The sequence below is a fragment of the Arcticibacterium sp. genome (assembly GCF_055134445.1).
Map to the genome: position 1 here is coordinate 1 of NZ_JBSRVI010000068.1, position 48,274 is coordinate 48,274.

Here is a 48,274-nt window from a genome sequence, read left to right on the forward strand (position 1 = left end):
GGTTATCTACTTATTGGTAAAAGGCATTTGCGAGATAATAACAGTTGGATGCATAATTCTGAATTGCTTCAAAAAGGAAAAAATAGATGTTTAGTTCTCATTAACCCTGCCGATGCAGAAAAAGAAGGCATTAGCTCTGGAGATAAAGTTATTGTTACATCTAGGGTAGGAAAAATCAGTATAGAAGCAGAAGTCACCACAGACATTATGCCAGGCGTACTCGTAATCCCACATGGCTATGGTCACGAAAAAGGAAACATAAAGCTACGTGTAGCTCAGAAAAACCCAGGCGTAAGTGTAAACGACCTCACAGACGACCTGCTTATAGATGAACTTACAGGAAATGCAGCCTTTAGTAATGTAAGGGTATATATTGAGATTGCCGCTTAATAAAATTTAACCAACGGATGTGGAATCCATTTCCACATCTGTTTCTGTTTCTTTAGGCAGAATAAAACACCTACGGCATCTGGCCTCATAACTGTCTAATTCGCCTAAAAGTACTTGTTTTTCATCTACGGCCTTTCTATAAGAGAAATGAGCTATATCTCCACATTTCACACAGATGGCATGTACTTTGGTGACATATTCTGCTACCGCCATTAGAGCGGGCATTGGCCCAAAGGGTTCACCTTTAGAATCCATATCTAAGCCTGCTACGATCACTCTTTTACCCGAGTTTGCCAGTTTATTCACAACCTCCACCACACCTTTATCCAAAAACTGAGCTTCATCTATGCCTACCACGTCGCAGTTTCCTGTATAAAGTAATATCTCTGCCGCAGAGTTAACAGGAGTAGATCTGATGGCATTTTTATTATGCGAAACAATGTCTTCCTCGTCGTATCGGGTATCAATACTCGGTTTAAAAATCTCTACATTCTGTTTGGCTATCTTGGCACGATTTAGCCTTCTGATCAGCTCTTCTGTCTTTCCGCTAAACATGGAGCCACATATCAGTTCCACCCATCCCATCTTCTGGTCTTTTGAACTATCTCTTTTTGGCTCGATAAACATAAATTTACTTTTTTTTCGTTTAGCTAAAAGTGGAGCACTTTTTGTAACTTTACTTCACTTACATGCTCCTACAAAAGAAACGAATTTGAAAATGACGTACAAATGGAATTCGGCAGATGTCGAAACTTACGCAAAAGCTTTCTCTAATCTCATATGCAATGAGTATTTCCAAAATCAGAAAACCATCTCTGGTGGAGACATTCTGAAGATAACAGAGATAAAGCAACTTAACCTATTAGTTATCAGAAACTTGTTTGAAAAATGGCAAGAAGAAAGTAGTCGGTTAAAGAGTCCATTTTTTGACTTTGAAAACGAAGAAGTTAAAATAGCATTAAAGGATTTCATGAATACCTTGTCTAAATTTATTTCTGTCAGCAGAGATAAATTTGAGAGTTTATTGGCAAAGTCCGTTCAGGATACGCTTCAACTCGCAATAGAACCAAAAGGTTATTTTGAAAATTTAATGCGAAATCTACCCGAGTTCAAATTGACTGCGGAGTGGATTAACGCCAACAAAAAGTATTTTCTTATCAACAAAGATGTATTAACTGAACTAGAAAGCAAGCTAAGTGGAGGCCCCATCTATGCCAATCAGGGTATAGAAAGCTTGTCTGAAATTTTCAATAAATATACATTAGAAGACGCATCCGAAATTTTGGAAGATTTTGATGGCATACTTAAATTAACGCTGAGTAGTAATAATGCCAATAAGTCATTCTTTGAGGAGGCATTCGAGGCCTCTATTTCTCAGGAAAGGAAATTACAACCTTCTCAAGAAAAGCCCGATGTGGTCATTCAGCCTGCCATGGTTATGGAAAGACCAGAGCCTGTTACGGTAAAAATGCCAACCGTAGAGAAACCTGTGGAAGCTTATAGGCCAGAGGTTAAATTCAAAGCAGCGGTAACTGAAAACATCAGCTTTAATGATAGGTTACTAAATGGTAGCCAAACATTAAACGATAAAAGAGTGGCAGAAACAAACACCAGCCTTTTAGATTCTCATAGCAGATCCAAGATTAATAGTCTTAAAAGTGGTGTTTCTCTAAATCAGCGTTTCCTGTTTATTAACAATCTATTTAGCGGAAATCAGGATGCTTATAACAGAACTATAGAAGCCTTAGACACCTATAGCTCGCTCACCGAAGCCATGAGCCATGTCAACCAGGAAATAGCTTCTAGATTCCAGTGGGATAGTAACTCTGCAGAAGCAGAAGAGTTTTATGCCCTCATTGAGCGAAAATTCAATTAAGTAGAAACTTTTAATTTCTTTCAAAAATTAATAAGACTCTTGGGTTCCAAACTCAGGAGTCTTTTTTTGTGCTAGACCGAAGCTTATTAATACGCTTTAAAATGAATCCTAAAGGCATTTCAAGGAATATTCATTTCACAAAAAGACAAAACATGATGGCAAATTGAGTCATTTATTCGACATAAGGGCTAAAAACGAATTTGAATTATTTTTCTAAATTTGCCTAAAAAGGGTTATTTTTCATTTCCATGCAGAAAACCCTTTTATACTTTTTTATCACAACTACCCTCAGTTTTGCTCAAAATGGCCTCTCAAATGTAGGAGGTAAAAGCTGGGGAATGGGGCATGCCATGGTGGCCTTATCGCACAGTCAAACCTTCTTTTACAACCCTGCTGGATTAAGCTTTTTAGAAAATACTGTTGTTAATTCGTCTTATGATTCTCGGTTTGATATAGTCGGTCTTTCAACCCTTTCTTTATCTGCCGTGAGTCCTCAAAAATGGGGAACATTAGCTCTGGGAGCGGAACGTTTTGGCGATCAGCAATACAATGAAAACAAAGTCGGCATAGCCGTAGCCAAAAACACAGGCAACGTTTCATTAGGCGTGAAAGTCTCTTATCTAGGAGTGGTAATGGAAAATATCTCCGCTCATAATACCCTATTAACCGAGTTTGGCGTAATGGCAAAACTCTCCTCAGCGTTTAGGCTAGGCTTTCAGGCCATTAATTTAACAGGTGCTGCATTATCTTCTTTCCAGAAAATACCCACCACTTTAAGATTAGGAGGGGCATTTCAACCCAGCGTTAAGATTACCATTTCGGCAGAAACCGAATATATTATAAAGCAAAACCCCTTTTTAAAAGCCGGTTTAGAATATATGCTTTTTGAAAACTTCTTCCTTAGAACAGGAATAAACTCAGGCGTAAGAACCAATCACTTCGGAACGGGATACGCCTATAAAAAATGGCAATTTGATTATGCCGTTAACACGCATCCAACTTTAGGGCTTTCGCATCATTTCAGTTTGCAGCTAAACTTTCCAAAAAAGCTTAAATGAGACTGAAAATCAAATACATATTGACCATTATAGCTTTCTTTATGATGCATATCGGTAAAGCTCAAGTGACACGTTTGGACGCTCCCAGAGTGGAAATAGATCTACAAAACTTTATTCAAAGGCTAGTAGCCACACAACAAGAAGACGTTAACTATGATGATTTATACGAAGCCTTATTACAGTTTTATCTCAACCCCATTGACCTCAACAAAACTACACCAGACGAACTCAGAAGCTTATTTGTCCTTTCTGAGGACCAGATTAATAATTTCGATGCTCACATAGAAAAGTATGGTAGATTACTCAGCCTTTATGAACTCCAGACCATTGCGGGTTTTGATTCTGAAACCATTCAAACACTACTCCCTTTTGTGAGCGTGAGTAATGGTATTTCTACAAATGATGTTAAAGGAATCTTTAATAGAGCCACAGACCATTACTTGGTTATTAGAACAGAACAAACCTTAGAAAAAGCGAAAGGATTTAAGGAAAACAAATACTTAGGTTCACCCCAAAAACTTTATGCCCGTTATCGATTGCAGCACGCTAAAGATTTTAGCCTGGGGTTTATTATGGAAAAAGATCAAGGTGAGCCCAACATTGCAGATTACACTACCTTTCATTTCTTACTTCAGAACAAAGGGAGACTCAAGAGTGCCATTATTGGAGATTATCAACTCCAGTTTGGTCAGGGACTCATTATGGCTGGAGGTTATGCCGCTGGCAAAGGAGCAGAACCCATTTACACCACCAGAAGAAGTGATTTGGGTATAAGATCTCATAACTCTGTTTTGGAAGGAGGCTTTTTAAGAGGGGCTGCAGCCACATTTCAAATGGGTAAGGTAGATCTAACGGCTTTCGGCTCTTTAACCAAAAGAGACGCAAGCATAAATACTGAAATAGAGGATAGAGAAGATGTTTTTAGCTCCATTTCTGCCTCTGGCTTACACAGAACGGCATCCGAAATAGATAAAAAGGGTGGACTAAAAGAAACAAGCATGGGACTAAATGCAAAATGGCGACACGCTAATGGGCATATAGGATTCACGGTGCTGAATACGAGTTACAGTGGGCTTTTAGAAAGAACATTTAGAGAATATGCCGTTTTTGAATTTAAAGGAAACCAAAACATGGTGGTAGGTCCAAATTTTTCATACTCCTGGCAAAATTTTAATTTTTTCGGTGAAGCCGCTCGTTCTTCGAGTGGTGGAATTGGGGCGATTGGTGGTTTTGTGGCCTCCTTAAGCCCGCAAATAGAATGGGCCTTAAATTTCAGAAACTATGACCGTAATTTTCATAGCTTTTATGCCAACGCTTTTGGGGAGGGAAGCCGAACTATCAATGAAAAAGGTATTTATACCGGCATAAAATATACGCCTAAAAAAGGCTATACCTTTGCTGCATTTTACGACAAATTCAAGTTCCCTTGGTTAAGATACTTGGTGGATGGTCCATCTGACGGAGACGATTACCTATTAAGGTTTACCCTAAAACCTACCAAGAAATGGATTTTCTATACACAATATCATAGAGAACAAAAGGAGAAGAACTTCCCCGATAATATAACCGTATCTGATTATTTGGTAAAAACAACCCGCCAAAACTTAATGGCACAGTTTGAATTTAACTTCAATAAGAAACTAAAATCACAAACAAGGATGCAGTATAACGCATTTCAATACGACGGTCTTCCTAAATCTAAAGGAGTAGCACTTATTCAAGACTTAGAAGGAAACATAGGCCGGTTTCAAATTAAAAGTAGAATAGCCCTTTTCAAAACGGACTCTTACGATTCTAGAATCTACGCCTACGAAAATGACGTGCTTTACACGGTTTCATTTCCAGCTTACTTTGGCAAGGGTTACAGAGCCTATTTATTAGGAAGATATTCGGTGAATAGAAACATCGACATTTGGGCCAGGATTGCCCGTACATCACTGAAAGATACTGATACCATTAGTTCTGGTAATAATGAGCTGGATGTTCCACACAGAACAGACGTGAAATTACAGATGAGGTACAGGTTTTGAGGCTCAGAGCATATCTTTAAATTCCCGATGTTACAAGGATTTAATCCTTTGACATTAAAGAACAAAAACTTTTCTATTACAGCATATGGAGACGCTTAAGCTACCATATTTCAGGCACTTTAGCCGATAAAATATAGTAAACCATAGATACGGATGTAGGTGAACCTCAAGATTGATTTATTGCCTTATAAAACACTCATTGCGATTATCCAATACATAAACCGGGTTAAATCAATCATAAGCTTTCTAGTGCCTCATAAGGTTTTAGCATAATAACAGAATTAAGCTATTGTGCCCCAAACCCGATTTACCATTCCATAAAATTCAAATTCGATTCAAAAAAATCTAATACAAAAACCATAACTTAGAAGTTAAGACTCAAACCCTATTTTGCCATGAAAACTATATTTACTCTCCTTTGCGTTTCTATCGCACTGTCATTTTCCTATTCATCTAACGCCCAAAAATTAGCATTCGGAAAAGAAGTTTCCATTAATATTGACGCTATTCATCGGGCCGCAATTCAGCACACCGCATCCATTGAAACACTGTCTTTAAACCTAGAACTTCCTTTACCAACTGGTGAAATGACCACTTTTAAGCTTGATTACTCCGCTCTTATGGAGACCCAACCCTCTGATATTTTAACTTTTTCCGCCCAGAATTTTGATGGCAGTGCCATTGCTCGCTGTAGCCTAACACCTAGCGGATTTACTGCTATCATGAGGTACCAAAACGGCTATTATATCATTGAACCCATTGATGCTAAAGAAGGCAGGTATAGCATTTACAATATAAATGAAAGCCCAACTGGAGAATGCGGTATATCAAACCCGTCAGAAAGTAAGATTACGGATAACAATGGGAAGATATTGAGTGCTGCTAATTTCCCTGTGGGTACTCAAATGAGAACGTACAGGTTTGCAGGAGCCGCCACAGGAGAAATGACAGCTGCCTATGGAAGTCAAGCATTGGCAAAAGATAGAATAGTGGCCATTATGAACGCTACCAACCTAATCTATCAAGTAGAAGCATCCATGCAATTTAGCGTCATCACGAAAACCACTAATTTGTCATTAATCTTCACAAACCCTAATACAGACCCTTTCAACGTAAACACCAACTTTGGTGATGCCGGTGACAGCCAAGATGGCTTTGACATTATGAATGGAAATGCTTCCTTGTTGTATTCTGAATATGACATGGGGCACACTTTTAATCATTACGATGCACAAGGAGGTGCTAGAGGAACTGGAGGAGGTTCTCCCTGTGTAAATGCTAGCAAATCCTCTGGCTGGACAGAATTTGGCACTGGCTCCTCTTTAGGACTTATTGTTGGTGTTTTTGCCCACGAAGTTGGGCACCAGTTTAATGCATGGCATACCTATAATGCTGTTGGAGGTAGTCCCGGTAATACCTCATTTTGCACTGGCGGATGGGACAGTAACACCGCAGTAGAACCTGGAAGTGGAAGCACACTCATGGCTTATGGAAACAACTGTTCCTCTCCTACAAATTATGTTTTAACCTCACCAAACAACGAATCTTACTTCCACGCAAAAAGCCTTGACCAGATTTTCACCAAAATGAGCGGAGTTAGTAATTGTTTTACCACCGCGGCTACAGGAAACACTCCGCCTGTAGTCAGTGTTGGCTCTGCAGCTACTATTCCAAAAGGAACCCCGTTTTCTCTAACCGGAAGTGCAACTGATGCCAATGCTGGCGATGTGTTAAGCTATACTTGGGAACAAATGGATAATGCTTCCGGTAGTGACCAGGGGGCTTTGGGAAGTTCTATAAACGGCACAGGAGGTTACCCTGCAGTAAACAGTACAGCTTCGGCCCCACTCTTTAGAAGTAGAATTTCCAGTTCACCCTCTAGAACTTTTCCAGACATTAATTTTATTCTTAACAACGCCAATAATCCAGCGGATAATGAAGGCGAAGATTTACCGCAGGTAGCTAGAACCATGAACTTCAGGCTTACAGCTAGAGATAATAAGGCAAATGGCGGAGGTGTTGATTCTCAACCCTTGGTAGTTACCGTAAACGCTACAGGACCATTTCAAATAACAAGTCATAATACTGCTTCTACTATGGCGGCTGGCAGCAGCATTACCGTGAACTGGGATGTAAATGGCACAAACGCCTTATCGGCCAATGTTAAAATTTCAATGTCTATAGATGGAACTAGCTTTCCATTCATACTTTTGGCTTCTACACCAAACGACGGAAGTCAATCCGTCACTATTCCTGCTAACTTTCCTGCCACAGTAAAAGCTAGAATTAAAGTTTCAAGTTTAGGTGGCAATGGATTTGAATGGTTTGATATCAATAATGCTAATTTGACTATCACCTCTACTTGTGCGGCGGTGACCTCCTTTATTTGTCCAACAAATACCGTTTCAGGAAGTCCTGGTAATGCAGCTTTTAATCTGTCGCTCTCAAACTTCACTGGTTCTGAATTAGCCAGTAAAACGTTCACTACAAATTTTGCCGGTCAAAGCCCAAGAAATTTTGTAAGAAGCAATGCTGCAGAAACTGCTTGCGAAGCCCCTGGTTATTCTAATAATTCTGTTATCCTTCCCTTTCAGGTAACCTCTAGTGGTACTTATTCATTAAATTCAGATAACAGTGTGGGAATGACTGTATTATCTTCTTCCGCTATTAATTGTACAGCCTTTATTGGCTCCAGTATAAAAGGCAATGATTTCTATAATGAAGTATCTTCCATTACCTTAAATACCTGTACCACTTACTATTTAGTTTTGTATAATGTTTTCACTTTGACGAATGTCTCCATTACTTTTTCTGGAGGAGGAGATATTATACAAACAGCAACTTACCCAGGAGGCTTTTCTTATACCTATGCGGCAATAAACAATGCAACGGGCAATATTGCTGCCGTATCCTCAACAGCCAATTTCACTAGTCTGTCTGGTGGGACTTACGCTGTCAAAGGACTGTCATACGCCAATGGTACAAACACCGCCTCATTTGTTGGTGGCTCAGAAGCTGCTGCCTATAACACTGGGTCTTGTATCTTATTTAGCAACAATTCCAAGACTTTAATAATTACAGCAGGTCCATGTCCTAGTACCTTAAATCTAGTTTCTACGGCAAACGACATTTCTTCCGGTACACAAACTTTCCAAACCAGTAATGTAAGTAACCCTGGATTAATTTCAGCCACAAATAAGCTTACTGGTGGAAATGTAACTTATGATGCCGGTAAAAAGGTAGAAATGAACCCAGGATTTGAGGCAAGAAGTGGAGCAGTTTTTAAAGCTCAAATTGGCGGGTGTAATTAAAAATCAATCAACTTTCAATCCTATTATTTCAGTAATCAATGTTCAAACCTTCTCTTTTAGTCTTTCTAGTTGCACTCTATTTAAGCCAGTCCGTCAATGGGCAAAACAATTATTCGAAACCAAATAAAGACTTAATTCAAAAAATAAAAGCAACAGAAAACCTAGTTGCTCTCTGGCAATTTAAAGAGAAAACTGGCAAAGCCAAGAAGGCCATAGGTATGGCTAAATTCTCCTTAAAAGAATCTGATGCAGCAATTAAGGTGTTAAATGAAGGGCCACTTTCTGGCCATTCCATAGCGTTAACAGGAAACCAATATCTCACCCTTCCATACGCTGAAGTTGGTGCTCTAAATATCACTAAGCAAGTCACCGTTTTAGCATGGGTAAAATGGACCGGGGAACAAACCGGATTTGTGGGAGGCTTGTGGAATGAATATCAAGATGGAGGAAAACGTCAATACGGCCTTTTCGTTTCACTACCCCACTATAATGGCTTTAACCAAGTCTGTGGTCATATCTCTAAAACAGGCAGACCAACACCGCCATACCCTTACTCTTTGGACTATTCTGCAAGCAAACAAAAGGTCACACCTAATCAATGGGCGGTAGTGGCGTTTACCTATGATGGCACCTACGCTAAATCCTATTTGAATGGCGTTTTTGAATCACGCGAGCCTGAATTAATTCTTCATACAGAAGGCTTTAAAGAAACACCTGAAGGTTTAACTCACAGTAAAAACCCTTATTACTTCCCAGATGGAATGGGCAGCAATGGTTCCGATTTCACGGTTGGGGCTGTGTTACTCAAAAGAGGTATGGGAAACTTCTTCAAAGGCCAAATAGGCGGCTTGGTCGTTTTTGACCGAGCTTTGAATGAAAGAGAAATTAAGGATTTATCAAAACTTAATTAACGTATTTTCATTCCACCAAAGACTTAGTCCTAACAGCTTTGACAATAACAAAGATGACATAACCAACGGGTCCAAACATAAACACAAAAGGAAGAATCAGGCTGTAAAGCCATCTTGGCACACCCACTGTTATTGATTTCCTTATGACATACGCTCCTACAAATAAATCAAAAGCCAGGTAATGTAACCAGCCCATCGCAATAGCGGTATCACTCGTAAAAAGAGCTTTTACACTGGCTAGAGAATTAAAGCTACCCATATCAAAACAACTTAGATCCTTAATTAGCAAATAGGCATATATCAGAGCCAAAAGAAGTATTACCCCATTCAAAACTAGTGTTTGGGTGTATTTCCAATGAGGTAAAATAAGCAAGAGTAACCAACCCAGTATAACAAAAGAGTTTCCGAAAGAGAAGATGGATGATGGTGTCATTTTTTTATTATTTAAAATACCCCTACTGTGAGTTTAGAACAAAAGTAATCTCAAAATAAGCTTTCTTTAGAACATACCAGCGGCTTTATTAATAAGTTTAAAATTGACTATGAAAGTTAAAACCCTCCACAAAAGGCAAAAAAAACAGCTAGAAACTAAAACAATTCCTCCAATTTTAAGGTCTACAGCAGGAGTTAAAAAGTCATACATTTTCTAATGAAAGTCTTCAAATTATCAATGTTGAAATTGAAGCCATAAACACAAGTCATTCGTCGGAAAAAGGGCAAGCAAATCAAATGAAAAGGTCGTTAACCCAAATTATTAATCGCTATCGGAATGGCAGCAATTGGTATACCTTTTGGCGTAATACTGGGTTCTATTCTAGGTAACATGGACTATTTAGGAATTGGCTTTTCCATTAGTATAGCTGTGGGCACAACTATGGTTCAGCCAATACCCAACAATTAGAAATAAAATATGGATAAATAATAATTTCACAGATCACCGATTTTAGACCAATCTTACATTTTATCTCCTACGCATTTTTAGAAAAACGAATAGGAGATCTAGAGGTCCATGCTCTAACTCCCTTACGCTCACACCCCTATGGTCACCAAAAAAAACACCCATCTCCGCATTAATTTCATTCACTGTTTTCTGTTAAAAAAAATGACATTTAAAAGCCAAATGCGGTCTTCACAAGAAATAAAATATAGTGCGTAGCGTTCTAAATAAACTCAGGAAAAAGGTTTTAAATTGCTGCCTTTAATACCTGAAAAAAGGTTTTTTAAACGGAAGACTTATATCTTAGTTTTTTAAGTCAACGGAATAAAAAGTCGCCAACCAAATAGCCTAGGAATGAAAACAATGATTTATGATGTGATTTCCGCATTCGTTAAATCCTTCTCAAAAACCACTATTTCCATCAAAGAAATTAATGGCTCCAAAATGAAACTTCATTATGAGAAAGCTCAGCATCTTACATTTTTGTTCAAGAGGAAAATCTCGTATGAAAACCATCTTCAGAACAAAGTAAAAAAGTATGTAAATTCTGGTGACTTGGTTTTTGATATTGGTGGTAATATTGGTCAGTATGCTTTGCCGTTTAGTCAAATGGTTGGAGATTCTGGAAGGGTCATCTCATTTGAACCTGACTATAATAACTTTGCATTTCTTCAGTTTAATGTCAATATCAATCAGTGCTCCAATGTTCATTGTATTAACGCTGGTCTAGGGGATAATGACAGCCATTTAGAGTTTTTTAGAGACACGGAAACCGGAGGAAGAAGCGGCTCGTTCAAAAAAGAGTTTGTTGGTGAGCACTACAAGGGGTTTTCAGATACCGTGAGCTTAAGAAAATTTGACACGCTTTTAGCGGAATTTGGTATACCTGATTTTGTAAAAATTGATGTAGAGGGTTTTGAAGAAGATGTCTTGAGTGGTTTATCGCAAAAGTTAGATAAGACTATTTTCTTCATAGAAGTACGCGAAGAAACAAAAGTGAAAATATTTAATTATTTTCACAGACGTGGGTATGAATGTCTCTGGATTGATGGCAATGACCACCTCATTAAGGACCCAAATACGATACCCCGGTTTGCAAACTTGATTTTCAAAAAAACCTAATACCTTCGGATTTATCAGGACTAATATCTAATTTCAATAGTCTTAAAATATTTCTTGAATGACGCTTCCTTATTCCGTCCATGAATTGGTTCGGAGTAGGGAATGTTTTAAAAGCAGATGGAAAAAATCACACTTAAGGATTTAGCAAAAATCTTAGATATGTCTATCTCCACGGTATCGAGAGCACTTTCTGATCACCCAGACATAAGCACCAAAACAAAAGCCAAGGTTAAAGAAGCCAGCAAAAAGTATCATTACCTTCCCAATCTAAGAGCCAGGTATTTAAGAACAAACAGCTCAGGGCTTATTGCTTTGATACTACCCGGATACGATATGTTCTTTATTCCAACACTTATGGATGGTATCTCCAGAGTGGTAAAAGAAAAGGGCTATTCTCTGCTAGTCTTTCAGTCTGAAGATTCCTACCAAAAACAACTTGAAATTATAGACTATTGTAATCAACTATCTGTGGATGGTATTTTATTATCCTTGGGTGCTGGAGTACATGAAAACAACGATCTATCTCCTTTAGCGAATAATGGTGCTCCTATAGTGATGCTAGACAGAATGTGGCGAAATGACCATATCAGCACAGTAGGTATAGAGTGTGAAAAGATATCCAAAGATGCCGTGGAATACCTCATTAAAATGGGCCATACCAATATCGGAGGTATTTTTGGAAACGTTCAAAGTACTACCGCGATAAAAAGAAGTCGTGGTTTTAAAGAATCCGTTGAAAAACAAAATGGTGCAGTAAAAGGGGTACAGTTGATGGTGGATCATTCGGAAGATTTCGGTAAGGCCATGGATGACTTTTTGGAACAAAATCCAGAACTGACCGCCATTTACACCATGTCAGATACTCTCACCCTTAACCTTTATCATTATCTTAACAGTAAAAGTATACGTATTCCTGAAGACATCTCTTTAATCGTTATCTCTGACGGCACCCTCCCAAAAGTGATGCACCCGAATACTACTCACTTTTTCCATTCTGCAGATGAAATAGGTCATATAGCAACCGAACTACTGGTGAGGAAACTAAAAGGTACTGACGAAACCGTGGAGCATCAAAGAACAACTTGCCAGTTGGTTGAAATGAAGTCTGTCAAAAAAATAAATTGAAAAATTCATATCTATTCCTGTTCCTTCTATTCTGCTTGGATACATTTGGTCAAGATGTAAGACCATTAAGCATTGGTGAAGTACTAAGTTTTCAATCTGAAATCTTAGATGAAAATAGAAGTGTCAATGTTTATCTACCTCTAGGCTATTCCCATGATTCCAGCATAACTTATCCTGTAATCTACCTGTTAGATGGTTCACAAGACGAAGACTTTATGCATATTTCCGGCCTAGTTCAGTTTGGCTCTTTCTCATGGATAAATATGCTTCCAGAAAGCATCGTTGTGGGGATTGCCAATGTTGACAGGAAACATGACTTTACATTTCCTACTCATAATGTACAAGATCAAAAGAACTTCCCTACCACTGGCGGCTCTGAAAACTTCATTCAATTCATTGAAAATGAACTGCAACCTTTGATTCAAAAAACTTACAAAACTTCTCCCTCCAAAACTATAATTGGTCAATCTCTCGGTGGGCTTTTGGCAACAGAAATCCTGTATAAAAAACCACATTTGTTTAATTATTATATACTGGTAAGTCCCAGCTTATGGTGGGATAACCAATCACTATTAGCGTTTAAGCCTGTTTATGATGCCAACATCAAAGCTATTTATATTTCTGTAGGTCAAGAAGGGCATATCATGAAAAAAACGGCAAAAAAACTTTATAAAAAAGAGAAAAGAAGAGCTTTAGGAAACACGAAGGTCTATTTTGATTATTTCCCTAAACAAAAACATGGAGATGCATTACATCTTTCCGTTTATAAAGCCTTTGAAAGGCTATTTAAAAGCAGGTAATAAAACAAGATTTACTTCCCAAACCACCACCGCTCCATTTCTTACTTAAATGAAAAGTTTCCATAAAACAATAAACGCTAAATTTACCCAATAAAATAAGAGACAATAATGAATAAAGGACGTTTAGAAGCTTTTAGCGATGGGGTGCTGGCCATCATTATTACCATTATGGTATTAGAAATCAAAGTGCCACATGGAGATAACTTTACCGACTTGAAACCCCTCATTCCTGTAGCACTGAGCTACCTGCTAAGCTTTATTTATATAGCCATATATTGGAACAACCATCACCACATGATGCATACCGTTAAAATGGTTTCTGGAAAAATACTCTGGGCCAACTTCCATTTATTATTTTGGCTATCGCTTATTCCGTTTTCCACTGGCTGGGTTGGAGAAAACAATTTTACAAAAGCACCTTTGGCCCTTTATGGGGTAGTTTTACTCATGGCGGCCATTGCCTATGGCATGTTACAAAATACCATTATAAAAAATCATGGAACAGATTCCTTACTATCTAAAGCCATTGGTAAAGATATAAAAGGTAAAATCTCCCCAGTCTTATACGCTCTGGCCATTGCCTCTTGTTGGATTAGCGTTTGGATAGCCGGCATCCTATATGTTTTAGTTGCTTTAATGTGGCTCATACCAGACCAAAGAATTGAAATTATTTTCAATCATCAAAATCAGGATTAAAAGCTCTACGTAGACCGTAAGCTTATATAAAGAAATCTTTAAGGTTTTAATAGCCACTGCATCGTTTATATATCTCCACTTTTTTGTTCCACAAGACCTAAAAAGAAATACCACAGGTCTTTATGAATATGCTAAGCTTGAAATACTAGACAAAACCCTAAATTCAGCACTCAACAAAAGCAGAATTAGGACTTTAGATATAATAATTTTCATTAATTTTAAGAAGTATTTGGAGAAACAAAACCCAAATAACGAAATACTTTAATTCAACCATTTATTCGACTCTTAAAAAATGAAAGCTAAAAAAAACAGTACCTCGAGGAGGTCGTTTATTAAGCAGGGAGCTATAGCTTCTTCCTTTTTTGTGGTACCTAGGCACGTTCTAGGTGGAGTGGGTTTCACTGCTCCAAGTGATCAATTAAATCTAGCAGCGATAGGTGCAGGTGGTAAAGGTGCCAGCGACATCAGAAATGCCTCTGTAAAGGGTAGAGAAAGAGTAGTTGCTCTTTGCGATGTAGATTTTTCAGGTTCTGCTTCTGCCTCAGTAAAGGCTTTTCCTAAAGCTAAACTCTATGCAGATTATAGAGAAATGCTAGACAAGGAAAAGGATATCGATGCCGTTACAATCTCTACGCCAGACCACGTTCACGGCCCTGCTGCTAAGTATGCCATGGATAGAAACAAACACGTATATGTGCAAAAGCCTATGACGCATAATATTCGTGAAGCTAGAATCTTAACGGAATTAGCCAGAAGCAACAAAATTGTTACCCAAATGGGTAACCAAGGAGGTTCAAATGAGCTTTTAGGAATGGTGCAGAAATGGGTAGACTCTGGTGTAATGGGCAAAATCTCTAAAGTGCAAATCTGGACGAACAGACCAGTATGGCCACAAGGAAATGCCATGCCACAACCAGATGCCAGCCTAAAACCAAATGACCTTAACTGGGATCTATGGCTAGGACCTAATGAACTAAAACCATATACTCCTAACATGCATCCGTTTAACTGGAGAGGCTGGTGGGATTATGGTACAGGAGCTTTAGGAGACGTAGGATGTCACTTAATAGATATTCCTTTTAGAACATTGGGCTTAAAATATCCTACCGCAGCAGAATGCTCTGTGGCTTCTATCTATTCTAAAATGTGGAATGCCGATTATAACCCAGAAGGCTGCCCTCCTTCTTCTTTTATTACTTTAAATTTTGGTGCTACCGCAAAAAGCAAGTCGCCCATAGAAATGACATGGAGCGATGGCGGTATCAGACCTTCTCACCCAGATATCATTCCTGCAAATGACGATATAGGAGGAAAAGACAGCCAGAATGGTGTTTTAATCGTTGGTGAGAAAGGAATTATATCAACCAATATTAATGATAGTTCTCCTTTAATGCCAAAACTTTACCTTAATGATGGTACCAAAGATTTTGGTCCGGATGTAGAGAAAAGTGATGAGCCAGAATATGGCCACCAAAGAAAATGGGTCGATGCATGTAAAGCTGGTTTTAAAAGTCCAGAACATATGGCACTTACTTCTTCTTTTGATTATGCAGGCCCAATGACAGAAACTGTTTTAATGGGCAATCTAGCCATTAGAAGTTATATGCTCAGAAAAGAAGATAGCAAAGGCAAAATGGAATTCTTTGCAAGAAAGAAACTCCTATGGGATGGTGAAAATATGCGTATCACCAACCTAGAAGCTGCAAATCAATTTGTAGGTAGAACTTACAGAAAAGGCTGGGAAGTTTAATTTCTATTACATATTACAGCTCGGTTCCAATAAAACTGAGCTGTAATTTTTTAATTTTACGCTCAAAATAAGATAAACTATAACTCACTAAATACTTATGAAAATAACTACGCTTGGTTTAGCTCTAGCTTTACCTGTTGCCCTTTATTCATGTACAAGCACCAGTACTGAAACAACCGAAACTACGGAAGAAGTAGCCAGCTCTGACGATGGTTTTGTTTCGCTTTTCAATGGAGAAAACTTAGATAACTGGATAGGAAACAAAGCTGTTTATACTGTTAAAGATGGCGTAATCACCGTAAACCCAGAAGAAAAGGGAGCCGAAGGAAGCGGTGGAAATTTATTGTCAGAAAAAGAATACAGTGATTTCATTTTCAAATTCGAATTTCAATTAACTCCAGGTGCTAATAACGGTCTTGGTATCCATGCTCCTTTAGAAGGCGATGCCGCTTATGAGGGCATTGAATTGCAAATCTTAGATAACACGGCAGATAAATACGCAGACCTGCACGATTACCAATACCATGGATCTGTTTACGGCGTAATACCTGCAAAAAAGGGATTTCTGAAACCCTTAGGCGAATGGAATGAAGAGGTAGTAACAGTACAAGGTTCTAAAATAAAGGTAGTTTTAAACGGAACCACTATTTTAGATGGCGACTATCTAGAAGCTAGCAAAGAAGGAACTTTAGACGGAAAAGAGCATCCTGGCTTGGCAAGAACTAGCGGACATGTCGGATTCCTTGGTCATGGTGAAGTGCTTTCTTTTAGAAACATTCATATCAAAGATCTAAGTCTATAAATCTAACCTAAGTTTTAAAGTTTAGATCAACAATCTTTATAAAGCAGTGGCTTTTGCCACTGCTTTTTTTATGCCTTATCCAAAATACACCCATATAGATTAGTAAAAGGTATTTCAGAAACACATATTTTCGTTATTAACAAAGCATAATTCATACGCCACAAAACACAGTTCGGCATTAATCTAAAAAATAACATCATTTAATTGGTGTTTTTCTAGTGTATTTAGATACTTTTAAAAGCATTTGTCAGTTTTTATAAAATTACGCTTCCTAATAATTGAAAAAATACCTACTTCACGTTTTCGTGTTAGTCTTTACTAGCATGCTTACTTTTGCACAAGCTCCAACGCTTAGTTGGCAAAAGAGTATTGGTGGCTCTAGTGACGACCTTAATTTAATTTCTGTCCAAAACTTTCAAGGAGATATTTTCATTGCAGGCAGCACAAAATCTAATGCGACTGGAGATATTCCTGCCAATAAAGGAGCCTCTGATATTTATGTTGCAAAACTTACCTCAACCGGTGTTCAATCTTGGTCAAAAAACTTTGGCGGAACTTTAGATGACATGCCCGCATCAATTGCACCTACTTCCGATGGTGGTATAATTATCTTATGCTATGTAGCTTCCGCTGATAATGATTTTAATCAAGCAGGAGTTTGGCTCTTAAAACTTAATAACGACGGAAGTCAAGGCTTCAAAACTTTCTACGGAGGTAACCCACAAGTAAAAGGAAAAGTAATTCAAACCTCGGATGGCGGGTTCATTTTTCACGCTACTAAAACCATGACTTCTAAAGCTTTAGAACTATGGGTGGTCAAGACAAACGCTGTTGGAGCTATTTCTTGGCAAAATACCTATGGCGGAACAGCTGATGAATATTCGGCTGATATATTGGAGTATAGCGGTAACTATTATGTTTTAGGGGAGAGTAACTCCACTACCATAAACGGTGTGAGTCATACTTCTCTTGGATTTGATATCGTGTTTTTTAAAATAAATACCTCTGGACTGCCACAATGGACCAAGTTTTACTCAAACACCGGAGATGATATAGCAGAAAGGGTGGTAATGAACGAAACCAATGAGTTCTTAATATTAGGCTCAAGTACAAATGCACCAGGAAACGCTGGAGGAGTTGACTTTTGGATTAAAAACGTAGACACCACAGGCTCAAACATTACAAGCTTCTCGGTGGGAGGTGCTAAAAACGACTTTGCGAAAGACATGTACTTCAATGAGTCTAGCTTTCAACCAATAGTAGTAGGTGAGACCTTCTCTGACTGGCTTCCAGGCTCAGAACCCGATACTTCAAATATCTTAGTTACCGAAATAATTCCTTTTGGAGGGACACAATGGATAAACGTTTTAGGGGGAAGTGGTTTTGAATCCCCTACAAGTATCACAGGTACTGCAGATGGTGGTTTTCTAATCTCTGGTCACTCCTACTCTTCTAATGGCAATTTAACTGGCAATAAAGGGGGAGCAGACTTTTGGTTAGTGAAATTAGCTTATCCATGTCCTGATGAATTAAACATAAATGCCGCCGATTTCTCCAAAAGCCTAAGCAGAACAGCGGAAAGCTCCATAAATACCAACTCTAAGTTTACGGGTTCGCTGTCCAAAGTGAAGCTTACATCCAAGTATATTCAGATGAATCCTGGATTTAAAGTGGAAGCCGGTACCGTATTTGAAACCACAATTGGGGGATGCCCAAACTAGTAAATCAGATCTAATCCTAATTCGTCTTTAAAGTCTTTCAATGCCGGGTTTTTCTCTAGCATCGCCTTAAATTTTTCCTGCTCGGTTCTAGGTTTACCTTCATTTTTGACGGCAACCAGTTTTGAAGTTAACTGTAATGATGTGTTTTGTAGGTTTTTCCTAATGTGGTCAAGAATGTCTTGCTTTTGTTCGTCAAACAAATCCATTAAGGTTTGATTAACCAACTTTAGCGTAATAAGTCCATCCTCCAAATCAAACTCACTTTTCAGAATCATGTGCTGACTCTGCTTTTCCATTATTTTACAGCAATCTAGCAGTGCTCCTTTGACGCTTTCCACAGTAAAAGGCTTATTTTCTATGACCTTTTGAACCTCCTCTTGCTTATTAACCTCCACAGGAGTACCCTTTTGAAGAATCTCTTCCTCTAAATCCACCGTGGAGCGTAACTTTGAAGATTTAAATTTCGGTCTTACACCAGCCGGCTTTGGCATCTCTGCCTTTATTTCTGGCCTAGGAAGAACAGCAGTCTCCTTTTTTTCCGCTGGAGCAATAGAAGAACTTACACTAGTTGAGTTTTTTTTTTCAGCCTCCCCATTTGGAAGCGTGCTTAAGTTAAGTACCTGAGAGATACTGGCCATTTTCATGAGCCCTATCTCTACATGAAGTCTTTGGTTTTTGGCAGATTTATAAGACAAATCTACCTGACTACCTATACTCAAAGCCGACATCAAGAAACCTTGACTGAGCTTTTTAGTTTGGTCCAGATATTTCTGTTTTACAGAAGTAGACACTTCCATCAAGTCGATGGTTCTGGCGTCTTTCCCTACCAATAGATTTCTAAAATGCCCATTTAAACCCGTCACAAACTGATGTCCGTCAAAGCCCTTTTCTAAGATTTCATTTAAAACCAACAAACTCTCTGAAAGGTCTCCTGTAAAAAGAGCATCGGTTATTTTGAAATAATAGTCATAATCTAAAACGTGAAGATTTTCTAAAACCTCCGCATAAGTCAGTTTTCTATCTGTAGAGAAGGTTACGTTCAAATCAAACATGGACAAGGCATCCCTCAATCCACCATCTGCCTTTTGAGCGATAAGCTCCAAAGCTTCTGGTTCTGACTCAATACCTTCTTTGGAAGAAATTTCAGCCAAATGATTTGCCATGTCTTTTATCTGAATTCTATTGAAATCAAATATTTGGCAACGGCTTAATATCGTTGGGAGAATCTTGTGTTTCTCCGTAGTCGCTAAAATGAATATGGCGTAAGATGGTGGCTCTTCTAAAGTCTTCAAGAAAGCATTAAATGCCGCTGAAGACAGCATGTGAACCTCATCTATAATATAGACTTTGAACTTTCCATCTTGCGGCGGAAAACGAACTTGGTCTATAAGATTTCTGATGTCCTCCACCGAGTTATTACTGGCAGCATCTAGCTCGTGGATATTGAAAGATGCGTTTTGAGCAAAGTTTTTACAGCTTGTACATTGGTTACAAGGTTCTGTATCTGCTCCTACATTCTGACAGTTAATCGTTTTGGCCAAAATTCTGGCACAGGTCGTTTTTCCTACCCCTCTTGGACCGCAAAAAAGAAACGCTTGAGCTAAGTGCTCCGTCTTAATTGCATTCTTCAAAGTGGTGGTAATGTGACTTTGACCCACTACGGAATCAAAAGTTACCGGTCTATATTTTCGAGCTGATACTACGAACTGTTCCATCGGTGGCAAATATAAAAAAGAATGTTCCTAATAGTGGAAGAGCGTGGAAAACTTTGATGTACAATTGAGGTGGATTAAGTTTTTGAGAAGAAAGTACGGAAGTATAAATTGAAGTTAAAAAAAGCCATACATGTCCGCAGAATTCGCCATGCAAAATACTCTTATCGAGTTTTGATTGTAGTTTATGTTTTTCTCAAATTCTTTGAAAATATCAGAACAGGTCACGAAATTACATCACATTAAACTCAAGCCTATTAATGCTAAGTCAAAAAGAAATGGAGTCACTTGACCGTGACGGATTTTTAAATCTGGGTCAATTATTAAACAGCCAAGAAGTAAAAGAAGTCAATGATAAAATTGATGACCTGCTAGCCAAAGAAGGAAAAAAGGCCGGCTCTGAACTATTTGATTCTAAATATATTCGGCATCCTACAGAGGATGGTGTTGATCGACTGGCTGATTTGGTAAACAAAGGAAAGGTATTTGACCAGTTTTATATGCATCCAAAAGTTTTGGCCACGGTTGAAAAAGTTATTGGCAAAGATTATAAGCTTTCATCACTAAATTACAGGGCCGCCAAACCTGGCAAAGGTCTACAAAAGCTTCATGTGGATTGGGGTAACACAGTAGCCAATGGTGAGTATAAGGTCTGTAATACCATCTGGCTTTTAGATGATTTTGTATTCAACAACGGAGCCACCAGAATAGTACCTGGTACACATAAATTAAACGTATTGCCGAATGACGCCTTAGAAAATCCACTTCAAAAGCATTCTGATGAAATCCTGATATTGGCACCAGCTGGTTCTGTGGTGGTGTTTAATTCGCATGTATGGCATGGCGGCACCACAAACCTTACCCAAAAAGACCGCCGAAGTATCCATAGTTATTTCTGTGCTAGAGACCTCCCACAGCAGGTAGATCAGCAGAGGTATATTACTCGAGAGACCAAAGACAGAATTGGCGAGAAAGGAGCTTTTGTTTTGGATGTCTAAACGATGCAAATTTTATAATAAAAAGGAGAACACGAAAACGCTCTCCTTTTGAAGAAGTCATTGAAAATGACCTTACAAATGCTAACTAAAAATATATTTAGGAACGTGATATAAATAATATTTAAGACAAAATCACCAAATCTGATGCACGCTCTTTTTAATATACTTCTCGTAAATTCTATTCACGGCCTCTTTCTGTGCAGCACTTAAAGCTGGAGTTTCTGATGCACCTAAATTAGATTTAACCTGTTCTACCCTACTCGCACCAGGAATAATGCAGCTTACCGCATCAAAACCCAAAATCCATTTTAAGGCCACTTGGGCCAAATTAGTTTGATTTGGAAAAACGGCTTTCAATTCTTCCACAGCTTTTAAACCTAAATTATAATCAATTCCGGCAAAAGTTTCTCCTTTGTCAAAATGCTCGCCGTTTCTGTTAAACTGTCTATGGTCGCCTTCTCCAAAACTAGAGTCCTTAGAAAACTTCCCTGTCAATAGTCCACTGGCTAAAGGCACTCTTACTATAACGCCTATGTCTTTCTTTTTCGCTTGCTCGAAGAATAACTCAGCAGGGCGTTGTCTAAACATATTAAAGATAATTTGAACCGTAGTTACATTTTCAAACTCTATTCCTTTCAAAGCCTCTTCAATCTTTTCTACACTTATGCCTAAGTTTTGAATCTTACCTTCGTCTTTTAATCTATCAAAAAGCTCAAAAACTTCTGGTCTATAAAAAACTTCGGTTGGAGGACAATGCAATTGAATCAAATCCAAGGTTTCTAAACCCATTCTGCTCAAACTATCCTCCACAAACTTCCTTAGAGCTGCTGGTTTATAAGCTTCATTATTATGCGGATTTAACTGCCTTCCACATTTGCTGGCTACATAAATTTTCTCAGACCTACTTTTGACAAATTTGCCAACCGCCCATTCACTTTCACCTACTTCATTTCCATACACATCTGCCGTATCTATGAAATTCACTCCGCCATCCACAGCTTCATTTAAAATCTTATCTGCTGAGGTCCAATCAAATGGCTCTCCCCATTTCCCGCCTACCTGCCAGGTGCCAAGGCTAATTTCTGATACTTCAATATTGGTCTTTCCTAGTGTTCTGTACTTCACGTCAAAAGGGTTTTGTTAGTTGAAAATCAAAAATCAATTCTTTTTACTTATATTAAAAGAACTTTAAAACTTCATTTTACAAGACTAACAAGAAATCAATGAAAGACGTATTTATTTTAGGTAGCAGCCGTACCGTCATAGGAAGTTACGGTGGTGCTCTCAGTGCAGTATCGGCCATAGAGTTTGGCCAAAAGAGTGTAGCATCTACTTTAGAGAAGTCGGGAGTGTCACCCGAAGATATTGAAACCATAGTTTTTGGAAATGTCATTTCCGCCAATTTAGGTCAAGCACCTGCGAGGCAAGTATCAAAAGCCGCAGGATTACCAGACGCCGTATGTGCCACCACTGTAAATAAAGTTTGTGCCTCCGGCATGAAAGCCATCAGCATATTAGCAAACGAAATAAAAGTTGGTGAAGTCAGTATAGGCATTGCTGGCGGAATGGAAAGTATGTCGAACATCCCTCATTATGTACCCAACGCACGATTTGGTTTAGGTTTTGGAGACAAAATTTTGGTTGATGCTCTCAGTAAAGATGGTTTAACAGACGTGTACAATAGTTGCCTTATGGGACTTTGTGGTGATAAAACCGCCGAGAAATATGAAATAACAAGAGAAGAGCAGGACGACTACTCCGAACAATCCTATAGAAGATGTGCTGCCGCATGGGAGAAAGGCGTTTTTGATGAAGAAGCCATTGCAATGGAAATCCCAACCAGAAAAGGAGAACCTCAATTTTTAACTCAGGATGAAGCTTTTTCTAAGGCCAACTTTGAGAAAATGCGAACTTTAAGACCTGCATTTTCAAAAGACGGAACCGTAACAGCAGCGAGTTCCAGTCCAATGAGTGATGGGGCCAGTAGTATGGTTTTGACCGACGCCGAAACGCTAAAAAGTAAAGGACTAAAAGCTCAAGCCAAAATAGTAGCCTATGCAGAAGCCGAGCAAGACCCAATGTTTTTCACTACTGCTCCCGTTCTAGCTGCAAAAAAAGTATTAGAAAAATCTGGATTAGACATTTCTGACATAGATTTCTTTGAAGTAAACGAAGCCTTTGCGGTAGTGCCATTAGCCTTTATGAAGGTATTAGAAATAAGTCCAGTGAAAGTAAATATCCATGGCGGGGCTCTGGCAGTAGGTCATCCTTTAGGAAATTCAGGAAGTAGAATAGTCGTTACACTTCTCAATGTTTTGAAACAGAAAAAAGCAAAATATGGTATGGCAGCTATTTGTAATGGTGGTGGTGGAGCCAGTGCCATCATTGTAGAGAACTTGGACTTATAAATTGAGAATCAATCAGGCTTTCTTTTTTCCTGATTGATTAAATTTATCTTGATACATTTCTATCCACTGATTCACCGTCATTTTAGAAGCCAGCTGCCCTATCAGTTCAAAAGGGATTTCATCTGGTTTCTTAAAACGGATGCACGACTTACCCATATCCAGTTTTCTTGAGTTGTATTTTGGGTACGCTTTCACAAACCAATCCATTAGCTCTGGGTCTGCATATATTCCCATGTGATACACCGCCACGAAATTCTTTTGCGAAGCAATATTCATAAAAGGTAACGGTAATTTTGTATCACAGTGATAACCCGACGGAAATATAGCATGTGGCACCACATAACCAATCATGCCATAATTCATACATTCTTGAAAACCTTCTGGAATGTTTTCAAGAATTACATTTCTCAGCTTCGTCATAGCGGAGATGCGTTCCTCAGGAACTTTTGAGATATAATCGTCAGGGCTTTTAGCGTCTATTGTCATTAGGCTTTTATAAGATTGATTTCCGAAAATACGAAAATCAATCTTTAATTTTTTCTACAAACTTCACTGCAAGTAATCTTAATCCAATACGCCTTCTTCCAAAGAGTTTCTAAAGACATATTCTTTCGCTGCCCTACCGCCTGCCTGTCGGCAGACAGGGGCATGCCTGACCTTTTTGTTTAGGCAAAAACTAATCGCGGCGGCGAACCGTTCAAACCACCTGTCAAAATAAACTTGCACAGTCAGAATTTTGCTAACAATTGAAATTGTTAACGAGTATTACTCCTATAATTCTGACCGTGCTTCAGACAGTATTTTGACAAATCGGAATTTATTCCATTACTCTTCTGCATAGAAAGAAATAGTTAAATACCTTATATCGCTCTGTACTGTCTGAGCACAAGCAAAATTCTAACATCATAATCTAAAGTACATCGACCAGCATTAAGAATTTTGAATGTGCGAGTTTACAGAGTGTAGCTTTTTTTTGGAGGAACGCCTCCCCGGTTCGTTTTTTACGAACGGTGCGACGCCTCGCAAAAATGAAGTTCCCACTGGAAAGTGAGCCAAGAAGCAGAAACTCTTTCTTAACAATATTCTTTCCCAATGTGAAAATTTCAATCTCTAAAAAAACCTCCAATTACATCTCATCCGCACTTGGGCCATATGGTCCAGGGATTGAAATATCTAATAGTCTCAAGAATACACCCAACTGAGCTCTATGATGTGCATTTTGACCGAATGCATGTCGTACTGCCTCCCACTTTTCCATTTCTAAATAGGTGACATCTCCAGCACATAACTTCCATTTGTCTAAAAGAATCTCATCTTTCGACTGCTCTAAAGCGGCACTTGCCTTTGCTACAGATTTCTCAAAAAATGCTAGCAATTCGTCGTTAGTTTTAAAAACAGTGGGCTGCCAAGCTTCTTCTTCAGCAAAATCCCATTTATCAGACAATAGTCCTTTCTCTATCATATCTGGAATTTCGGCTAGGTGACAGGCCAAAACGCCTAATTTCATACTCTTTGGGTGAGGCTGCCAGTCGTACTTCTCTACCGGTACTTTTTCCAACATCCTTCTTGTCTCCTTTGCCTCATCGGCCAATTCTCTTTTAAATGCTTCAATAAATGTTATCATGTTTTTTTTTAATTTAAATTGCTTTGAAACAAAACTATGAGTCGCCAGTGACAACCTTCTGTCAGTAGCGTGCCCGAGCTTTTACAATCAATATTCCTTTATCTGAAGAGATTGATAGAATTTGGGCGGAAAATGTGCTTTTCTGATTAAATTGCGTTTTAAAGGAAATCTTTACTCTACCAAATTGGTAGAGTATTAAAAACAGCCCTATATTTGCCCGAAATTGGTTCGCTAATTTATGCCAACAGACCAACTCATTTTCTTAACCTTAAGTCTTTATATACTGGGCTTTGCAGGGCTATTAACCTTTAGGAATTCCTTTTCTAAAATCATAGCTTCTGCTTTTTCTATTATTATAAATCTTACTGGCTTAACCATTGCCCTCTTATTACTCAGTCGTTTTCAAGAAGTAGAATTCTTTGAGTTTTCTTGGGTAACCTTCGTCAATTCTTCCTTATCTGCCAGTCTTCTCATAAATAAATTGACCTTATTAATGTGGGCTTTAGTGCAGTTTATAGCACTTCTGGTTCAACTTTTCTCTGTCAAATACATGGCACAAGACAGTAGGTTTAACCTCTACTTTGCCTACTTAAATATGTTTGTCTTTTCTATGCTAGGCTTAGTCTGCAGCGGAAATCTCCTTTTTATATTCATCTTTTGGGAGTTGGTTGGCTTTAGTTCTTATCTCCTAATAGGATTCTGGTACAAAAAACAATCTGCAACTAACGCTTCTTTAAAAGCATTTATAATGAACCGCATTGGAGATGCAGGCTTTTTGATAGGTATTGGCCTCGTCTATTTTCAATTTGAAACTTTAGAGCTTTCTGCTCTGTCAACTATAATTTACGAACCAAACAGCATATTAACCTTAACAGGCCTTATGCTTTTTGGCGGCTGTGTCGGAAAATCAGCACAGTTCCCATTACAGGTTTGGCTTCCTGACGCCATGGAAGGGCCCACGCCCGTTTCGGCCTTAATTCATGCCGCCACCATGGTAGCCGCAGGTATATTTTTACTCGCAAGGGTTGATTTCATTTTCACGCCTACAGCAGGTCAGGCAATTGCCTTTACGGGTGCTTTAACTTCTATTTTGGCCGCATATTCTGCCGTATTCCAGTCGGACATCAAAAAAGTTTTAGCCTACTCCACTGTATCACAATTAGGACTCATGGTCATGGCTATGGGAGCCGGAGCCACCAATGCTGCACTCTTTCATTTATTTACCCACGCTTTCTTTAAAGCAGGTTTATTCTTAATAGCAGGAGCTGTGATACACCATTTCCATCACGAACAAAACATGTTCAAAATGGGTGGTCTTTTTTCTAAAAAAACACTTTTGGCTATTCTATTTATTATCTGTGGTGCTTCACTAGCCGGTTTGCCATTTTTCTCAGGATTCCTTTCCAAAGACGCCGTTTTACTTTCAACTTGGAATTGGGCAGAAAGCCAAAACTCAACATTGCTTTTCATCCCTATTTTGGGGATTTTAGCGTCTGTATTGACAGGGTATTATATGATGCGGGCCTTTGTTTTAGTATTCCTAAAAAGAGGAAACAGCCAAGAGCATCATACAGCCAGGAGCGGACTTAGCATTTTTGAGTGGTCTATACTTCCCTTGGCTCTTTTATCTTTTTGGTTTGCCTTTGGCAATAGTCCATTAAATTTTGAGGTGAACAGATTTACCAATCATTTCCCTATTCCTCATCAAAACAATCATTGGCTAGGTTACTTGGTTTTAGTCCTTGCTATTTTAGCAATAGCTCTATCTTATATTAAAACGAAAAAGGAAGCGGCTTTAGAAACACAAACACTTAATTTCTGGTCGAAACTAGGACTTAATCACTTTTACATGGATTGGTTTTATTTGAATAAAATCTCAAAACCTTTGGCAGGACAATTACACCAAATTGCCCATGAAGAAAGCCTCCACCCTGCAGGTACACTTCATAACATGAAAGGTTTTGCCAGAATGATTTATAAATTCGACCATCTTATCGTAGACGGAAGCATAAACCTTTTAACCAAAGCCTTCACAGGATTAGGAACGCTGGTCTATGCCATTGATGAAAAAGTAGTGGACGGAGGCGTAAAACTCATATATATTTGGGTGGAACGCATTGGCAATAGATTAAAAACAATACAAGGAGGAAAAATACAGAGCTATTTGATAGCCCTAATTCTATTTTTCTTGGCAATAATGATACTTTTGAATTTGCTCTAGCAGAATATGACAGCATTTCTATTATCCTTTTTAATATTTTTACCGCTATTGGCGGCAGTACTCATTCTATTTTTACCGAATAGACTGGAGGCCTCATCCAAACATATAACCATTGGTATCTCCTTGGTTAACTTGCTCATCTGTATATTTCTCTTTTACAGTTTTGATAAAACCATTACTGGCTATCAGTTTTTGGAAGAAGCGTCTTGGATAAACCTAGACCTCGGAAAACTTGGTGTAATTAACATCAATTACATCTTAGGTGTTGACGGCATCAGCTTACCTATGGTTTTATTAGCGGGTATTGTGTTTATGGCCGCTGCCATAGCATCTACCAGCATTACTAAAAGGCCAAAGGCATATTTTGCCTTCTTTTTACTTTTGACATCTTCGGTTTATGGTTGTTTTATCGCCTTAGACTTTTTCTTATTCTTCCTGTTCTTTGAGTTTATGCTCTTGCCTATGTACTTTTTGATAGGTATTTGGGGGGGAGAAAGAAGAGAGTACGCCGCCATGAAATTCATCATTTATACCTTGGTGGGTTCCGTTTTTGTTTTGATTGTCATGTTAGCCATGGGCTTGTCAGTGACTAATCCAGAGCTTTCTGCCGCACTTGGCAAGAATGCCTTTACTTTTGATTTCAGACTTTTATCAGACGCTTCTAATTATGTACCAGGTTCGGTTTTAGATGCTGCTAGCGGTACATATTGGTTTGGTTGGCCTGTTAAAAGCGTGTTATTTGTTCTTCTTCTAGTAGGTTTCGGTATAAAGCTTCCAATAGTTCCTTTTCATACATGGCTACCCGATGCTCACGTAGAAGCACCTACCGCCATTTCTGTGGTATTGGCAGGCATTCTTTTAAAAGTGGGCGGTTATGCATTCTTGAGAATAGGCATGGACTTTTTCCCGCAAGAAGCCATGGACATGGCTTCGGTCATTGCCATTTTGGGTGTACTTTCTATTATTTATGGAGCGTTTAACGCATTGGCTCAGGACGACCTCAAAAAGTTAATAGCCTATTCGTCTGTATCACACATGGGTTTTGTGTTTTTAGGTTTTGCGGCTTTTAACGAAGAAGGCATTAACGGAGGTATTTACCAGATGTTTAGTCATGGTATATTATCTTCTATGCTCTTTCTTATCGTGGGCGTTATTTATGACAGAACGCACAACAGACTTATTCAAAACTACCGAGGTTTAGCCAGCAAAATGCCTTTGTTTACAGGCGTAGTTATTTTGGCTTTCTTTGGCTCTTTAGGCTTACCAGGAATTTCAGGATTTATTGGCGAGTTCTTCTCCCTTTTAGGTGCTTTCAAAACTTCAGCACTTTCTAAGTGGATTCCAGCCTTAGCAGTGCTAGGAATAGTTTTATCGGCCGTTTATCTTTTATGGACCTTACAAAGAATGTTTTTTGGCGAATTTTGGGTCAATAGAAAAATGGAAGAAAAAATGACCGACTTAAATACCAAAGAAGTGGTGTTACTTTTCTCTTTGGGTTTTCTTGCCATACTATTTGGGATATACCCAAATCTGCTTTTATCTATCTCAACCGGTGCAGTAGATGCATTTTTAAACAAATAAATGTTAGAGCAGCTTTCACATATCCTTCATAGTACTTCGTTTATTTCTGCCGAGATAAGCTTGGTTTTGGGAATAGTAGCCATTATTATTTTAATAGCCTTTGGCAAAAAAAACAGCACTTTTAGAACAGCTGCTTGGGCACTTGGTCTTTTAACTTTTATCGCTGCTTTTTTTCTGGTAGCCACCACTCCCGAAGCATCACAAAGCATTTTCAATGACCTTTTCATTAGTGATAAAACGAGCCTTTTTGGCAAAGAGTTAACCTTACTCGCTTCTATAGCCATTATGCTTCATATCAAAGTCATGAAGCACGACCTTGACGGCGAATATTATGTTATACTACTCGCCATTGTCACTGGGCTTCTTTTTCTTTTGATGGCTAACAGTTTTATTAGCGTTTTTGTTTCGTTAGAAACCGTTTCTATCTGCTCTTATATCTTAGTGGCCATGAATGGCAAAACCTATAACCTAGAAGCCAGTATAAAATATTTAATTTTTGGAGCTGCTAGTACCGCCATCATGTTATTTGGGATTTCCTTTTTATATGCCGCTACAGGGTCCTTAATATTCAACTCTGATGCATATTTAACACACATCCCAAACAATGCTGACTGGGTAATATTAACGGCTTTTAGTATGACATTGGCAGGCCCTCTTTTTAAACTCTCCGCTGCTCCTTTTCATATCTGGGCACCTGATGTTTATGAAGCCACACCTACGCCATTGGTTTCATTCCTTGCCATTGCACCTAAAATTGCATCCGTCTTTTTAATTTATAAGTTATTAGGAGCTATTCCTGTAGACACCACATTGGTACTTGGTGTGATCATCTTGCTATCTATTCTGATAGGTAATTTCGCGGCCTTGTCGCAGAAAAATGCGAAAAGAATGATGGGTTATTCAGGAATAGCCCAAGCTGGTTTTATCTTAATTGGTTTACTAGCTTTTGAGAGTTCAGGTTTTCAGGCTTCCATTTTCTATTTGACGGTATACCTATTTATGTCCATCGGAGCATTCTTAATGTTGGATATGATTTCTGAAAAAACAAAGTCAGACCTTTTTGAAAAGATGGCAGGCTTAAGTCAGAAGTTCGTTTTCTTTGGCGTTGTGGGGCTTATATTTATGATAGCCTTGGTAGGTTTGCCGCCTACGGCAGGTTTTACCTCCAAGTTTTTGGTGTTTAGCTCGCTTTATGAGCAATACCATAGCTCTGGCAGAAGCATTCTAATGTGGGTCTTGGCTTTTGGTTTACTAAACACAGCCGTTTCCATTTATTACTATTTGAAGGTGCCTTATTTCATGTTTTTGAAAAAGCCAGCTGACACCCTAGAAAGTAAAAGTATTCCGCCGCTACAGCTTATTTACCTCAGCATACTGGCCTTTATAGTGCTTGGTCTTTTCTTTGCTCCGCAATGGGTGCAGGGGTGGTTTTAGGTGGATAAGAACTAAGAATTGGAAGACTGCGGAGTCAGTTACAGATACTCCGTTATGGGAAATACGCCTTAATATTTGCAGATACGTAAGACAGCAAAATCTTTAAACTTTACTGAGCCGAATTCAATTCTAATGGACACTTTTCTTCAAAAAAACTGTCAATAAACTATCTTTAAGGTGGATATATAGCCAAAACCATCCTATAACATTAGAGTTATGAAATATTTAGGAATTATTATTTTAACTTTCTCATTCTTTTTCAATGCCAACTGCCAAACAACAGTCAAGGTAGATTGGGCATTTCAAAAAGACCCTGTGGTAAAAAAAGCAATGGATAAATACAAGGAACAACTCATAGGGAAACCTTCTATCTTTAATTTCAATGTTGCGAACAAAATGCCAAGAATCGGCATCTTTTTAGCAAATGCAAAATCGGACTCTGTAAATCAAACCACTGAAATAAATATTTGGGCCTGTTACGACGAAAGCTGGAAAGAACGCAAATTTGACCATTTCGCATACTATGATAATTTATTAATCTTAATAAACCGATACTCAAATAATTATCCTTCCTCCTTCGAATGGGAAACAATAGTACAGGATAGAGTTTATGAACGAAAAAATCCCGAACAAAGAAAAATCATTTCGAACCAATCCAATCCAAGAAATGATTTACAGTACAAGGAAATAGACGACGCATTGCACTTTATTAATGATTCAAACCATCCAACTGAATTGCGAAAAGGACCTTACAATTTACGTCAAATTGTTATTGACCATAAAACTGGGAAAATTAGAATTATTTAATAGTCTTGAAAATACTTTAGGATGCTTATAAGCCCTTTAGACCAACCTAACATAAAAAAGTGTAAGTCAAAACCAATTGACTAAGCTGAGAAACCTTGTTAGGGAAAGCCCTTCCAAAAAACATGACCAACAGCAGCATCCCTACTGAGTAAACACAGCACCCAATTCAAGAGTCTTGCTTAACTTTACCTAAAAGAAAGAAATCATGAAACCTTCAAACGAAACAATGCTGAGTTTTTATCAGCAACTAGAGTGACCGAAACTCAGTTAAGTGAAATGTACTCATTTGAACAAAACAAATTTATTATACTAAGAACGCAGATACCTACAGCGAGTGTCCTATTTTTTTTATTTCGAATCGACTTCTTTAAATGTTCTTATTTTATCCGCTCGCTTCTGATGTACCCAATCTGGCCATGAAGTAGGATCTTCAGCATCATATATTCGGACTTTTTGGTTTTCACCATCGTTTAATAAGTCTTGTGACTTACAGCCCAGTACTACCGCTGCGGTTTCAAGCCCCGAATTAGTGGCACCACCAACACCGTGAAATAGTGTGCTTGCTCCAGTTAAGAACAGGTTTTCAATTTCTGTTTTAGGTTTAAAAGCCAAAGGACCAACGGCTTTCAATGTTTTTTCAGTTCCATATACATTGCCTCGAGTAGAGTTAATATAGTATCTATTGGTCATGGGAGTGCCTAATTCAACCTGAACGACGTGTTTTCTGGCATCAGGAATAAGACTTTCGACCGTATTTAACATCTTGTCTATCAACTTCTTTTTAAAGTCTTTATACTCTTTAGTATGATAATCTTGTCCTTTTTCGAATTGTTCAAACGCCGAAAAGTCTAAAAAAGTAACGATCTCAAAATTATGATAACGTCCATTAAAACTTGGAGGGTCTTTAAGTGTGGTGCAACTAAGAAAAACACCACTAAACTGATCACCTTTTAGCACATCATTTTCGGTTAGCTTACCATAGACAGCATCTAAATCAGGATCGCTAATTTTCCAGACATTTCCGGAATCAATTCCATATTTTGTAACATCGATGTCTAATGTTAAAAACATGATGAGAGAGGTCACCGAATATTTAGTATTGTCTAATCTTTTCTTCAGCTTTTTGCTAATGTTATTTTCCCCTACGAGTTCCAAAAAGGTAATACTTGGATCTGCATTGGAAATTACATTTTTGGACTTGATTACTTCTCCGTTTTCTAGCTTTACACCAATGGCCTTTTTTTGTTCTACTAATATTCTTACCACTTTTGATTTGGTTCTAATTTCGCCCCCAAGTGATTTTATTTTTTTCGTGAATGCTTTTACATAACCTCCTCCACCTCCGGTGGGGTAAAATGAACCTTCAAAATAATGAGCCATTAGCATGGCATGAACCAAAAAACTTGCCTTAGATGGCGGCAAGCCGTGATCCCCGCACTGAACGTTGAGAATTGTTTTAAGTAGTGGGTCTTTAATATGCCAATCAATCACTCGTTTGAGTGAAAAAAGTCCATATTTACCCACATATCTCGTTTTGTAGGGAACTATTAGGTGATCCCAAAATCCTTTCATTGTTGGAATGAACATCATCTGAGTATAAATAGAGTTGACCAAATCGACATATTTAATAATGCCTTTTTCTTCTTTTGGAAAGCGTTTACATAATTCTCTTTTAAAATTTTCAATTCCAGCAGGTATTGAGAATTTCTCGTCTCCAATATGACAATGCTCGTAACCTTTTTTATTCATTTCAAAAAAGACAATGTCATTTGCAATTCCCAAACCACACAGCAGTTCATTGGTCCCTTCTCCTTCTCCAATTAAACCAACATAATGAACCCCTGGGCTAAAACGCTGACCGTTTAACGTAAAACTATGACACCAACCTCCTGGAACATCATGTTGCTCCAAAAGCAGGACTTTTTGACCAGCTCTAGCCAAACATAAAGCGTTTGATAAACCACCAGCACCTGAACCAACAATAATCGAATCGTATTCTTTATCCAAAGTCTTTAATTAATAATTAAATAATTTGCTTTGATACCAGTAGTCGCGTTCCGCCGAGCTAAACCGCTCTTCGGTTTTGAAGTAGCTCTTTATTTTTCAGTTTCAATATAAGCCTTTAATTCAACATTAATTTCGTTAAAACCAGATGGAGCTATTTTCATCATTGGCAAGTTTTACATTACCTTATTTAAGAAGTGCCTATTGAGATCCAAGACGCTACGCTCAAGAACTTTATATACTATTTCTGTTTTTATTTAAGACGGCATTCAACTCAACCCTAAATATAGGGCAGTAGCTAAGCCCAAAAAAAACATGACCTACGACAGTAAACCTATTGAGCTAACACAGCACCCAATTCAAGAGTCTTGCTTAGCTTTACAAAAAAGAAAGAGATTATGAAACCTTCAAACGAAACAATGCTGAGTTTTTATCAGCAACTAGGTAGAGTATTTTACGGCATTGCTGACGCAGACGGCACCGTCCGACTGGACGAAGTAGAAAAGCTTGACAGCATAGTAAAACAGCATTGGCTTCCTTTAGAAGGTACTTTTGATGAGTTCGATACCGATGCTGCTTATCAAATTGAGATTGTATTTAGCTGGCTTCATGAAAACGACTGGCACGAAGGAAACACCTTACAAGAGTTTGGTGATTACATGAAAGAACACCCGAAGCTTTTCACAGAGAAAAACAGGCAACTAATTTACAATACCGCCGAGAAAATTGCTGAGTCTTTTCATGGCTTTAATAAAAAAGAAACCACCTTTTTGCATGCTTTGAGTGACTTGTTGAAGTATTAGTTTTTCTTCTGGGCTGAAAATAAAAGCTAGAACCTAGCTCACAGAAGCTTGGAGCCTCGGTGTGGAGTTTACAAATGGCTGGTTTAATAAGTAGCAGATATCAGCCAGAGGCTGATTAACACCCTACGAAGAATTGAAGACTTCACAGAGCCGAATCTACATTGCATCAATTTTCATAAAATTGGTTTATTAGCTTATAACTCTTCAATTCTACATCAAACCTATATTGATAAAGATATTCCGAATCCTTTGGTTTTACAAGAGAATCACCTACCTGAATATCTTCTGTTTTGTAGAAACTAAAATTATTAAAACTAACTTCTTCTCCATTTTCATATACTCTGATTGCTCCAGTAATTGCGATATCGATTTCATCAACCTTACAAATAATTTCTTTCTTGCTATTATAGGTAGAAACTAAACGTATAAAAAACACTACAAATAGAAAAAATAGTGGTGGCCAATACTTTTTCAAGTATTTCATAACAGTCCGTTTTAAAGTGAGTAAAATAAATCTACATCAAAAAGAACCCCATCCCATGCGTTTTATTTGCCATTGGATGTAGGAAACAGAGGATTGCAATTCCGAGTAAAATCAAGCGTAATTGTCTGTCGGTCAAATATCTTTTACAAATGGCTAAGCAGAAAAATATAGTCAAAAAAGCGAAGGTTCCGCTTCTGGTAGAATCATAAATTATCATGGCAGACAGCGTAGAAGCCGCACCTGCTATAAACATAGGAGCCAAAGCCAAGTATTCTTTTTTAGTCCACAGAATAGCACCAGCCAAAAGAAACAACAACCACCAGCCTTCAAACTGCCATAAGAGCCTAAAGCCTAAAGAGTCTATACTTTGCTGTATTCTGATAGCAAACTCGCCATCTGGATTATAAGTAGGTTTCATGCCCACCACATTCATCAAATAATAGCGACCTGCCACCCAAGCACCCTAAGCCAAAATAACGGCCACCATAGACCAGTTAAACTTGATTTTTATCTTCTCGTTTGCTTTAAACTGTGGATACCACCAAAGCCAAACAAAGGCTAATCCGCTACCTACAAAAGCTCTTTCATCGTTCCAAAAGGCCAGACTTAAAAAGATAAATACTAAATAAGGTTTTCGAGCAAAATAGATACCTAGAAATAAGAAGAAGTAAGAGAATAAATCGCCGTAGCCACCATTGTCAATAAAGAAACAAGCTCCTAAGTAAATGGATGCTATGCCTAACATAGCATAAAGCGTAGCAGATTTATCTTTCAATAAGTCATTAATAAAACCTGTGAGCATGTAAAAGAATAACAAGCCACAGAGCAACTGCAAGCCATACAAAACAATGCTGATATGGGAAATACCTAAAACTCTTACAAAAATGGGTGCTACTAGCCTGAAGGTTCTACTTTCTTTGCCCGAATAGGGCTCATAATCAAAGTTTGAAGTGAGCGACTTTGCACGGTCTTCTACTGTTTGATAAAGGAAGTGTTCGGTCTTATCTACAAAAACAGATTGATAAAAATCTCCAAAAGATTTAAGCGGCGAAATATTATTAAAGAAAGATAAAACAACCACCAGAGCACATAGCAAAACAGTCTTAAATCTCCAGTTTTCGGCCGAAACAAATGATGCTACCCAAGCTTCTATTTTCTCTAAATAACCTGTAAGTATTGACATATCTTTCTAAGAGATTTTCTCTATTTTTTCTATAAAGGGCTTGTAATCTGAAAGTGGAATAAAGTGCTTATTGCTACGATAACTTAACACGGTAAACACCAAAAACAAAGAGATAAAAAAGGCCTGAAGCACTATTATCATAAATCCAGAGGCTAATGAAGAAGCCCAACCTGGTGTAGCCATTTCTGCCACAAATTTCAATTCAAAGACAACTGCAATTCCTAGAAAGGAACAGGCTATCAGGAAGATGGAAAAAAGCATAATTCTTACCGCCGTTACATCCAAGAAAACGGCGATGGTGCTCATTCCGTGTAATACCAATGACACAAAATTCATTTTAGATTCGCCTGCCAATCTAGTACCTCGCTCTAAAGGAATAGAAGTATAAGGTAGTTTTGAACGAATTACTCCACCAGGATAATTATTCCATATTTCAGAAACAAAAGCCAGCTTTTTTAACATCCCATGTGGCACTATAGAAAAATTACCAAAAGTGATAACCTGCGAAGTCAACAACTTAAATACCAACTTATAAATCTGATAAGATATTTTAAAGACTATACCCTCACTTCTTTTGCTTCTATGAGCAAATATTATTTTATCGGGGTTTTCGGTACTAGCCTTTATCATAGCCGGAATGTCGCTTGGCTTATCCTCGCCATCCGCATCCATTACCAGCACATTTGATTTAGCATCTGAATTCGCCAAATGAGCTAAACCTACCGCTATGGCCTTTTGATGCCCCACATTTCTTAATAAATGAACTACCGAAATATCCAAACTAGGATAACTAGCCACCTGCATAGGCAAACTGGAGCAGTCGTTCATCACTTGCACCGAAAATCGCATTTTAAGCAAATTCGCCTGCTCTTCTATTTTTTCTAGAAGTTTAGAAAGGGCATCCCAGTCGTTAAAAACAGGGATTAAAATGGTAATGTTTTCAGACATTTATCTTTATCAAAGGCTATTCAAAAATCTAAAATATTTTATTTATTTGGCTTTTTCGCCAAGTACTTGAAAAAGAAGGTTTCTTCAGAGGCCACAAACTGCGTTATTGGGTAACTCACGCATATCTCTGGCAAACTTAAAACATCTTGTTCGTAGGGTGGCCTAAACTTAGGTTTATAGCCTGAATATTTGAATGAACCAACCATATCCATCATCGGGCCTACCGAAGCCAAAACCAATAGAGCAATCATCCAAACTCGTTTAAGTTTTTTGGACTTCATGAATGCATTAAAAGCAAAAACTGAAAGCAGCACCAAGGAAGGCATAGACACTCTATTGCACCAGTCGTTCCAAAGTCCAAACCTATAAAGTGGAATTAAGAGTAACACCAAAGTAAGCAAGTAAAAAAGTGGCTTCTCTCCTTGTCCCCAATTACCCTTTTTGATGAAATAAATAGGCAGAACCCAAACCACTACTTCAAAGAACACAAAATAAAGGAAGACCAATATTTGATCTCTTAAGGCTGAGCCTTCAGCTGTAAAAATGAAGTGCTTCACCAAATCACCAGATTCAATGGCTAACAAATAGCTCGCTAGAAAAAGGAAAATAATTGGAGCTATCACCAAATTGGTAATATTAAAAACACCTTTAAATCTTTGCTGAAATAAAACGAAAACGAAATAAGGAAATATACCCACCAAAATCAGCGGCGACCACATCACCAGCAAACAAAGTAAAAAAGGTGTAAACGTAATGTTTTTATCTATCAGGCCATCATTAAGTAAAATCCCGATGCCCAAAATAGCAGGTATAAAATGCTGTGGTGTCCAGTAGAGCATATCCGTAATATGCAGGTAGTTTAAAGGAATCACATCCCAACTATTCATCCAAAAAACAAAACCGTGTTCGTTGACTCGTTTGAGTATTTCTGTAATAAAACCACTTTCATATTTAAAGATGAATGAAAATATAGAAATGCCACCGAACAGGACAAAGAATAAAAAGAATCGCCAATTAAAACCTCCTGCAGCACGAGCCAACCAAAATACACCTAAATAAACACCTAAAGCTGTCCATAAAAAAACGATGAGCTGTGCATAGGTATAGCCTACAAAACCTGCTACAAAAGGACCTACTATATAGAAGGATAGATAATGACTGAGGTACATTTTTTCACCATCCACGTCATATTCAAGCGGCCAACTTAAATTACTTAATTCTTTAGCGAGGGTATTGTTTTTGACATGGTCAGAAACTTGATAACCCATGCCCCCTGCTCCGGAGAACAAGAGCCAAACTGTTAAAATAACAAGTCCGATGAGTAAGTCTCTTTTCCTTAAAATGAAGCGTTCTTTAAAATCCAGCGATTTTACATAATTGAAACCTCCAAAAAAGAGCAAGCCAAGCATAGGAATCCCATACTCCAACCTCACCCAACCTAAAAAGAAGGGAATTAGTGGAAAAGCGATGTATAAAAAAGTAATTATTCTGATGTATGATAGACGCAGATTCATTGATTTTATGCTGACTCAGCCCAAAAGTAGTAAACCTTTATGAGGACTTAGAAGTCATGTCTGATTTTGTGTTAGACTTTATTACTTTTGTTTACCCAATAAAAGTGATTCATAAATGGAGAAATCCTTACTGATAGTAGTCCCGTGTTATAACGAAGAAGAAATCTTACATTCTTCTTTTGATAAACTCAGTGCTTATCTTCAAAACTTAATTGACAAGAAGTTAGTATCCAGCTCAAGTAAATTATGCTTGGTGGATGACGGCAGCAAGGATAGAACTTGGGAAATCATTTCGGAGCTTACCGCAAAAAGTAACATCACCTCTTCTATCAAACTTTCTAAGAATTTCGGTCATCAAAATGCCGTCTTAGCGGGTCTTTTAGAAAACAACCTACAATACGACGCCTTCATTACCATAGATGCTGACCTCCAAGATGACATCAATGTGATAGAAAAAATGGTGCTTAGTTTCCTTCAGGGATCGCATGTAGTTTATGGTGTACGAGACGACAGGTCTTCTGATAGTTTCTTTAAGAAATTCACAGCCGAGTCTTTTTATAAGCTGATGCAAAAAATGGGCGTTCCCGTTGTTTTTAACCATGCCGACTTCAGGCTTATGTCTAAAGAAGTTGTGAACGAATTAGGAGCTTATAAAGAGGTTAATTTGTTCATTAGAGGCATTATACCTACCATAGGTTTTAAATCTGACAAAGTTTTCTATGCCAGAAAAATAAGAGAAGCAGGCGAAAGCAAATATCCTCTTTCTAAAATGCTGGCCTTTGCATGGAATGGTATCACCTCCTTTTCCACCACACCCATGAAAATCGTACTGTGGTTTGGAATCTTTAATTTCTTGCTAGCACTCGGAATCACCGCTTATGTTTTATACAGCAAACTGGTAGGTGTTACGGTTCAAGGGTGGACCTCCACCCTGCTTCCAATGGCGTACTTCAGCGGCTCAAATATGATCGCTGTTGGATTAATCGGGGAATATTTGGGTAAAGTTTATGAAGAAATAAAGGCTAGGCCAAGATACATTATTGAAGAGAAGGTCAACCTAAAAAAAAACTAGGAGCTTAAATGGTACAATACGTATCCGCTTAGTGGTTAAAACTTATATTAAACTTTCGTTAACCTTTATTGTTGTAAAAAAACCTTGGAGTCTGCTGGTATAATACCCACCTTTGTGTTTTAAAAATCGCAGGTAGTTATTTATTACAAAACATCCCAGATTTTTTGCTATGAGTGAAGCAATAAAACACGAATGCGGCATTGCCCTCATTCGCCTTCGCAAGCCTCTTGATTATTACATCGAGAAATATGGCTCACCACTTTACCCCATAAATAAGTTATATGTCCTCATGGAGAAACAATCCAACAGAGGGCAAGACGGTGCGGGAGTGGCTAATGTAAAAGTGAATGTTCCGGCGGGGCATCGTTACATTTCAAGATACAGGTCTATCCAGAATAGGCCTATCGTTGACATTTTTGGAAGAATAAATTCCAAATATCGAGATGTACTAAAAAACAATCCAAGTAAGTTCAAAGACGCAGATTGGCTACAACAAAACTTAGCCTTCACAGGAGAAGTTTGGCTAGGCCATCTGAGATACGGAACTCACGGAAAAAATGAAATTGAAAGCTGCCACCCAATGCTTAGACAGAGTAATTGGCGAAGCAGAAACCTAGTTTGTGCAGGTAACTTCAACATGACCAATGCGGAAGAACTTTTCAAAAAACTGGTTAAACTAGGTCAGCACCCTAAAGATATGGGTGACACTGTGACCGTAATGGAAAAAATCGGTCATTTCCTTGACGAAGAAAACCAAAGGGTTTTTGAAAGGTTTAAAGGAATTTATGACAATCCTGCTCTATCGGATATTATTGAAGATAACATGGACCTTCAAAGAGTCCTTCACAGAGCCTGTAGAGATTTTGATGGAGGATATGCACTTGCAGGTGTCACGGGATACGGTTCTTCTTTTGTAGTAAGAGACCCCGCAGGAATTAGACCAGCATATTACTGGGCAGACGACGAGGTCGTGGTAGTCACTTCAGAGAGACCACCTTTAAAAGCCGCCTTCGGAGCCAAATTTGAAGATATAAAAGAAATTCAACCCGGAAATGCTGTCATTATTGACAAATACGGTGAATTTGACGAATATAACATCGTTCCAGCTGTAGAGCGTAAAGCCTGTAGTTTTGAGAGAATCTATTTCTCAAAAGGGTCGGATGATGAAATCTATCAGGAAAGAAAAAAACTAGGTAAGCTTCTGGTTCCTCAGATTTTGAAAGAAATTGATCATGACCTAGAAAATACGGTCTTCTCCTATATTCCGAACTCTGCTGAAGCTTCTTTCTATGGATTAATGGAAGGTCTTGAAGAGCATCTCACAAAATGGAGAAAAGAACAACTTCTCAAAGGAGATGTGAGCGAAGAAAGACTTGACAAGATCTTAAATTTCAAACCTCGTTTTGAAAAACTGGTTTCTAAAGATGTAAAATTGAGGACTTTTATCACCAATGATAACGACAGAGGTGAGATGGTTTCTCAGGTTTATGAAATGACTCAAGGTGTGGTAAAAAGAGGCGTAGACACCATAGTGGTCATTGACGACTCTATTGTCAGAGGAACCACGCTTGAGAAGTCTATCCTTAAACTTCTGGATAAACTAGAACCTAAAAAAATAGTCATCGTTTCTTCTGCTCCGCAAATTAGATACCCAGATTGTTATGGTATTGACATGAGTAAGGTGAGAGAGTTTGTGGCCTTTAGAGCAATGCTGGCATTGTTAAAGCAAAAAGGTCTGGACTACATGAAAGAAGAAGTACTAGAAGAGATTCAAAGAAACTTTGCCAATAATAAAGGTCACAAACAAAACTATGTCAAGAGGCTTTATGACACCTTCGAATACGAAGAAGTTTCTGAAAAAATATCAGAAATATTAAAACCTGCCAAACTCAAGGCGGAGCTAGCCATCATTTACCAAACAGTGGAGAACCTGAATATTGCCTGTCCTAAAAACTTAGGAGACTGGTACTTTACGGGAAATTATCCAACCAAAGGAGGCAACAAGGTGGTAAATAAGGCCTATATGAACTTTATGGAAGGGAAAGAAGTAAGAGCTTACTAAAAAAATTAAGCCCCTTCCTTTTTTTTAGATGGAAGAGCGTAAACGTTAGCGGTTACCTCTTTCATCCCTATAAGTTTTAAACAGTCGTGAATATTTAAGAAAGACTCTTTACTGTTCTCCTTAGATTTCTGATTATTTTTGGTATCCATGATTTCTTGATTTTCGGTGTGTTAAATAGTTATTCAAAAATAGAACTGTGACACGCTTACTAAAGACATTATTTTAGAAATTTATTATACGGTAAACTATATTCGTAAGTTAATGAAAAAAAATCTATTTTTTATCTGTTCATTTCTGATAAGCTTCTCCACGTTTTCACAATCCAATGACCCCATAATCAAAGGACTAATTAAAAAAACTGAAAAGGCCATGGGTGGTCAAAAAGCTTTTGACGCCATCCATCATTTATCGTGGAACTTCTTTAACGCCAGAACATTGACTTGGAACAAAAAGACTGGAGATGTGAGAATTGATAACCACAAGGAAAACACGGTTTACCTATATAACCTAGAAAATAAAACAGGGAGAGTACTTAAAAATGGCGTAGAATACACTCAAAAAGACTCTCTGGACAAATACTTGACTCAGGCTTATCAACAATGGGTTAATGACTCTTATTGGTTAATAATGCCATTCAAACTAGACGACCCAGGCGTTAATTTAGAATATATTGGTAAGAAAAACGCCATTGCTGGAGCCAGCTGTGATGTACTCCAACTTACCTTTGATCAAGTCGGTGTAACGCCTCAAAATAAATATTTAGTCTACATTGACGAGCAAACAGATTTAGTTTGCCAATGGGATTATTTTCCTAAAATCTCCGATACAGAGCCACGGTTTTCTACCCCGTGGAATAATTATCAAACCTATGAAAAAGTTAAGCTATCTGGAGATAGAGGAGAGCGGCAAATAACAAATATTCATGTTTACAAAAAATTAGACGCCGCTGTTTATACAGAATTTGAGAGACCTTCTTTTATAAAATAAATGAGCAAACGAATTAAGACTGGTGTATTTTTAGTCAATTTAGGAACGCCAGATAGTCCAAGTACGCCAGATGTAAGAAAGTATCTAAGAGAATTTTTAATGGATGGAAGGGTCATTGATATCCCTTTCATTCAAAGGTGGCTTTTAGTCAATCTTATTATTGCCCCATTTAGATCTCCCAAATCGGCTAAGATTTATAAAGAATTATGGACAGAGCAAGGCTCTCCACTCAAAATTTATGGTGAAGCCAACGAAAAACAATTACAAGATTTACTGGGAGACGACTACATCGTAAAACTTGGCATGAGATACCAGAGTCCGTCTATTGAAGATGGTTTATTGGCTTTAAGAAAAGCTGGAGTGAAAAAAATAGTGGTTATTCCTCTTTTTCCTCAGTATGCCTCTGCCAGTACAGGTTCTGTGTATGAAGAAGTATCAAGGGTTTTAAGCACTTGGCAGAGCATCCCGGATCTTAAAATCGTTAGCAATTTTTACAACAGAGATAAATTCATCAACAGTTTCGTTGAAAACGCACAGGAGCTCCAAAAACAAAGAAAGTACGACCATGTGCTTTTTAGCTACCATGGTGTTCCAGAAAGGCAAGTCCTAAAAGGAGATGACGATAATGACTGCTGTCAGCTAGGAAGTTGCTGTAATAAAATTACGTCTAAGAATCAGCTTTGTTATAGAGCCCAATGTTTTGAAACTACGCGATTAATGGCGAAAGCCATGGATTTGAAAGAGGGTGAATACACACTGTCATTTCAGTCAAGATTAGGACGTAGCGAATGGATTAAACCATACACAGACCATGTCGTTAAAGAACTGGCACAAAAGGGTGTGAAAAACATATTAGCCTTCTCACCAGCCTTTGTGGCAGATTGCCTAGAGACGACTATTGAAGTGGCCGATGAATTCAATGAACTGTTCATTGAAAACGGAGGAGAGCACTTGCAGCTGGTACCTAGCCTTAACGACAAAGAGAGCTGGGTAGAACTACTAAAAGAATTGGTTTTAGAGGCTTAAGCAGCCTTCTTAAACCTAACTTGAAGTCCTCTATCGAGTTTTGCTTTAATGTCTTCAATCGTAACTATCTGCGAAGAACCTAAATCCCAAGTAGGTTGAGAAATCCCTTGCTTGGGCTTACCATATTTCTGCGTAAAATGTATGACTAAAGACTCCATCATTTCATTAGAAGCGGAATCCGTGTCTAAATAAATGTCTAACTGAACTTCATTGATAACATTTGAGGCATCATAAAGATAAAGAACGTCAACTATCTCGAATTCAGAAATCTCAAAAGTATAACCCAACAATTCTTCAGATTCTTCAAACTTCTCTAATTTCTCGCGTTTCTTTACCAGTGAAATAGGATCTCCTAAATCGAAACCTCTGATGGTTTTCTCCCCACTACCCAAAATCTCATTCACCAAGCCCTCTGTATAAGCTGTAACTTCAGCTTTTTCTTCCACTAAAGACGAAGTGTTTTCAGCTTCCTCATTCTTATCAGATGTACAAGACACAACCGAAAAAAAACAAAATGCTACCAGTAATTTTTTTTTCATAATTATTAAAATAATGCTTCCAGAGGCCTATAAGCTATATTCCCCTAAAAACGCCGAAATATACTTTACTAAATCCATATTGATTCACCGATAGATTTATTTTTAAAGCGGTGCTATAGAACGATACCAAGTCAAAACCCACTCCACCGCCATAAATAACTTTATTGGACAGGCTACTTTGACTTAGTTCTGGATAGTAATTTTTGATATAACCCAAGTCTGCATAAACTATAGAATATAAAGCTAAAGGCATAGAATTAAATTGCTTAAACTTTAATATCTTAGATACATCAAGCATTTTATTGAATACCTGATATTTCAAATCAGTCTGTAATAAGCCAAAATGCTGACCATCTATAACATTTAGTTCATAACCTCTTACCGTGTTCTTTTTAGACCCAAAACCAGAGATGAACGGATATAACTGTTTTTTAGGATAAGAAACCTGGCCTTTCAATATCACATCACCATAAAACTTCCCTCCCAACGGAAAATACTTTTGCAGGTTCAGTCCAAAGTTTAATTGATGAAGATGTTTTGACAATCCCAATCCATAATGAAGAGCACTGGCCGTAAAAACATACCCATCTAATGGGTATTGTATATTATTTACTTGCTCAAAACGGTAATCATACCTTAAAGTAAAGTATTTAAGATGGTCTATTGCAGAGCCAAAATAATTAGGATTTAATTCCGCAGCCACCTCGCTTAATTTACTGTCGGTATAACCTAAATATATTTTATGAGAATGATACAAGGCGTTTCTTAAGTTATACTCCACAAAAGCCCCCTTTCTTTCCACTGTTTTTAAATCGGTCTCTATAAAGTCTAGTTTGTCTTCCCATGTTCTGAAAGCAAAGCCCTTTTGAGTAGAATAAAATACACCACCCCTTAACCCCATCCTTTGTTTTTTATCTATATATGGTCTCCCATAGGACATTTCAAAATAAGGCACAAAACCACCATAAGCTTTTAATTTTAAAACATCCGCATTTCCAGAAAGGTTAGAATGATTTAAAAGGAGCCCATAGGTCAGGCGTTTTAAATCGTGATTCCTATTATACCACCATTCATTGAAGCTTCTGTCTGCCAGAAAAATGATGGGCAATGGTAATAAATAGAGTCTTTCTCTAACTTCTAGAAAAATAGTAGCTTTCCCATTTACTTGGTCAAAATCTGCTTTAACCCATAAAAAAAGATTGGTATTGAAAATATTCTTCCGTGACCGTTCCAGCTTATCTGTTAACTCCCCTTCGCTTAGTGTATCACCAATTTGAAAAGTCATCTCCCTAATTATAATCTTTTCTTTAGTCTTAGCGTTGCCCAAGATCTCAATCCCTTCAACAAAAAGTTCTCTCTCATATGTAACCGTATCTTGCACAGGAAACGGCTCTATAATATTAAGAAAGCACAAAAAAATACCGAGTAGGCTCATCAACTAATTTTAGTAAACACGCAAAATAAACCCATTTTAAGTCCGAAATCATCTAAGCAACATCAATAAAACAAAAAATATACGCTTGAGTGTGCTCTAAGGATTCCAACATGACAATCTGAAAATAAAATATAACGAAAAGACCATTGCATTATTTATATCGTAATGTATTGCCCTCTTAAATTGCCGACATCTTAAAAAATTCCTATTTTTGCCGCCAGAATAATGAAACAAGAAATCTTAAATATTGCATGAATTATCACCTAGATCTAGTACCAGAGCGTACTTTAAAGCCAAGAGAATCTGGACTTACAATGGTCATGGACAAAGGCTTAAGTGTTCGTGAAATAGAAGATGTTTTATCGACATCTGCAGAATATATAGATATAGTTAAATTTGGTTGGGCTACGTCTTTCGTATCGCCAAACATTGAAGACAAAATCAAGATATACCAAGATGCCGGAATTCCGGTATATTTTGGAGGCACTTTATTTGAAGCTTTCACCGTAAGAGGCCAGTTTGAAGATTACTTAAGAGTATTAGAAAAGTTCAAAATAGAGCACGCTGAAGTGTCAGACGGTTCTATAACCCTGCCCCATGACGAAAAATGCGAGTACATCAGAACTATGGCTAAACACGTCAAAGTCCTTTCAGAAGTAGGTTCTAAAGATGCAGAGAAGATTTTCGCTCCATATAAGTGGATTGAAATGATGAGAGCTGAACTTGATGCTGGTGCGTGGAAAGTGATTGGCGAAGCAAGAGAAGGCGGAAACATCGGACTATATAGAAGCAGCGGTGAAGTGCGTCAAGGTTTAGTGGACGAGATCATTCATGCTATTCCACCAGAAAATATCATCTGGGAAGCCCCACAAAAAGGTCAGCAAGTATATTTCGTAAAATTGGTTGGCTCAAATGTAAACCTTGGAAACATTGCTCCAAATGAGCTTATTCCTTTAGAAACCATCAGATTAGGACTAAGAGGAGACACTTTCGCCACTTTCTTACCAGACGATATTAAGAAAAAATACAAACTTGGCAAGTATTATCAGGACGACAGAATTGTACAAAACGATTAATCTTTAAATAAAAATCTGTTCATTATCTCATGGAAATCATTCACTTTCTGCTTGAGTTTTTGAAGGACCCACTGACTACGTTAGAAGGTTTCTTAGACCAATACGACACTTTAACATACGGTATTCTATTCTTAGTTATTTTCGTGGAAACTGGCCTAATTGTTATGCCACTTTTACCTGGCGACTCCTTACTTTTCGCTGTCGGGCTATTAGCGTCCACCACAGGAAAACTAGAATTAACTATTGTTATTCCTTTATTGATTGTGGCAGCATTACTTGGAGATAATGTCAATTATTTTGTTGGCCGAAAATTTAGTGCCTTTATAAAATCTAAAGAAAAAATACTCTTTCTTAAAAGAGTGTATATAGAGCAAACAGAGGAGTTTTTCAAAAAACATGGCCCAAAAGCAGTTATACTAGCACGTTTTATGCCTATCATTCGTACCATAGCTCCTTTTGTGGCAGGTGCGGGAAGTATGAATTATGGCAAATACATTCTAAACTGTTTCCTAGGTGCTGTGATATGGGTGACGTCTATTACTTCATTAGGATATTTTCTTGGTAATAATGCGTTTGTGAAAGACAACTTCGAAAAAGTAGTTTTGTTCATCATTTTCGTTTCTGTGGCACCCATGATTTGGGGAGTACTTAAAATGAAGTTGGCAAAGACAAGTTAACACCAAGGCGTTCTTAATAAATTTATGGAATTATTCGCCCTTATAGGATTTCCTCTTACGCATTCCTTTTCAAAAAAGTACTTTACAGAGAAGTTTGAAAAGTTGGGTATTTCTCAGACGCATCAATACGATCTAATTGAAATAGAAGACATATCAGCTTTCCCGAGTCTTTTTAAAGGAAATCCAGAATTAAGGGGTATCAATATTACCATACCGCATAAGCAAAAGGTATTTGATTTTTTAGACGCTTTAGACATATCTGCAGAAAAGGTAGGTGCCGTCAATGTGGTCAAAAGGACGGAAGACAATAAGCTCATTGGATATAATTCAGACTACTACGGATTTCAACGTTCTCTTCTTGAGTTTTTAGGCTCAGACATAAAAATAGATAACCTGAAAGCTTTAGTACTGGGGTATGGTGGAGCGGCAAAAGCGGTCGTAGCGGCCTTAGAAGACCTCGGCGTTAAAGTACAGCCCGTAAGTAGAAAATCCTCTGATAACGCAATAGATTACGCTCAAAGCAATGAAGTAATCAACGACCATAAAATTATTATCAATTGCTCACCTTTGGGAACATACCCAAAGACAGACCAATACCCAAGCATTGATTATGACCAACTAGGCGAAGGTCATTTTCTATTCGACTTAGTCTATAACCCTGCAGAAACTTTATTCCTTCAAAAAGGAAAAGCAATGGGGGCAAACATCAAAAACGGATACGACATGCTGGTCTACCAAGCAGAGAAATCTTGGGACATCTGGCAAGAAAAATAACAAAGAACACTTTTACAACAAGCTTTAATACCTCATTATGAAATTCAAGAAACACATTTTCATTTGTACCAATGACAAAGACGCCCCTAAGAAATGCTGTGGCAGTGAAAGAGGAATGGAACTGGTAGAAGCATTCAAGGCAAGCCTAACAGAAAAAGGACTTCAAAAAGAAATAAGAGCTCAAAAAGCTGGCTGCCTAGACACCTGTGCCTTTGGACCGTCTATGATAGTTTATCCAGAAGGAATACACTACGGGCACGTAACCCCAGAAGATGTAGAAGAAATAGTGAATGAACACCTAATTGGTAACAGGCCCGTAGAAAGACTTAAATTGGACTTATAGTTTTGTTTAAGCACAAAAAGCATCTTTTTTTCA

General features: G+C 38.0%; 44 protein-coding genes. 29 read left to right on the forward strand and 15 right to left on the reverse strand.

Features of this window, described 5'->3' with window-relative positions; translation table 11 throughout:
- Positions 1-390, forward strand: a 390-nt coding sequence (locus ACTBZY_RS09235) for a molybdopterin dinucleotide binding domain-containing protein (RefSeq protein WP_463046046.1), incomplete at its 5' end; no start/stop codon positions are given.
- 6 nt (positions 391-396) lie between these two features.
- Here ACTBZY_RS09235 and ACTBZY_RS09240 read toward each other — a convergent pair.
- Positions 397-1,017 carry a thymidine kinase gene (locus ACTBZY_RS09240; protein ID WP_463046047.1) on the reverse strand — a complete coding sequence of 207 codons (621 nt, stop codon included), beginning with the start codon at positions 1,015-1,017 and terminating at the stop codon, positions 397-399.
- Positions 1,018-1,108: 91 nt separating this feature from the next.
- On the opposite strand from ACTBZY_RS09240, the gene ACTBZY_RS09245 reads away from it, so the two are divergent.
- The 5 genes from ACTBZY_RS09245 to ACTBZY_RS09265 all read left to right on the forward strand — a co-directional run bounded on the left by ACTBZY_RS09245 (position 1,109) and on the right by ACTBZY_RS09265 (position 9,576).
- Positions 1,109-2,266 (forward strand): hypothetical protein, encoded by a 1,158-nt coding sequence (locus ACTBZY_RS09245; RefSeq protein ID WP_463046048.1) that lies wholly within the window; start codon positions 1,109-1,111, stop codon positions 2,264-2,266.
- A gap of 248 nt (positions 2,267-2,514) precedes the next feature.
- Positions 2,515-3,324, forward strand: coding sequence for a PorV/PorQ family protein (locus ACTBZY_RS09250; RefSeq protein WP_463046049.1), 810 nt, complete (start codon positions 2,515-2,517; stop codon positions 3,322-3,324).
- Positions 3,321-5,354: a hypothetical protein gene (locus tag ACTBZY_RS09255; protein WP_463046050.1), complete on the forward strand. Its 2,034-nt coding sequence runs from the start codon at positions 3,321-3,323 to the stop codon at positions 5,352-5,354. Before ACTBZY_RS09250 ends, ACTBZY_RS09255 begins: the two co-directional genes overlap by 4 nt.
- A 395-nt stretch (positions 5,355-5,749) precedes the next feature.
- Positions 5,750-8,665 carry a reprolysin-like metallopeptidase gene (locus ACTBZY_RS09260; RefSeq protein ID WP_463046051.1) on the forward strand — a complete coding sequence of 972 codons (2,916 nt, stop codon included), beginning with the start codon at positions 5,750-5,752 and terminating at the stop codon, positions 8,663-8,665.
- 38 nt (positions 8,666-8,703) lie between these two features.
- The gene (locus ACTBZY_RS09265; protein ID WP_463046052.1) at positions 8,704-9,576 is read left to right on the forward strand and encodes a LamG domain-containing protein; all 873 of its coding nucleotides are present in this window, start codon (positions 8,704-8,706) and stop codon (positions 9,574-9,576) included.
- A gap of 7 nt (positions 9,577-9,583) precedes the next feature.
- On the opposite strand, the gene ACTBZY_RS09270 is transcribed toward ACTBZY_RS09265, so the two are convergent.
- Entirely contained in the window at positions 9,584-10,009 is a 426-nt protein-coding gene (locus tag ACTBZY_RS09270; protein ID WP_463046053.1) for an abscisic acid-deficient protein Aba4 family protein, read from the reverse strand.
- 336 nt (positions 10,010-10,345) lie between these two features.
- Here ACTBZY_RS09270 and ACTBZY_RS09275 point away from each other — a divergent pair, with 336 nt between their 5' ends.
- From ACTBZY_RS09275 to ACTBZY_RS09310, 8 genes are all read left to right on the forward strand, one after another.
- Complete coding sequence (locus ACTBZY_RS09275; RefSeq protein ID WP_463046054.1) at positions 10,346-10,477, forward strand: hypothetical protein; 132 nt, start codon at positions 10,346-10,348, stop codon at positions 10,475-10,477.
- Between the two features lie 390 nt (positions 10,478-10,867).
- Complete coding sequence (locus ACTBZY_RS09280) at positions 10,868-11,635, forward strand: FkbM family methyltransferase (RefSeq protein ID WP_463046055.1); 768 nt, start codon at positions 10,868-10,870, stop codon at positions 11,633-11,635.
- 117 nt (positions 11,636-11,752) lie between these two features.
- Positions 11,753-12,760, forward strand: coding sequence for a LacI family DNA-binding transcriptional regulator (locus ACTBZY_RS09285; protein WP_463046056.1), 1,008 nt, complete (start codon positions 11,753-11,755; stop codon positions 12,758-12,760).
- Positions 12,757-13,560, forward strand: coding sequence for an alpha/beta hydrolase (locus ACTBZY_RS09290; protein WP_463046057.1), 804 nt, complete (start codon positions 12,757-12,759; stop codon positions 13,558-13,560). The genes ACTBZY_RS09285 and ACTBZY_RS09290 overlap by 4 nt, the downstream gene beginning before the upstream one ends.
- A 108-nt stretch (positions 13,561-13,668) precedes the next feature.
- A complete protein-coding gene (locus ACTBZY_RS09295) occupies positions 13,669-14,256 on the forward strand; it encodes a TMEM175 family protein (protein ID WP_463046058.1) in 588 nt (195 codons plus the stop codon).
- A 292-nt stretch (positions 14,257-14,548) separates the two neighbouring features.
- Positions 14,549-16,006 (forward strand): Gfo/Idh/MocA family protein, encoded by a 1,458-nt coding sequence (locus ACTBZY_RS09300; RefSeq protein WP_463046059.1) that lies wholly within the window; start codon positions 14,549-14,551, stop codon positions 16,004-16,006.
- 97 nt (positions 16,007-16,103) lie between these two features.
- The gene (locus tag ACTBZY_RS09305) at positions 16,104-16,808 is read left to right on the forward strand and encodes a 3-keto-disaccharide hydrolase (protein ID WP_463046060.1); all 705 of its coding nucleotides are present in this window, start codon (positions 16,104-16,106) and stop codon (positions 16,806-16,808) included.
- A gap of 278 nt (positions 16,809-17,086) precedes the next feature.
- Positions 17,087-18,529 (forward strand): 3-coathanger stack domain-containing protein, encoded by a 1,443-nt coding sequence (locus tag ACTBZY_RS09310; protein ID WP_463046061.1) that lies wholly within the window; start codon positions 17,087-17,089, stop codon positions 18,527-18,529.
- Here the strand turns inward: ACTBZY_RS09310 and ACTBZY_RS09315 are convergent.
- A complete protein-coding gene (locus ACTBZY_RS09315) occupies positions 18,526-20,244 on the reverse strand; it encodes a DNA polymerase III subunit gamma/tau (protein ID WP_463046062.1) in 1,719 nt (572 codons plus the stop codon). The two genes, ACTBZY_RS09310 and ACTBZY_RS09315, sit on opposite strands and share 4 nt — an antisense overlap.
- Before the next feature lie 257 nt (positions 20,245-20,501).
- On the opposite strand from ACTBZY_RS09315, the gene ACTBZY_RS09320 reads away from it, so the two are divergent.
- The gene (locus ACTBZY_RS09320; RefSeq protein WP_463046063.1) at positions 20,502-21,239 is read left to right on the forward strand and encodes a phytanoyl-CoA dioxygenase family protein; all 738 of its coding nucleotides are present in this window, start codon (positions 20,502-20,504) and stop codon (positions 21,237-21,239) included.
- Between the two features lie 132 nt (positions 21,240-21,371).
- On the opposite strand, the gene ACTBZY_RS09325 is transcribed toward ACTBZY_RS09320, so the two are convergent.
- The gene (locus ACTBZY_RS09325) at positions 21,372-22,364 is read right to left on the reverse strand and encodes an aldo/keto reductase (protein ID WP_463046064.1); all 993 of its coding nucleotides are present in this window, start codon (positions 22,362-22,364) and stop codon (positions 21,372-21,374) included.
- A gap of 98 nt (positions 22,365-22,462) precedes the next feature.
- Here ACTBZY_RS09325 and ACTBZY_RS09330 point away from each other — a divergent pair, with 98 nt between their 5' ends.
- A complete protein-coding gene (locus ACTBZY_RS09330) occupies positions 22,463-23,647 on the forward strand; it encodes a thiolase family protein (RefSeq protein WP_463046065.1) in 1,185 nt (394 codons plus the stop codon).
- Positions 23,648-23,659: 12 nt separating this feature from the next.
- Here the strand turns inward: ACTBZY_RS09330 and ACTBZY_RS09335 are convergent, their stop codons facing one another.
- Together ACTBZY_RS09335 and ACTBZY_RS09340 are read right to left on the reverse strand one after the other, a co-directional pair.
- On the reverse strand, positions 23,660-24,133 hold the full coding sequence (locus ACTBZY_RS09335; protein WP_463046066.1) for a DUF1801 domain-containing protein: 474 nt from the start codon (positions 24,131-24,133) through the stop codon (positions 23,660-23,662).
- A 640-nt stretch (positions 24,134-24,773) separates the two neighbouring features.
- Complete coding sequence (locus ACTBZY_RS09340) at positions 24,774-25,271, reverse strand: DinB family protein (RefSeq protein ID WP_463046067.1); 498 nt, start codon at positions 25,269-25,271, stop codon at positions 24,774-24,776.
- 238 nt (positions 25,272-25,509) lie between these two features.
- Here ACTBZY_RS09340 and ACTBZY_RS09345 point away from each other — a divergent pair, with 238 nt between their 5' ends.
- The 4 genes from ACTBZY_RS09345 (at position 25,510) to ACTBZY_RS09360 (ending at position 31,314) form a co-directional block, all read left to right on the forward strand.
- Positions 25,510-27,492: an NADH-quinone oxidoreductase subunit 5 family protein gene (locus ACTBZY_RS09345; protein ID WP_463046068.1), complete on the forward strand. Its 1,983-nt coding sequence runs from the start codon at positions 25,510-25,512 to the stop codon at positions 27,490-27,492.
- Between the two features lie 6 nt (positions 27,493-27,498).
- Positions 27,499-29,073 (forward strand): complex I subunit 4 family protein, encoded by a 1,575-nt coding sequence (locus tag ACTBZY_RS09350; protein ID WP_463046069.1) that lies wholly within the window; start codon positions 27,499-27,501, stop codon positions 29,071-29,073.
- Positions 29,074-30,507: an NADH-quinone oxidoreductase subunit N gene (locus tag ACTBZY_RS09355; protein WP_463046070.1), complete on the forward strand. Its 1,434-nt coding sequence runs from the start codon at positions 29,074-29,076 to the stop codon at positions 30,505-30,507.
- Between the two features lie 216 nt (positions 30,508-30,723).
- Entirely contained in the window at positions 30,724-31,314 is a 591-nt protein-coding gene (locus ACTBZY_RS09360) for a hypothetical protein (protein ID WP_463046071.1), read from the forward strand.
- Between the two features lie 348 nt (positions 31,315-31,662).
- Here ACTBZY_RS09360 and ACTBZY_RS09365 read toward each other — a convergent pair whose 3' ends face one another.
- Complete coding sequence (locus tag ACTBZY_RS09365; protein WP_463046072.1) at positions 31,663-33,321, reverse strand: phytoene desaturase family protein; 1,659 nt, start codon at positions 33,319-33,321, stop codon at positions 31,663-31,665.
- Positions 33,322-33,716: 395 nt separating this feature from the next.
- On the opposite strand from ACTBZY_RS09365, the gene ACTBZY_RS09370 reads away from it, so the two are divergent.
- The gene (locus ACTBZY_RS09370) at positions 33,717-34,121 is read left to right on the forward strand and encodes a hypothetical protein (protein ID WP_463046073.1); all 405 of its coding nucleotides are present in this window, start codon (positions 33,717-33,719) and stop codon (positions 34,119-34,121) included.
- 166 nt (positions 34,122-34,287) lie between these two features.
- Here the strand turns inward: ACTBZY_RS09370 and ACTBZY_RS09375 are convergent, their stop codons facing one another.
- From ACTBZY_RS09375 to ACTBZY_RS09395, 5 genes are read right to left on the reverse strand one after another with little or no spacing between them, the layout of a single operon-like run.
- Positions 34,288-34,605, reverse strand: coding sequence for a hypothetical protein (locus ACTBZY_RS09375; RefSeq protein ID WP_463046074.1), 318 nt, complete (start codon positions 34,603-34,605; stop codon positions 34,288-34,290).
- A 31-nt stretch (positions 34,606-34,636) separates the two neighbouring features.
- Positions 34,637-35,059: a hypothetical protein gene (locus ACTBZY_RS09380; RefSeq protein ID WP_463046075.1), complete on the reverse strand. Its 423-nt coding sequence runs from the start codon at positions 35,057-35,059 to the stop codon at positions 34,637-34,639.
- Between the two features lie 9 nt (positions 35,060-35,068).
- Positions 35,069-35,788 (reverse strand): hypothetical protein, encoded by a 720-nt coding sequence (locus ACTBZY_RS09385; protein WP_463046076.1) that lies wholly within the window; start codon positions 35,786-35,788, stop codon positions 35,069-35,071.
- A gap of 6 nt (positions 35,789-35,794) precedes the next feature.
- On the reverse strand, positions 35,795-36,736 hold the full coding sequence (locus ACTBZY_RS09390; protein ID WP_463046077.1) for a glycosyltransferase: 942 nt from the start codon (positions 36,734-36,736) through the stop codon (positions 35,795-35,797).
- Positions 36,737-36,774: 38 nt separating this feature from the next.
- Entirely contained in the window at positions 36,775-38,250 is a 1,476-nt protein-coding gene (locus ACTBZY_RS09395) for a hypothetical protein (RefSeq protein ID WP_463046078.1), read from the reverse strand.
- A 115-nt stretch (positions 38,251-38,365) separates the two neighbouring features.
- Here ACTBZY_RS09395 and ACTBZY_RS09400 point away from each other — a divergent pair, with 115 nt between their 5' ends.
- Positions 38,366-39,322: a glycosyltransferase family 2 protein gene (locus ACTBZY_RS09400; RefSeq protein ID WP_463046079.1), complete on the forward strand. Its 957-nt coding sequence runs from the start codon at positions 38,366-38,368 to the stop codon at positions 39,320-39,322.
- A gap of 169 nt (positions 39,323-39,491) precedes the next feature.
- A complete protein-coding gene (locus ACTBZY_RS09405; RefSeq protein ID WP_463046080.1) occupies positions 39,492-41,384 on the forward strand; it encodes an amidophosphoribosyltransferase in 1,893 nt (630 codons plus the stop codon).
- A 5-nt stretch (positions 41,385-41,389) separates the two neighbouring features.
- Here the strand turns inward: ACTBZY_RS09405 and ACTBZY_RS09410 are convergent, their stop codons facing one another.
- Complete coding sequence (locus tag ACTBZY_RS09410; RefSeq protein ID WP_463046081.1) at positions 41,390-41,533, reverse strand: hypothetical protein; 144 nt, start codon at positions 41,531-41,533, stop codon at positions 41,390-41,392.
- 112 nt (positions 41,534-41,645) lie between these two features.
- Here ACTBZY_RS09410 and ACTBZY_RS09415 point away from each other — a divergent pair, with 112 nt between their 5' ends.
- Together ACTBZY_RS09415 and hemH are read left to right on the forward strand one after the other, a co-directional pair.
- The gene (locus tag ACTBZY_RS09415) at positions 41,646-42,371 is read left to right on the forward strand and encodes a hypothetical protein (protein ID WP_463046082.1); all 726 of its coding nucleotides are present in this window, start codon (positions 41,646-41,648) and stop codon (positions 42,369-42,371) included.
- Positions 42,372-43,397: a ferrochelatase gene (hemH, locus tag ACTBZY_RS09420; protein ID WP_463046083.1), complete on the forward strand. Its 1,026-nt coding sequence runs from the start codon at positions 42,372-42,374 to the stop codon at positions 43,395-43,397.
- Here hemH and ACTBZY_RS09425 read toward each other — a convergent pair.
- On the reverse strand, positions 43,394-43,936 hold the full coding sequence (locus ACTBZY_RS09425) for a hypothetical protein (protein WP_463046084.1): 543 nt from the start codon (positions 43,934-43,936) through the stop codon (positions 43,394-43,396). The genes hemH and ACTBZY_RS09425 overlap by 4 nt on opposite strands.
- 34 nt (positions 43,937-43,970) lie before the next feature.
- On the reverse strand, positions 43,971-45,371 hold the full coding sequence (locus ACTBZY_RS09430) for a POTRA domain-containing protein (RefSeq protein WP_463046085.1): 1,401 nt from the start codon (positions 45,369-45,371) through the stop codon (positions 43,971-43,973).
- A 251-nt stretch (positions 45,372-45,622) separates the two neighbouring features.
- On the opposite strand from ACTBZY_RS09430, the gene ACTBZY_RS09435 reads away from it, so the two are divergent.
- The 4 genes from ACTBZY_RS09435 to ACTBZY_RS09450 are packed head-to-tail and all read left to right on the forward strand — an operon-like array spanning position 45,623 to position 48,241.
- The gene (locus ACTBZY_RS09435; RefSeq protein WP_463046086.1) at positions 45,623-46,447 is read left to right on the forward strand and encodes a phosphosulfolactate synthase; all 825 of its coding nucleotides are present in this window, start codon (positions 45,623-45,625) and stop codon (positions 46,445-46,447) included.
- Between the two features lie 29 nt (positions 46,448-46,476).
- Positions 46,477-47,124, forward strand: a complete 648-nt coding sequence (locus ACTBZY_RS09440; RefSeq protein ID WP_463046087.1) for a VTT domain-containing protein — start codon at positions 46,477-46,479, stop codon at positions 47,122-47,124.
- Between the two features lie 24 nt (positions 47,125-47,148).
- Complete coding sequence (locus ACTBZY_RS09445; RefSeq protein WP_463046088.1) at positions 47,149-47,898, forward strand: shikimate dehydrogenase family protein; 750 nt, start codon at positions 47,149-47,151, stop codon at positions 47,896-47,898.
- A 37-nt stretch (positions 47,899-47,935) separates the two neighbouring features.
- On the forward strand, positions 47,936-48,241 hold the full coding sequence (locus ACTBZY_RS09450) for a (2Fe-2S) ferredoxin domain-containing protein (protein ID WP_463046089.1): 306 nt from the start codon (positions 47,936-47,938) through the stop codon (positions 48,239-48,241).
- The last annotated feature ends 33 nt before the right edge of the window (positions 48,242-48,274 follow it).

Coding starts and splice junctions, on each gene's coding strand:
- ACTBZY_RS09240 (WP_463046047.1), bottom strand. CDS start 1,017: ATGTTTATCGAGCCAAAAAGAGATAGTTCAAAAGACCAGAAGATGGGA.
- ACTBZY_RS09245 (WP_463046048.1), top strand. CDS start 1,109: ATGACGTACAAATGGAATTCGGCAGATGTCGAAACTTACGCAAAAGCT.
- ACTBZY_RS09250 (WP_463046049.1), top strand. CDS start 2,515: ATGCAGAAAACCCTTTTATACTTTTTTATCACAACTACCCTCAGTTTT.
- ACTBZY_RS09255 (WP_463046050.1), top strand. CDS start 3,321: ATGAGACTGAAAATCAAATACATATTGACCATTATAGCTTTCTTTATG.
- ACTBZY_RS09260 (WP_463046051.1), top strand. CDS start 5,750: ATGAAAACTATATTTACTCTCCTTTGCGTTTCTATCGCACTGTCATTT.
- ACTBZY_RS09265 (WP_463046052.1), top strand. CDS start 8,704: ATGTTCAAACCTTCTCTTTTAGTCTTTCTAGTTGCACTCTATTTAAGC.
- ACTBZY_RS09270 (WP_463046053.1), bottom strand. CDS start 10,009: ATGACACCATCATCCATCTTCTCTTTCGGAAACTCTTTTGTTATACTG.
- ACTBZY_RS09275 (WP_463046054.1), top strand. CDS start 10,346: ATGGCAGCAATTGGTATACCTTTTGGCGTAATACTGGGTTCTATTCTA.
- ACTBZY_RS09280 (WP_463046055.1), top strand. CDS start 10,868: ATGAAAACAATGATTTATGATGTGATTTCCGCATTCGTTAAATCCTTC.
- ACTBZY_RS09285 (WP_463046056.1), top strand. CDS start 11,753: ATGGAAAAAATCACACTTAAGGATTTAGCAAAAATCTTAGATATGTCT.
- ACTBZY_RS09295 (WP_463046058.1), top strand. CDS start 13,669: ATGAATAAAGGACGTTTAGAAGCTTTTAGCGATGGGGTGCTGGCCATC.
- ACTBZY_RS09300 (WP_463046059.1), top strand. CDS start 14,549: ATGAAAGCTAAAAAAAACAGTACCTCGAGGAGGTCGTTTATTAAGCAG.
- ACTBZY_RS09305 (WP_463046060.1), top strand. CDS start 16,104: ATGAAAATAACTACGCTTGGTTTAGCTCTAGCTTTACCTGTTGCCCTT.
- ACTBZY_RS09315 (WP_463046062.1), bottom strand. CDS start 20,244: ATGGAACAGTTCGTAGTATCAGCTCGAAAATATAGACCGGTAACTTTT.
- ACTBZY_RS09320 (WP_463046063.1), top strand. CDS start 20,502: ATGCTAAGTCAAAAAGAAATGGAGTCACTTGACCGTGACGGATTTTTA.
- ACTBZY_RS09330 (WP_463046065.1), top strand. CDS start 22,463: ATGAAAGACGTATTTATTTTAGGTAGCAGCCGTACCGTCATAGGAAGT.
- ACTBZY_RS09335 (WP_463046066.1), bottom strand. CDS start 24,133: ATGACAATAGACGCTAAAAGCCCTGACGATTATATCTCAAAAGTTCCT.
- ACTBZY_RS09340 (WP_463046067.1), bottom strand. CDS start 25,271: ATGATAACATTTATTGAAGCATTTAAAAGAGAATTGGCCGATGAGGCA.
- ACTBZY_RS09345 (WP_463046068.1), top strand. CDS start 25,510: ATGCCAACAGACCAACTCATTTTCTTAACCTTAAGTCTTTATATACTG.
- ACTBZY_RS09350 (WP_463046069.1), top strand. CDS start 27,499: ATGACAGCATTTCTATTATCCTTTTTAATATTTTTACCGCTATTGGCG.
- ACTBZY_RS09355 (WP_463046070.1), top strand. CDS start 29,074: ATGTTAGAGCAGCTTTCACATATCCTTCATAGTACTTCGTTTATTTCT.
- ACTBZY_RS09360 (WP_463046071.1), top strand. CDS start 30,724: ATGAAATATTTAGGAATTATTATTTTAACTTTCTCATTCTTTTTCAAT.
- ACTBZY_RS09370 (WP_463046073.1), top strand. CDS start 33,717: ATGAAACCTTCAAACGAAACAATGCTGAGTTTTTATCAGCAACTAGGT.
- ACTBZY_RS09375 (WP_463046074.1), bottom strand. CDS start 34,605: ATGAAATACTTGAAAAAGTATTGGCCACCACTATTTTTTCTATTTGTA.
- ACTBZY_RS09385 (WP_463046076.1), bottom strand. CDS start 35,788: ATGTCAATACTTACAGGTTATTTAGAGAAAATAGAAGCTTGGGTAGCA.
- ACTBZY_RS09390 (WP_463046077.1), bottom strand. CDS start 36,736: ATGTCTGAAAACATTACCATTTTAATCCCTGTTTTTAACGACTGGGAT.
- ACTBZY_RS09395 (WP_463046078.1), bottom strand. CDS start 38,250: ATGAATCTGCGTCTATCATACATCAGAATAATTACTTTTTTATACATC.
- ACTBZY_RS09400 (WP_463046079.1), top strand. CDS start 38,366: ATGGAGAAATCCTTACTGATAGTAGTCCCGTGTTATAACGAAGAAGAA.
- ACTBZY_RS09405 (WP_463046080.1), top strand. CDS start 39,492: ATGAGTGAAGCAATAAAACACGAATGCGGCATTGCCCTCATTCGCCTT.
- ACTBZY_RS09410 (WP_463046081.1), bottom strand. CDS start 41,533: ATGGATACCAAAAATAATCAGAAATCTAAGGAGAACAGTAAAGAGTCT.
- ACTBZY_RS09415 (WP_463046082.1), top strand. CDS start 41,646: ATGAAAAAAAATCTATTTTTTATCTGTTCATTTCTGATAAGCTTCTCC.
- hemH (WP_463046083.1), top strand. CDS start 42,372: ATGAGCAAACGAATTAAGACTGGTGTATTTTTAGTCAATTTAGGAACG.
- ACTBZY_RS09425 (WP_463046084.1), bottom strand. CDS start 43,936: ATGAAAAAAAAATTACTGGTAGCATTTTGTTTTTTTTCGGTTGTGTCT.
- ACTBZY_RS09430 (WP_463046085.1), bottom strand. CDS start 45,371: ATGAGCCTACTCGGTATTTTTTTGTGCTTTCTTAATATTATAGAGCCG.
- ACTBZY_RS09435 (WP_463046086.1), top strand. CDS start 45,623: ATGAATTATCACCTAGATCTAGTACCAGAGCGTACTTTAAAGCCAAGA.
- ACTBZY_RS09440 (WP_463046087.1), top strand. CDS start 46,477: ATGGAAATCATTCACTTTCTGCTTGAGTTTTTGAAGGACCCACTGACT.
- ACTBZY_RS09445 (WP_463046088.1), top strand. CDS start 47,149: ATGGAATTATTCGCCCTTATAGGATTTCCTCTTACGCATTCCTTTTCA.
- ACTBZY_RS09450 (WP_463046089.1), top strand. CDS start 47,936: ATGAAATTCAAGAAACACATTTTCATTTGTACCAATGACAAAGACGCC.